This window comes from Caballeronia sordidicola, assembly GCF_001544455.2.
Classification (GTDB): Bacteria; Pseudomonadota; Gammaproteobacteria; order Burkholderiales; family Burkholderiaceae; genus Caballeronia; species Caballeronia sordidicola.
On the sequence record NZ_FCOC02000004.1, the window covers coordinates 282,768 to 336,773 of the forward strand.

Here is a 54,006-nt window from a genome sequence, read left to right on the forward strand (position 1 = left end):
GGCATCCGGAGCCTCATCATGAGCGGCATCGCTACGAATTTCGGCGTGGAATCGACGGCGCGCGGCGCGTTTGATCGCGCCTACGAACTCGTGTTTGCGGAAGATGCAATGACGTCGCTGAGCGCTGAAGCGCACGCGTTTGTGATCGCAAATATTTTTCCGCGCATGGGCCGCGTGCGCTCGACGGCGGAAGTGGTGAAGGCGCTGCAAGAGGCATAAGGCGAGACTGGATTGGCCGATGCACGCGCTGCAACGCGCGGCATCGGCTCGCACGATATTCAAGCCTCCGCGCGCGATCCCTTCGCCACCGCTTCCATCTCCTGCGTCGATCCCTTTGCCGGCCTGCCAGCCCAGTACCCGGCGAGCAGCGACCCCGACAAGTTGTGCCAAACCGAAAACAGTGCGCCCGGCAACGCTGCAATCGGGGTGAAATAAAGCTTGCCGAGCGTCGCGGCCAATCCCGAGTTCTGCATACCGACTTCAATCGCCAGCGTCCGGCAAACCGCTTCATCGAAACCAAGCAGACGGCCGCCCCAATATCCGCCGAGCAGGCCAATGCCGTTATGCAGCACCACGCCGAACATCACCAGCAAGCCCACCGATGCAATGCTCTTCTGCGTCCCCGCGACCACGGCCGAGATGATCAGCAGGATCGCGACCATCGAGATGATGGGCAACGCCGGTTCGACCGCGCGCACCAGCCTGTTGAAAAACTGGTTGATGAAGAGCCCGGCGACGATCGGCAGCGCCACGATCTGGACAATGCTCATCAACATGCCGTGGACGTCGACGGCAATCGAGGCGTCCACGTAAAGGCGCGTGAGGAGGGGCGTCGCGAACACGCCCACGAGCGTCGACAACGCGCTGATGGTGACGGACAACGCAACGTCGCCGCGGGCCAGGTAGATCATCACGTTGGACGCCGTGCCGCTCGCGACGCTGCCGACCAGCACCATGCCGGCGGTCAGGTCGGGCGGCATGCGCAGCAGTTTTGCGATCACCCAGGCGGCAAGCGGCATCACGAGATAATGCAGGCCGATCCCCGCGATCACGGGCGCCGGCCGCGTGAAGACGCGCCGGAAGTCAGCGAAGGAAAGCGTGACGCCCATCGCGAACATGATGATGGTGAGCAGCAGGGTGACATGCGGCGCAATGCCGGTGAACGAGGCGGGCGAGAAGTAGGCGGCGACCGAGATGAGGACGGCCCAAAAGGGGAACAAGCGGGTGACGCGCGAAAGCATGCTGTTTCGATCCTGGCTGATTTAGGGGCGGGGTGAAAGTGCCGAAGGGGCAACAAAAACGGAACTTGCTGACCGTGCCATCGATAAATGCGGCCAGGGGCGCGCCGCGCCGCCGATCCTTTTGAGATTCGCCGGCCGCTGAAGACGCCGGCGCGAATTGTATCGTTTTGCCGAGCGACCCTCGCCGAATCCGCGTCGGACCGGCGTCGCCCTATTTCAATCGTGCGATGGTCGCCGCGTCCGGTTCGCCACCGAAGTAGGTATTCAGCGCCAGTTCAAACGGTGTCTTGTCGCGTGCGGCGTGGGCAAAAAGGGTCATCGACGAATGGAATTTCAGGTCGTCCGGATAGCCGAAGATCTGCTCAACCGAGCGTCCCTCGAGCGCATTCACGATCTGCGTCAACACTCGCAAGCGTTCGCCGAGCACGGCGTGATCAAGATAGGCACGGGCTTCATCGACCGATGAAATCGCGTAGCGGCGCGCGATTTCGCTATGCCCGAGCCCCTGAATCTGCGGAAATATGAACCACATCCAGTGCGTGCGTTTCTTGCCGCTTTCCAGTTCGGCGGTCACGGTTTCGAACAGCGGATTCTGGGCATCGACAAAACGTTGCAGATTGAATGTGTCGGACATGACCGCCTCCAGATCGTTGCCGTAAAAGTTGCAAGCGACGTTCCCGCCGCATCTGCCGGTTTGGCGCGGACCCGTAATCCCGCCCGCTTGCGAAGAATATGCCGCTTTCTGCTATCTTGGCGGCCATGCAAAACATCATCGAAATTTCGAACCTGTCGAAGAGCTACGCGTCCGGCTTCACGGCGCTGAAAAATGTCTCACTCGATATCCGCCGCGGCGAGATCTTCGCGCTCCTCGGGCCGAACGGCGCGGGCAAAACAACGCTGATCAGCATTGTGTGCGGGATCGTGAATCCCACGGAAGGCGCGGTGCGCGTCAACGGTCACGGCATTATCTCCGACTACCGCGCCGCCCGCGCCATGATCGGCCTTGTGCCGCAGGAACTGACGACCGACGCGTTCGAGTCCGTCTGGGCGACCGTCTCATTCAGCCGCGGCCTCTTTGGCAAGCCGCCCAATCCGGCGCACATAGAAAAGGTGTTGCGGTCATTGTCGCTCTGGGAAAAGAAGGACAACAAGCTTGTCACGCTCTCGGGCGGCATGAAACGCCGCGTGCTGATCGCGAAGGCGCTTTCGCACGAGCCGGAAATCCTGTTCCTCGACGAGCCGACCGCCGGCGTGGACGTGGAACTGCGCCGCGACATGTGGAATCTCGTGCGAGGCCTGAAAGCGAACGGCGTGACGATCATCCTGACGACGCATTACATCGATGAAGCCGAGGAAATGGCAGATCGAATCGGTGTGATCAATCGCGGCGAGATCATTCTTGTTGAAGAAAAATCCGAGCTGATGCGCAAGCTTGGTCAGAAAAAACTCGCGCTGCAACTGGAAGATGCGATCGCACAGATTCCCGCGGGCTTGAGCGGATACGGGCTGAGCCTGTCGGCGGATGGTTGCGAGCTGACCTACACCTATGACGCGCAGGACGAACCTGGCCGCATCATCACGCTGCTGAAAGACCTCGCCGATAACGGCGTCCAGTTCAAAGACCTGCAAACGACGCAGAGCTCGCTGGAAGATATTTTCGTGAGCCTGGTCGGAGAGAAGAAATGAATATTCATGCAGTCCGGGCAATCTACAGATTCGAAATGGCGCGAACGTGGCGCACCATCATGGGCAGCATCATCTCGCCCGTGATTTCCACGTCGCTGTATTTCGTGGTGTTCGGCGCGGCTATCGGGTCGCGCATTCCCGAAGTGAACGGCGTGAGTTACGGCGCGTTCATTGTGCCGGGCCTCGTAATGCTGTCGCTGCTCACGCAAAGCGTGTCCAATGCGTCGTTCGGCATCTATTTTCCAAAGTTCACCGGGACAATCTACGAACTGCTCTCGGCGCCCGTTTCGTATCTCGAGATCGTGCTGAGTTATGTGGGGGCGGCAGCGACCAAGTCGATCATCCTCGGCCTGATCATTCTCGCGACCGCGCGCCTGTTCGTGCCGCTGCATGTGGATCATCCGTTCATGATGATCGTGTTCCTGCTGCTGACGGCCATCACGTTCAGCCTGCTAGGTTTTATCATCGGCATCTGGGCGGACGGGTTCGAGAAATTGCAGGTGATTCCGCTCCTGATCATCACGCCGCTGACGTTCCTTGGCGGAAGTTTTTATTCCATCGATATCCTGCCGCCGTTCTGGAAAGCCGTCGCGCTGTTCAATCCGGTGGTGTACCTGATCAGCGGCTTTCGCTGGAGCTTCTACGGTATCGCCGATGTCAGCGTCGAGATCAGCCTCATCATGACGCTGGTGTTCCTGGCGGTGTTTATTGGCGTGGTCGCGTGGATATTCAAGACCGGCTACAAGCTGAAATCATGAAAGGTGCGGACAAATGCGCGATATACCGCTTGAACTGATCGGACGCTTAGGGCTTCAGCCGCACCCTGAAGGCGGTTTTTTCCGCGAGACGTATCGGGGCGCGCAGCGTGTATTGAGGGAGGATCGGCCGGAAGAAAGCCGTTCCGCGTCGACTGCGATCTATTACTTGCTTTGCGACGGCGCGCATTCGGCGTGGCACCGGATTCGATCGGACGAGCTTTGGCACTTCCATGCAGGCGAGCCGATCAAGATCCACGTAATCGATGCAGACGGCCAGTTGCATACGCATCGGCTCGGCAACGCGCTGATACATGCCGACGCGGTATTCCAGGTGACGGTTCCGGCGGGGCTCTGGTTTGCGGCGCAGTTGTGTGATCCATCCACGTTCGCGCTTGCCGGCTGCACCGTGGCGCCGGGTTTTGAATTCAGCGAATTCGAACTCGCCGATAGCGCGGCATTGACGCAGGCGTATCCGCAGCACGAGGAAATAATCGGCCAGTTAGCCCCGCGATCAAAACCTTCATGAAAGCGGTGTGAGGGGTATGCGCAGGCCAAAAAAAACGGCGCTCTCGTGATCGAGGCGCCGCTATTTTTCTGGCTGTGATCTTACAGATTTGCTCGCACCGCATCGCGAACGGCATCCATCATGCCGCCGTGGTTGAGCGGGATATCGAGTGAATCGGCGAAGACCTCCTGATCCGTCTGTGCGCGCGCCTCTTTTGGTTCGCGGAGCACTTGCGACTCATACGCTGTATCTGCGGACCGGATGGTGTCACGAGCTACGGCGCGCTGCGCTTGAAAACTCTTCACGATGAACTCCTTGCAGTGATGGAGCGGCGGGAGACTGCAATCCTACGCAATTGCGATGACAAATTTACGACGCATGTCCTTGCCGGAGCGCGTTGCGCGTTCAGCAATCAAAGCGCGGGACTACAGTGTAATAGCTGTCACACAGCCGTAATCGTACTTTTGGCTTATGAAACGATGAAGGGAATATCAGCGGCGAGCGCGAAATTTGGCTTGAAAATTGCCGTTTAGAAAAAGGCGATTTGCGCGCAGAGCGGATGGGTAAGAACGTTCGCGGAAAGCGCGTTCGCGAAGGCGCGCCGTGTGACCAGCCGACGCCCATACGCGCACTTGTCGTACAGAGAGAAGTTAAAGCGGCGTCTCAAGTTCGGCGTACGTGGACGCCGATTTTCATATCACGGAAAGCGCGTCCGCATCGTGCAGGCAGCGCTTTCGTGTCATTTCCCGTGGTTAAACGGTTCGCTCATGCATGCTGATCCTGTAGCTCCGCATCGCAGTTCTCGTTCTCGGGCATGGCCGCGGCGAGGATCATCGCCGACGCGTTTTGCGGTTTCGGATCGCGTTGCGACGGCCGATACACCGCGTCGCCCCGGTGGATCAGTTCACCACTGAGGGCGCAGACGCCATCGGAAGCTGCGGTCGTGACGCGCCAACCCTGGTAACCGTAGTGGCATGTCCCGGCATCCGACCAGTAGACAATGGCGGTGGCGCTGCTCGGCCGTTCGATCACGCGCACAACAGCCTCGGGAAATGGGCGGCGCGATTCAGTTGCCGGCGCAGCAACGCGCGGATGATCGCGTTCCCACGCGCGGGTGAGCCGCTCTAAAAACGGGTGGACGGCCCTTTGCCGCGGAGCAGTTTCTGCCGCGCTTGCGTGGGTCGCTGTCAACGAGCGGACCGTCTGTTGCCACGGGTCCGCGCTTCTGGCTAACGCTGTCATGGTTCGTTCCTGGCATGGTTCACGCTCGAACTTACGCATTCAGCGCGCTCCGATAAATACCATTCAGGTGAATACACTGTCTTGTTAGCGCGAATAATCGCAACAGTGCGTTATGCAATAAGGCTTTCCCCGATGTTGCACTGCCGCGCGGCCGCCGTTTGAAGCCGATTGATACTTTTAATAATTCCGATAGGCGAGTATCCGCAAATCGGCCTCCTTTCAATCAAGTTAGGACGCGGGCAACGTGTTTGGTTTTCGTAAGGTGTCAAACTTTGCGGGAAATCGTGGAATAGGTCTTGCGCAGGCCATACTGCTTGCCTTACTTAAAACACTGAACGAGGTATTCGTGAAGAGAAGTCATATCGCAGCAGCGGTTTTATTTTCGGGCCTGGGTTTGGCGTCGACGGCGTTTGCGCAGGGCGGTCCTGGCGGTCACGATGACCACGGCGGCCCCCAACAACATCCGGGCGGACAACAGATGCAAGGTCACGGCGGCTATCAGAATCAGAACCAGGCGCAGAATCGCGGTCCGCAAGGCATCCCCGGCGGCCAGCACCACGATAACGGCCGCCCGCCTCCACGCGCCGACAACGGCCCCGGACGCGGTGGCCCCGGAGGCATGCACGGCGACAGTCCCCGCGAGTGGCATCGCGGAGATCGCTTGCCCAATGATTACCGGGATCGCCAGTATGTGGTCGACGATTACCGTGGATATGGACTGCGTCAGCCGCCGCGTGGCTACCATTGGGTCGGCGTAGGCGGCGACTACGTGCTCGCCGCGATCGCAACGGGCGTGATCGCTCAGATTGTGCTGAGCGGCGGGAACTAAAAAAGGCGGCTCTCGGGCCGCAATGCATTGAACATAGGCCGTTCCGGTGATACCGAACGGCCTATGTCCGTGTAACGACGGGAATGGCGCTTACATGCGGGCAGTGTCCGTGATCGCCTTTACCACGCGAGCCAGCGATTTGAGCGCTACCTCGGGCGAGTCCTCGAACTGGGCCCCGATAATCGCGCCGTCCACTGCCATTGCCAACGCGCGTGCATCCGCCTTGGCAGTCCTCGACCCTGCCGGCAACAGCGTCCTGATGACCGCAGACATATCCAGCTTGTGACGCCGCGAAATATCGACGGCTTCGGGCAACGTACCGCCGACTTCCACCACCGCGTTGATGAACGCGCATCCCCTATATGCGTCGCTCCCGAACCATTCCGCGAGCGCGGGCACGAGCGCATTGGCGTTACCGCCATGACGCTTGACGGCATCTTCGAACCACGCCATCCAGTTGCGATGCCGGTAATCGAGGAACGCCACGATCAGGTCATTTTTTGCCGGATAGTATCGATAAAACGTCTTCTTCGCGACGCCCGATTCCGCGATCACGCGATCAATTCCCGTCGCGCGAATTCCGTCGCGGTAAAAGAGATCGTGCGCGGTTGCGAGGATTCGTTCGGCTGGCGAAGGATCCGGTGTGAATTCCACAGTGGAAGAAAGTAATGTCATGGTTCGATCATTGTAGACAGGTCTGTCTCCCTGCGCTAGAGTACGCGAGTAGACAGACCTGTCTACTTAAGCGAAATCTACTCGATAACCTTCAAAGGTGCCGTCATGGAAAGCAAGCCCCCGTTCCCTCCGTTCGATATCGAAACCGCCCGGCAAAAGGTCCGCCTCGCTGAGGACGGCTGGAATTCCCGCGACCCGAAGCGGGTTGCGCTGGCGTACAGCGAGGACACCCGCTGGCGCAACCGCGCGGAGTTTGTTTCCGGACGCACCGAAGTGGAAGCGTTCCTTGCGCGCAAATGGGCGCGCGAACTCGACTATCGGCTGATCAAGGAATTGTGGGCCTTTACGGGTTCGCGGATTGCGGTGCGCTTTGCGTACGAATGGCACGATGATTCGAAGAACTGGTTCCGCAGCTTCGGCAACGAGAACTGGGAATTCAACGAGGCGGGGCTGATGACGCATCGGCACGCGAGCATCAACGACTTGCCGATCAAGGAATTGGAGCGCAAATACCACTGGCCGCTAGGCCGCCGGCCCGACGATCATCCGGGCCTGAGCGACCTGGGTTTTTAACCGCGCGGCTGTTCAAGCAGGTATTAGCTTGGCTGCTCGCTTGCCGCCAGCTTTTGCGCGCGTTCCAGCGCCGAGACGATCATGTAGATGGCGCGATCGCGCGCAGCTTCATCTTGCTGGCGCAGCGCAAACGAAGGGTGATAGGTCGTGACCAGCCATCCGCCGTTGAAGGCCAGCGTTTTATCCAGATGATTGCCGAGCGAGGCCTGCCGCCCCAGCAGGCTGTGCAGCGCCGTAGCGCCCAGTGCTACGATCACGCGCGGCTTGATTGCCGCGAGTTCCTGTTCGAGCCAGACAGAACACGCATCGACTTCCCGTTGCGCGGGCGTTTTATGCAAGCGGCGCTTGCCTCGCGGCTCCCACTTGAAATGTTTGACCGCGTTGGTCATATACACGCCAGCGCGATCCAGGCCTGCGCGTTGCATCGCCGAATCGAGCAGTGCTCCGGCGGGACCAACAAAAGGCCGGCCCTTCAAGTCTTCCTGATCGCCCGGTTGCTCGCCGACCAGCATGATCGCCGCTTGAGCCGGCCCTTCGCCTTGTACAGCTTGCGTTGCCTGACGCCACAGTTCGCAGCGGCGGCAGGCATCGAGTGAGGTTGTGGCATTTCGCGCGGGCTGCGCCTTGTCAGCTTCCATGACAATGGCCTTGCCGCTTGTCAGGCTCATTGCGCCCACGGCGCTCGCCTGCGCCACTTTTCTTGCGCCGCTGCGGGCTTCACTGATCATGTGCGGTATCAGCGGTCCCTCCGGCAAGCCTTTCCAGAAGCGCACGGGCATGTGCTGTTGCAACGCGGTTTCGTTCAGGCGCGCCGGATTGAACGTGCTCTTGTAATACGTGAGCCAGAGATTCTCGGCGTCGTCTTCGTTTTCCGGAAGATGATCGGCGGCGAGCGCTGGACGCCGCTCTATGCGCAGCGCCGTTCCGTTCCACATGGCAGCGCCATGCGGCGTGGTGATCATCCACGATGAACGTCCCATCCGCGCTGCAAAGTGGTCGGCGCCCCAGGCGAGAACATCGTGATCGGGTTCGTACCATGCCACGTATTCCGGTGCGCCGAGAGCCGGATCGCGCTTGCGAAAGCGCACGTAGGCAATCATGTCGTGTTTCGCGCGCCGTACCGCCTTTGCCATCTTGTGCAGACGCACGCCGTCTTCGTCAGCGGCGGATTCCACGGCGCGATCGCCTTGCGCCCATCGCCAGATCAGTTTGTAGAGGAACGCCCAGCGGTCCGGGTCGCGAAACAAGGCCGCTTCTTTGAGCAGCGCTGCGAAAGTTTTCGAAATGGACAGCGCGGGCGCGTCTCCGCTCAGGTTTGCTGGTTGTTCCTCATCGAAAAGCGATGGATCGCTCGACGCGTTGTCATTGACTTCACGCCATTCGATGACATCCGGCGGCAGGTTTTCCGCGAGCGCCGACAGTGCAGCCGTGCGCCACGTTGCGTATTCGCCGTCTATGACAATGCTCCGCATGCGCATGGACGCACCGCTCACAAAAGCGAAAGCTGCACGGGTGCGGCGCTTAGCGCGCGGCGCAGATGGGCGGACGATACATCGCGAATCGGCGGCTTGTAGTCTTCCGTCGTGACGAACGGCCGCACTTTGTCCATGCTGCATCTGAGACGCACGAGGTCGTCATAGCGAACGCGGCGCGAGCGGCGCAGATCGACAATGCGCTTGGCGTTTCTCATGCCGATGCCCGGCACCCGCGCGATCATTCGCAGCGCCGCCCGGTTGAGGTCGACAGGAAACTGTTCGCGGTGCGCGAGCGCCCAGGCAAGTTTCGGGTCGATATCGAGTGAGAGATTGCCCGGGCCGTCGAGTAGTTCGGACGCGTTGAACCCATACCCGCGCATCAGGAAGTCGGCCTGATACAGCCGATGCTCGCGCAATAGCGGCGGTGCCTGCAACGGCACGGCGGACGGGCTGTCCGGAATCGGGCTGAAGGCCGAGTAGTAGACGCGCTTGAGCCTGTACGACCCGTACAGCGTTTCGGCGGTCGCGAGGATGGTCTGGTCGTCCGTGCTATCCGCACCCACGATCATCTGCGTGCTTTGTCCCGCCGGCGCGAATTTCGGCCCTTTAGGCTCCGCTTCCGATTCTTCCTGCGCCACGCGAATGGAACTCATCGCGATCTTGATGGTGCGTCCGCTCTTTTCGGGCGCGAGCTTTTGCAGACCGCCATCGGTGGGCAATTCGATGTTGACGCTCAGCCGGTCCGCAAACAGCCCCGCTTGCGCGATCAGTTCGGGATCGGCGTCGGGAATGGTCTTCAGATGGATATAGCCACGAAACTGATGGTCTTCCCGCAAGGACTGCGCAACGCGAACCAGTTGTTCCATGGTGTAGTTCGACGAGCGAATGATCCCGGAACTCAGAAACAACCCGTCGATGTAGTTTCGCCGGTAAAAGTCCACCGTCAGATCGACCACTTCCCGCGGCGTGAAGCGCGCACGCGGCACATTGCTCGAGCGCCGGTTCACACAGTATTGACAGTCGTACTGACAAAAGTTGGTCAGCAAAATCTTGAGCAGCGAGACGCAGCGCCCGTCGGGCGTGAAACTGTGGCAGATTCCTGCGCCCGTGCTGGCGCCGAGCCCTTCAAGACCTCGCGATGTCCGCTTCGGTGCGCCGCTGCTTGCGCAGGATGCATCGTATTTCGCGGCATCGGCGAGGATTTCCAGCTTTTCGGACAACTCCATGCTGATCGCCAATACTGTATATGCGTACAGTATTGGCGATCAGCATGGAAAAGCGCAAGTGCTTTCGCAGCGAAATCAGGTGACGGAACAGCGGGTTTCAGCGTCCACGCCGCCGATAAAACGTCCACCAGCCCGCAAGCACGGTAAAAGTCGCCACGATTGCGACCATCAGCCAGAAGCCGTGTTTGTTCTCGGCAAGAGGAATGCCGCCCACGTTCATGCCCATGATGCCGGCCACTATGTTGATGGGCAGCGCCAGCACCGTGACCAGCGTCAGCGTGAAAAGCGTCCGGTTGCTTTGTTCGTCCAGCCGCGCGGCGATTTCTTCCTGCAAGAGTTTGATGCGCTCGACCAGCCCGGCCAGATCGCCCAGGACGAGCGAAAATTCTTCTGTGGCGTCGCGCAGATCCTGCAAGTCGAGGGTTTGCAGCCAGCGCGGCGGCCGCGCGAGCAGCCGGAAAATCGAGCCCGGCTCGGGCGCAAGCAGACGCTGCAGGCGCACCAGCACCCGCCGCGACGCACCCAGTTCAGAGCGCGTGGCGGGCGTGCGCATCGAGAGAAAACGGTCCTCGACCTTATCGATTTCGATACTCGTGCGCCGTACGATCTGGACCAGCAGATCGGCCTGGTCGCGCAGCAGATGGATCAGCAGTTCGACTGTCGAGCGGAACGGCTCGCCGCTGCGCACGGCTTCGCGCAAGGTATCGATGGAGCGCAGTGGTTTCAGGCGCGCCGTGACCATCAGCTTTTCGCGCGTATAAACCCAGAGCGTGGCAATTTCAGAAGGCGTGACGTCGAAGTTGAACATCACGTCGTTGATGACGGCGAGCAGCGCGCCTTCCTGATGCTCGATGCGCGTGGAGTGCGAACCTTCGCGCAGTGTTTCGAAGAAGGCGTCGGGCAGTTCGAGCTGGGTGCGCATCCAGCGTTCGCTCGCGCCATTGGCGAGATCGAAATGCAGCCAGACGAAGTCGCCCGCGTCCTGGCCGGCGTTGCACTGCGCAAGCCAGTCGAGCGCGCCGGCTGAATCAATGGGGACGCCCGCTGTGTCCTCTGCAAAGCGAAAGCCGCACACGAGGCCGGAAAAATCGGAAGCGTAGGGCAAGGCGGTGGTCATCGGGAGCTGGAAGTAAAAGCGGTTCAGCCACGCATTGTCCGTGTCAAACGCGGCATGGCGAGCATCGCTTGTAACGGATTTGCGTTACTGTTGGGAGAATGCCGCGTGACACGCAATGGACTTATGGCTGTCACGCCACATGGTTAGACTCGCGCGGTGCAAGAAGGCCGTCGCGCGCAGCCCGACCCTTCTCGTTTCATTGAGCTTCACGGGGAACACATATGGAAGATCGCGTCGAGCAGGACGAACCCACGCAGACCACGGCCGATGGACTGACGCGGCTGGCGGCAAGCATCGTCGAATTGCTGGGCGAGCAGGCAATCGATAGCCGTCTAGGCGCAAAACTGCTGAAGCGGCTCGAGAAAGAAGCGAAGCTGGTCGCGGAATATGGCCCGCAACCGCTTGGCAAGGCACAGAAGCGTACGTTACGCGAGGCGCTGGACAAGCTTGACGAGGCGCTGCGTCATTTCGATGCAAATTTGCTGGTTCTGGCAAATGCCAAGCTACGCTCAACGGACGAATCTTCTGGCAAAAAGGTAAAAACGAAGTCCTGAATTTTAGGGTTCCGGTACGCCCGCGCTTTCGCTGCGGGCCGTGCATTCACAGGCCAACCGATTATCAGCCAAGACGTTTCGGCGTTTGTTGTTTCACAACCGCATGAATCGCTCGTGACACTTATGCAAGTAGGCGCGGAAAATGCTGTATTTGCTGCACTTGCATAATTTAGAGCGGTCAATGCTTTCAGTTTCCTCCTCCCCAAACTGCGTGTTGTGGACCAACCGAAACGTCGACGCCGATCATGACCGATGGCGCATCCTCGTTGTCGACGACAACGCCGCGGCCGCCGAAGGCCTGGCTGCTGCGCTCAACGCGGACGGCTGCGACGCGCGCTATGCGCTCAGTGGCGTGGATGCACTCCAGGCCGTTGAGGACTGGATCCCGCATGTTGTGGTGCTCGATATCAGCATGCCCGAACACGATGGTTTCGCCACGGCGCGCGTCCTGCGCAGAATTTCACCTACTCGCAATGCCGGGATCATCGCTTTTACGGCTCATGGTGAAGACTACGTGCGCTCAAAGGGGATGCATGCGGGATTCGACGGTTATTGCCAGAAAGGCAATGCACCTGGTGTCTTGGTCCAGTTGATCAGCAAAATGGTGCAGGTTCACTGATCCGAACCTGATTATTCACGCTCTTTTGTCCCCAAAATAAAGCGATGCGAGCCTTGTACAGGCTCGCTTTTGCTATTTCCAGGCCGGGTTGGATGCCTGCGATTATGCTTCCATCCTGAATAGTGTATTGAAGTTTATGGGGATAAAAAACCGATAGTAGGGGTATACACTGCATTTCATCGACGAAGCAGCCGGCAACACATAGCGGGACAGCTGCAACGCCTTGTGAACCAGTTGTACGTCTACCCAATATCGGAGCTCATCATGAAAAAGAATCTTCTTGCATCGTTGCTTATCGCTGCAACCGCTTCTATCGCTGTACCCGCATTTGCGAGCGGCTATGGTCCGGCGCCGTCATATCGTCCGTCGGTTGGTGCTCCCGCTTCGCAGCAAGGCCAGAACACGCAAACGCTCGCTGCTGAAAGCCGTAACGCCGACGTAAATGGTTATGGCGGCGCGAAGTCGCTGACGCAATCGGGTTCGACGACCCGCGACAGCAGCGCCAAGTCGCAAGCAGTTTTCTTCGGTCAGTAATTCGCGGGCCTTTGTGGGCCGTTACGCGCACAACCGGCAACCTGTTGCCGTCCTGATTGCGTAAAGCCCTGATGACCGTGCAATGCGCAAACGCCCGCTGGACTTGGATCCAGCGGGCGTTTGCGTTTCTGGCCGATCTTCCGGACGTTTCAGGTGCCGGTCTTCAGCGCGTTGCGCATCACGGTCGCAAGCTCGGCCGGCGCGAATTTCGATACATACGCGTTCGCACCCACTTTTCGAACGTGTTCTTCGTTTGCGGATCCGGACAGCGACGAATGAATCACCACCGGAATTGCCTGCATGCCGGCATTCGCCTTGATGCGGCGCGTGAGCGTGAAGCCGTCCATTTCCGGCATTTCCAGGTCCGTCAGCACCAGCGCGATTTCGTCCGAGGCGAGACGGCCTTCTGACTCGGCCTTGCGCTGCATGTCCTCCAGTACATTCCACGCTTCCTGGCCACTCTTTGTCATGATGAACGACACGCCCATGGCGTTCAGGCTTTGCTCGATCAGGCTGCGTGCTACGCCGGAGTCATCGGCGGCGAGCACTTTGGTGCCGGGTTTCAAGACGAGACGGCCTGTGCTGGATTCGTTGATTTCGTCTTCCGTTGAAGGCAGCACGTCGCGCAAGATCTGTTCGACGTCGAGCACCTGCGCGAGGCGCGAGCCGTCCACGTTGCCGTCCAGCCGGGCAAAACTCGTGACGGTGCGCCCGCTCGAATGCGATTCCGCCGACAAAACCTGATTCCATTCCAGCCGGACAATATCGTCGACTTCCTCGACGGCGAAGCCTTGCGTGGTGCGGGCGAATTCCGTGACCAGCAGGATTTTCGGACCGTTCTTCGGACGGCAACCGGTAACTTGCGCCAGATCGATGACGGGAATGATCTGGCCGCGTATATCGGCGACACCGAGAATCTCGGGGTTTGCGCCAGCGACCACGGTGATTTCGGGCATCGCGAGAATCTCACGCACCTTGAACACATTGATGCCGTAGAGCTCGCGCTGCTCCGAACCGGGCGCTTCGCCCAGGCGGAACAGGAGCAGCTCGAACATGTTGTTGCCGGCGAGCCGAACGCGCTGTTCGATATCGTGTTGTGAGCTGCTCAAGGTGTTCTCCTGATCGATTATGCCGGGCTTTGTCCAGCCGGTTCTTGATTAGCGGCGCGCTGCAGGGAAACTGAAGCTCCTTTTCACGATTTATGACAGCGGCGTTTCAGCGTGTTGCACGTCCTATCGGGGTTGACCCTTGGACGGGGTAAAACCCAAGTTTCCAGGCGTCCGGGCGCCGGGCAGGTGGCCTATACTTTTTGAATGGGCTGGGTAATAGGCATGTAAGACAGACATGCGAGACACGACGCAGGCAAGCCCAGGCAAGATCCCCAGTGAAGCGCCCGCCAGCCGGCAGGCGCCGCGCGGTTCAACGGAGGCGTTCGATGGCAACAGTCGCACAAGTTCTCAATTCGAAACCCGATCACACCATCTTCACGATCGCCGACACGGCGTCGGTCTACGACGCTATCGTCCTGATGGCGGAAAAGCATATTGGCGCGCTGGTCGTGACGCACGGTGAAGCGATTGTCGGGATCATGACGGAGCGTGACTACGCGCGCAAAGTCGTGCTGATGGACCGGGTATCGCGGCAAACGCCGGTACATGAAATCATGACTTCGCAAGTGCGTTTCGTGCGCCCGGACCAGACCACGGACGACTGCATGGCGCTCATGACAGAAAAACGCATGCGGCATTTGCCAGTGATCGATGGCGAAAAGCTCGTGGGCATGATTTCCATCGGCGATCTGGTTAAAAACATCATTTCGGAGCAGCAACTCACCATTCACCAACTCGAAGGGTACATACGCGGCGAGCATATGTAGGCCTGTTTTTCTTGCTACGAAGCCGCGCTGCATCATGCAGCGCGGCTTCTTTTAGGTTAATAGACTGTAAGCTGATTGTTATAATCATCGGGCGCCGCGGTGCCTGATATTGCTTGATATTACCTGCAGGCGCGCCCGTTCAATCATCGAGCAATGCTCGATCCGACCCGACAGGAGCGCCATTCATGACGCCCGCCGATCTTTCCCCGTCTCCATCTGAAGCCCTTCGCCGAACGCGCGAGCCTCGGGAGATTGCCGCCGATGCGCCGTTTTTCATCGTGATGAACGCCGGCTCGGGGCGAAAGCAGAGCGACGAAACGCGCGCGGCGCTCAATCAGGTTCTGGGCGAGGCGGGGCGCACATTCGAACTCAGGATTGTCGACGACCCGTCAAGACTCGCCGATGCCGCCACCCAGGCGGTGCGCGACGCCACGGCGCAAAATGGCGTGGTGGTAGGCGCGGGCGGCGACGGCACGCTTTGCGCCGTTGCAAGCGCCGTGTTCGGCAGCGGCTGTCCGTTCGCCGTGTTGCCGCGTGGCACGTTCAACTACTTCAGCCGCGACCACGGCATTCCGTCCGATCCGGCCTTGTCCATCCCTTTGCTGCTGAGCGCGCGGGCGCATCCGGTGCAGGTTGGTTTCGTGAATGACCGCATGTTCCTGGTCAACGCGAGTCTCGGGCTTTATCCGAAATTGCTGGAGGATCGTGAACTGTACAAGCAGCAATTCGGCCGCAGCCGCCTGATTGCGCTGTGGTCGGCCGCCATTACGCTGCTGCGGCGGCATCGGCATTTACGTCTGCATATAGAGCACGATGGCACAATGCAGGAGATCCGGACGTCCACGCTTTTTGTCGGCAACAATCGTTTGCAACTCGAGCAGATCGGCATGGAGGAAGCGCCGCTGCTGGAACGCGGGTTGCTCGCCGCCATTGCACCGCGCGCCATCGGGCGGATTGCGCAAATCGGCCTGACGCTGCGCGGCGCAACGGGCAGGATGAGCGACGCCGATAACATCATCAGCTTCGCTTTCAAGCAGATCACGGTGACGCATCCGTCGAAGCGCCATCGCGCCGTGAAAGTTGCAACCGATGGCGAAGTGACCTGGATCAACATGCCGCTCGAGTTCCGCGTCGCTTCGGAGCCGCTGCTTCTTCTCAAACCCGAGGCCGACGTGGCCAGCGCCAATCGCTCATGACCCTGCTGCTGCACATTTCCGACCCGCACTTCGGCACCGAACAACAGCCGGTGGTGGACGCCCTGTTGCAACTCGCCGGCACGCATCGTCCTGACCTCGTGGTCCTGTCCGGCGACATCACGCAGCGCGCCCGGCGTGCGCAATTCAGCGCGGCGCGTGCTTTCGTCGACCAGTTCGGCAAGACGCCGTTCCTGATCGTGCCCGGCAATCACGACATTCCGCTCTACAACGTTTTCGCCCGCGCAATGCATCCATACGCGAATCACCGGCGGGTGTTCGGAGATGATCTCGAACCTGTGTTCGAATCGGACGCGCTGCTCGTGATTGGCGTCAATACGACACGTCCGTATCGTCATAAGGATGGCGAAGTATCGCCGCAACAAGCCGAGCGTGTGGCACAGCGGCTTGAGCGCGCCACGCCGGGACAACTGCGCGTGGTTGTCACGCACCAGCCGGTTCTGGCCGCGCGCGCGAACGACGTGAAGAACCTGTTGCATGGCCGCGAACATGCGGTCCGGCGCTGGGCGCAGGCCGGCGCCGACCTGATCATGGGCGGTCATATCCATTTGCCTTACGTGCTCCCCCTGAAGGCGGCGTTCAGGGATCTGCCGCGGCGCATGTGGGCGGTGCAGGCGGGGACATCGTTGTCTTCACGCGTGCGCGGGGCGATTCCCAATTCGGTGAACCTGATCGAATATGCGGGTACGGTTACGGATCAACGGCGCGCCGTCATTGCTCGCTGGGACTTCAATCGTGAGCTTGCGGCATTTGAAGCGGTGACGCGGCACGAGCTCGAATTCGATACCGAAGCGCACGACGCGGCGCTTGCCGCGCTTTCATGAGTCAGCCAGATCTGAAGAACATCAGCCTGATTCACGCGGCACACGCTGCTGGAGAGCATGCGCTTCTGGTGTATGGCGCGACACTTTTGATCGCGGTCGTTACGGTGCTTGGCGCATGGCGGCTTGTGCAACGGTACGGATTGCCGCGCGAAGAGGGCGGAGTGTCGCCGCGTGTCTTGCTTATGATTCATCTCGCGGTGAGCTTTGCGATTATCGTAGGGGCGGCTGCGCTGTTCGCCGCCATCGCCGATGAAATTGGCGATGGCGAGACGCTGGGCCGTGCGGATCAGGCCTTCGCCGATGGCATAGCGCAGGGTGTTCCGATCGGCGTGATCCATTGGTTCGCGCGGGTCACGCACCTGGGCGATCCGTGGTTGCTCGCGCTCTGGTGCGTGCTTGGCGCGGTGTTGCTGGTCCTTCGGGGCCAGCGTGCGATCGCGCTCGGCTTCGTGCTTGCAATTGCCGGCAATGGTGTCCTCAACACTACGCTCAAGCATATCTTCGAACGGGTACGGCCCCTGCATGATCGCGATATCGCCACGGCCGACGGCTGGAGTTTTCCGAGTGGCCATGCGTCGGGGTCTCTCGTGACCTACGGCATGATCGCGTATGCGCTTGTAAGCGTCATGCCTTCGCGCTGGCGTTTGCCGGTGACTCTCGCGGCGACTGTCATTGCCGTCACGATTGCAAGCAGCCGCGTGTTCCTGCGCGTGCATTTTGCCAGCGACGTGCTGGCGGGTTTCGCGTCGGGCACGGCGTGGCTTGCGGCATGCATTGTGAGCATTGAGTTGACTTTCCGTTACTGGCGTGCGCGCTCAGGCTTGAGGGTGTATCGATAATTCCGGGAAGCCCGTGGCGGAATCGGGTTCGCGCGAAAAGCGGAAAGCGTCGAGATGCACGATCAGGATTTCCGCCGTGGTCCTCACAATGCATCCCGCCGATACGTGGCCGCCAAACACGTGGCCGCTGGAATCGGAGACGGTCATGTGAAGGTGCGCGCCGCCGGGACCAAGCGAACCGCCAAGCGTCAGGATTTCGAGGTCGCGGGCAAGCACGGTGGGTTCATCGACGCCCGCATAACGCAGGTGCGCCACGCTCAGGCTGCCGATACCCTGAATCACGAACGCCGCGCTCAGAGCGCGGTTTCGCGCCAGCGCCTCCAGCGTGTGGCGTACATCGTCTCCGGGAACCAGACGCACGGGAAGAGCTTGCATGAGTGAATGTCCGCGATCTTGTAACGCATCAATGATGGCATGATGATGCCGTTTTTGCCCGCACTTCAACCCAACCCCAACCATGACGACAGAACTTCATATCCTTGCATGGACGCTCGTCCTCGCGCTTGTCCAGGTGCTGCTGCCGTCGGTGTTGCGCAGCCGCGAGACCGGCATCGGATACAACGGCGGCCCGCGCGACACGCCGGCGGCGCCACCCGGCAAACTGACGGGCAGGCTCATGCGCGCGCAAGCCAACCTGTTCGAGACGTTGCCGGTCTTTGCCATCGCTATCCTGATTGCGCACCTGGCCGGCCGCGAAGGCACGCTGACATTGTGGGGCGCGTGGCTTTACGTTGTCGCGCGCGTGATTTACGTGCCCTTGTATGCGGCCGGCATTCCATTCCTGCGCTCGCTCGTGTGGCTCGTGTCGCTGTTCGGCATCAGCCTTGTTCTCGTTCCCATCATTTGAAGCCATTAACGGAGTCCAGCCCATGACCGTCTTGTTGTCCACCATCGACGTGGAAACCGCGCCAAATCCCGAGTTTGCTGTGATCCTGATGCACGGCCTGGGCGCCGATGCCAACGACTTCATTCCGCTCGTGCCGGAATTGCGCCTGGGCGATCTGCCCGCCGTGCGTTTCGTGTTTCCCAACGCGAACGAAATGCCGGTGACAGGCAACAATGGCTACGTGATGCGCGCGTGGTACGACATTCTGTCATTCGATGGCGTGAACCGGCGTGTCGATGAAGCCGGCCTGAAGGCCTCGTGCGATCACATCCGCAATTTGATTGCCCGCGAGAACGAGCGGGGTATTCCGACCTCCAAAATCTTCCTTGCCGGTTTCTCGCAAGGCGGCGCGATGACCTATACAGCGGGGCTTACTCATCCGGAGAAACTGGCTGGCTTGATCGTGTTGTCGGGCTACGTGCCGTCGCCCGGTTTGATCGATGCGGCGTTTAGCGAAGCAAACCGCGATACGCCGATCTTCGCCGCGCACGGCACGCAGGACCCGGTGCTGCCGTTCGATCTTGCGGTGCAGGGACGCGACTTTGCGCTGGCGCACGGCTGCAAGATCGAGTGGCATGAATACCCGATGCAGCACTCGGTCTGCGCTGAGGAAGTCGAAGCGTTGCGCGCCTGGCTCGGCGCGCAATTGAGCCGCTAGGGTGCTTTAAAGAAGGTGTTTTTATACAATTCGAGCATGCCGGCCGCGTTCACGCCAATGCAGACCGATTGCGCCGGACGGTCGTCCCAGTCCGGCGCGGGGACCTTCATGGTCAATGGTTTTTGTATCGTCTGGCCTGTCGCTATGCCGCTCGTCACGACTCGCACAGGACCTCGGCGCACGGTGTAGAGATGTGGCGCAAGCACATAAGCCACCGCCGAGGAATCGTGGACATAGATGCCGTCGAGTCCCGCGCTATCTTTATGGAACGCCGCGTAATGACGTGACACGTCCCACACGAAACGGCCTGCATCGCCTCCCTGGTCACGAAAGCTCGCGAGCCATTCGTCCGGCATGATCGTCTCCTGCGTCACGTCGAGACCCACGAGCGTCACCGGCCACGCCGCGCCGAGCACGATGTCCGCTGCGTCGGGATCGCACAGGATATTCGCTTCAGCCGCCGGCGATACATTGCCGAGCACGCCCGCCGTTCCAAATGCGCCGCCCATGATGACGACCTGCTTCACGAGCGTTGCGATCTGCGGGTCGGCTTCGAGCGCGAGCGCAAGGTTCGTCAGCGGGCCGACCGCGATCAGCGTCACTGCGTTGGGTTGGGCACGAACGGTATCGATAATGAATTCATGCGCCGAACGCGTGTCCAGCGTCGTATCGCCGGGCTCGCCCAGTTCTATATTGCCCAGCCCGTTGTCGCCATGAATCCAGCCGAGCGGCGCGGGCGGCGCGCGATGCAGCGGTGCGGCGGCACCGCGCGCGACCGGCACGCCGGGACAAAAACGCGAGCGCAGATATAAGGCGTTGGATGTGGTGGTGTCGATGGTCGCGTTGCCGTACACGCTCGTGATCCCGAGCAGTTCGATGTCGGGATGCAGCGCCTGGAAGACGAGCGCCATGGCGTCGTCGACACCCGGGTCCGTGTCGTAGATAACCTTGTGCCGTGTCATAGATAGAACGCGTCCGGAAGCTGTTCGCGCGCCGTTGTGTCACGCGTCGCGCCATGCAGGTTGCCAAGGCGGATAGACAAGCCGGGACCGCCTAGTTCGATGATTACCTGACGGCACGCGCCGCAGGGCGCGATGGGCCCGTCCGTGTCGCCAATCACGGCCAGCGCCGCGAATTCGTCGCGCTGGCAGCCCGCCGCAATGGCGCTGAAAAACGCCGTGCGTTCCGCGCAGTTGCACAATCCGTACGATGCGTTTTCCACGTTGCAGCCATCGAAAACGCGGCCGTCTTTTGTCAGCAGCGCCGCGCCGACCTTGAACTTCGAATAAGGTGCATAGGCCCGTTCGCGCGCAACTTTCGCGCGTTCGAGCAACTGGTCCATCGTCATGATTTTTCCTTAGTTGAGCGTCAGGAACATGCCCGCGATTGTCGCGCTCATCAGGTTCGAGAGCGTGGCTGCAAGCACGACGCGCAGGCCGTAGCGCGCCACTTCCGCGCGCCGTTCCGGTGCTACCGCGCTGAAGCCGCCGGTCAGCACGGCAATGGACGCAAAGTTTGCGAACCCGCACAGCGCGAACGACAAGATTGCTATGGTACGCGGATCGAGCACTTGCAGGCCAGCCGCCGCGACGCTTGCGGAGTCCTTCAAATACGGCGAAAGCGACGCATATGCGACGAATTCGTTCAGGATGATTTTTTGGCCAAGAAAGTTTCCGGCGAGCGCCGCCTGGTCCCACGGCACGCCAATCAGATAGGCGAGTGGCGCGAAGATGGCGCCGAGCACGGATTGCATCGAAAGATGCGGCGCGCCGAACCATCCGCCAATGCCGCCCACGATGCCGTTCAGCAACGCGATCAGGCCGACGAACGCAATCAGCATGGCGCCGACCATCACGGCAATCCTGAGGCCGACGGTCGCGCCCGAACTGGCTGCTTCGATAACGTTGGCGGGGCGTTTTTCGTCAAAGCTGAGATGTTGCAGTGTGACGCGGCTCGCTTCCGTGGAAGGATGGATGATCTTCGCAAACAGCAATCCGCCTGGCACGGCCATGAAAGACGCGGCAAGCAGATATTCGACTTTTACGCCGAGCCCCGCATATCCCGCGAGCACGGAGCCTGCCACCGCCGCCATTCCGCTCGACATCACCGCGAACAATTCGGCGCCCGTCATGTCGCGAACGAACGGTTTGACGACTGCGGGCATTTCGCTTTGGCCGAGGAAGATGGTGGTGACGGCCGAGAACGATTCGAGCTTCGATACTCCAAGCAGCTTCTGGAAAATCGTGCCGAGAATGATCACGATCCAGCGCATGATGCCGAGGTAATAGAGCACCGCGATCAGCGCGGTCACGAAGATGATGGCGGGCAGGACGCGCACCGCGAACACAAAACCGCCGTCACCGAAGACCTGGAACATCTTCGACTGCACGAGGCCGCCGAACAAAAATTCGATGCCCGCGTTGCCATAGCCGAGCACGTGGTTCACGCCCGCCGCGGCTGCTGCAAGAACACTCTTGCCTATGGGCACGAACAGGATGAACGCGCCAATGCCAATTTGCGCAAGCAGCGCGGGTATGACGGTACGCAAGCGGATGCCGCGGCGGTTGTTGGAAAAAATAAACGCGATGAACAGCAGTACGGCAATGCCGAGCAGGTTGCGGGCGATCAGGGCCATGTCTCTCTACGTCTGTTGTAAGAATGGCCGAGATGCTACGCCATATGGCGCATGAATAAAACCGCCGCCTAGCCGAACAGGTCGATGACCGGCCAGTTGCGCTCGAGCGCAATCATGCGAAGCCGAGGATCGGGATTGGTTGCGACGGGATGGGTGACGCGCTCCATGAGCGGGACGTCGTTGACGGAATCGCTGTAGAAGTAGCTTTCTTCGAAGTCGGTCAGCCTCAATCCCTGCGATGCAAGCCATTGTTCGGTCCGCACGATCTTGCCTTCACGAAACGTCACGACGCCTGTCGAACGGCCGGTATAGCGTCCAAGCGGATCACCGTCTTCGGTATCCAGGTCGATGGCGAGCAGATGCTCGACACCCAGCGCCTTAGCGATCGGCGCGGTGACGAAGGCGTTGGTGGCTGTCACGATACAGCACAGATCGCCTGCATCCAGGTGACGGCGCACCAGCGCGAGCGCTTCCGGGCGAATAGCCGGTTCAATGACCGTCCTCATGAACGAGGCATGCCACGCATCGAGATCCGCGCGCGAATGGCGGGCGAGCGGCGCGAGCGTCAGTTTCAGATACTCGTCCATGTCGAGCGTGCCTGCCGCGTACTGCTGATAGTACGCATCGATATCGCGGACGTGATCGGCGGTGCCCTCGAAGCCGAGCGTAGCGTAAAAGCGCGCCCACGACTGGTCGCTGTCCAGCGGCAGCAGCGTATGGTCCAGATCGAACAGCGCCAGAGTCCGGCTCATGCTTCGGCTCATGCGAACGGTCCTTCAGATTGCAGGTGAAAATGCGATAGAAAAGTAGCCCGCGCGGGTCACCCGCGCCGGATCGATCGTATCGGTGAATACCCAAAAATACAATAAAGCAAAATTGTACAACCCGTTCGCATGGCATCATGGCGCTGACGGCGTCAGCGCTGGAACGAAAAACGGAAGCGGCCCATGTTGACTCTTTTGAATATTCCGTCTGGCGTGGCGTTGCTGATGTGGGGCATGCATATTGTCCGCACCGGCATTCCGCGGGTACTCGGCGCGGCTGCGCCGCCGTGTGCTCCACGCAACGTATGGCAACGACAGCGTCTAGGCCAGGATTACCTGCGGCAACTTCTTGCGTAGCGAAAGCAGCGCCGGTCCCTCAGCGCCTTTCTTGTTGGTGATCAGGGTATCTACCCGGTTGATGGGACAGAACGCAATCCGGCTGCACTGCCCGATCTTGCTGTAATCGGCCAATATCACCACGCGATCGGCGTGCGCGACCATTGCGCGCGCGACTTCGGTTTCGGCGTGATCGAAGTTGGTCGCGCCATGCCGGTGATCAATGGCGACTGGAGAAAGCAGGGCGATATCCGCGCGGTATCGAAGGATCTCGGCAACCGTCGTGCCGCCCACGGTCGCGAATGCGCGGTCGCTGATCGAGCCGCCGAGCAGGATGATCTCATTGCTCGTATCGGTCTTTTCGCTGGTCGAACGCATCTTCTGCGCGACGTCAATGGAATTCGTGATGATCGTCAGATTGGCGAGTTTTGCGAGTTCTTCTGCGAGGATCGCGGTGGTCGTGCCGGCATCTATGAACAATGTCTGGCCGCTGCTGACCAGCGCTGTCGCTGCACGGGCAAGCGCATTCTTGGACTTCACGCGAGTGTGGCTGCGTTCGGCGATGGGCGCCTCGTCAACGGGACGCGTCACGCCGCCATGCACGCGCTTTAGCTCGCCGAGCGCCTCCAGATCCACCAGGTCTCGCCGGACCGTCTCACGCGACACGCCGAGCTCGGCCATGATGCGCTCGGTCGATACGCGTTCGAGCGTCGCAAGCAGCGCCCGAATTCTCTGGTGACGATCTTCCTGCCACATGCGGCGTTCCTTGAGCTTTGATGTCCAGCGGATTTTTCCAGGGTCCTGACATGCGACAGCGCACTATGTGTCGTTCGCGTGTCGCCAATATTAATGAAGCAGTTCTTTGAAGCTTCACCGCTTTGCATCTGCGCTTCATGTCCTGTTTCACATCTGATTCACCCTGATCGCTGCAGCTCAAAGATTAACAAGAACCGGCGCCCTTCAGGTTGCATTTTTTTGGATACTTGCGAATTTGGGTATTTGAACTTAGTCTCTCCGTCACACTCGCCAATCGCTTCATTCGATTGCCAGCGGTGCCTGAAATCAGTCCTGGATCGCTGTCTTTTTAGCCGTCGTCATAGTTCTTAAATATTTGGCCGCCAGAGTCGCGTGCGCGCCGGATATGTGCGCATTAAAACCAAGTTTCGGATCGGGCAGCATGCACGCTGCACGCAACATTCCAAAAACGTAAGCACGTCAGGCAGAGGATGGAAACACCATGATTCAACACGGGTTGCGAGTGGCTTCGCCTTTACACCGGAACGCCGGCCGCGGCGCGGCGGCAAAGGTATCCATCACGGCGGCCATCGCCACGTTGAGCGCGCTCGCGGGCCAGGCAATAGCGGCTCCGCCTGCGGCGCTCATCGAGGCGGCGAAGAAGGAAGGGCAGTTGACGACCATTGCATTGCCGCATGACTGGTGCGGTTATGGCGCGCTGATTGCGGGCTTCAAGGCGAAGTACGGCATCCAGGTCAACGAGCTGAATCCGGATGCCGGTTCAGGCGACGAAGTCGAGGCCATCAAGGCGAACAAGGGCAACACCGGACCGCAGGCGCCCGACGTGATCGACGTGGGTTTGTCGTTTGGACCGACCGCACAGTCCGCCGGCTTGCTGCAGCCTTACAAGGTGTCTACATGGGGCTCGATTCCTGATTCGGCGAAAGAGAAAGACGGCTATTGGTATGGCGACTATTACGGCGTGCTCTCGTTTGAAGTGAACACCGACATGATCGACAAGGTTCCCGCCGACTGGCCGGACCTGCTCAAGCCAGACTACAAGAATGCTGTTGCGCTCGCGGGCGATCCGCGATCGGCGAACCAGGCTATCCAGGCCGTCTATGCAGCCGGTCTGTCTCAAGCGAAGGGCGATGCATCGAAGGCGGGGCCCGCGGGTCTTAGCTACTTTGGCAGCATGAACAAGAATGGCAACTTCGTGCCGGTGATCGGCAAGGCGGCGTCGCTGGCGCAAGGCACCACGCCGGTCATCGTGCGCTGGGACTACAACGCGCTGGCGGATCGCGATACCTTGAAGGGCAATCCGAAGGTCGCCGTGGTCGTGCCGAAGACAGGCGTGGTCGCGGGCGTGTATGTGCAGGGCATCAGCGCCTACGCACCGCATCCGAACGCGGCGAAATTGTGGATGGAATACCTCTACTCCGACGAAGGCCAGCTTGGCTGGCTCGCGGGATATTGCCATCCGATCCGCTTCAAGGATCTGGAAGCGAACAAGAAGATTCCGGCTGCATTGCTTGCCAAGCTGCCGCCGCCCTCCGCATACAAGAACGTGGTGTTCCCGACGCTCGACGAGCAGAATGCTTCGAAAGCGCTCATCACGAAGCAATGGGATCAGGTGGTCGGCGCCAACGTGAAGTAACGAGCGTCCTTTTGGCTCGCGCTGGTTGCATCGCCGGCGCGGCTTGTCAGTCCAGAGCGACATCATGAGCACTTCATCGAAGATCGCCGCCCCCCGGTCCGTGCATGAGGACCCGTCGCTGGGTCCTGGCATGAAGGCGGCGAGACGTGTGTCGCCCGCGTGGAATTACCTTGGCATCCTGCCGTTTTTTGCTTTCGCCATATTGTTTCTGCTGCTGCCCACCGCCTGGTTGATGGTCGGCGCGTTCCAGGACGCACAGGGCCATTTCACGCTCGCCAATTTTCGCGAACTGCTGCAACCGAGCGTACTCGATGCCTACTGGATCAGCTTCAAGGTCAGCGCGGCGTCGGCGTTGGGCGGCGGATTTCTCGGGCTCTTGCTTGCTTGGGCCGCCGTGCAGGGCAAGTTGCCGGTCTGGATTCGTCCGACCTTGATGACGTTCTCGGGCGTGGCGTCGAACTTCGCGGGCGTGCCGCTCGCGTTCGCGTTCATCTGCACATTGGGGCGCGTCGGACTGGTCACGGTGCTGCTCAAGAAGTACGTGGGCATCAACCTGTATTCCACGGGCTTCAGTATCCTGAGCTTTACGGGACTGACGCTGACGTACCTGTATTTCCAGATTCCCCTGATGGTTCTTATCATCACGCCCGCGCTCGACGGCCTGAAACGCGAATGGCGCGAAGCATGCGATTGCCTCGGTGGCAGTGCTTACCATTACTGGATGTATGTCGCGCTGCCGGTGCTTTGGCCAAGCGTGCTCGGGGCCACGCTGCTGTTGTTCGCCAATGCATTCGGCGCGGTTGCGACGGCTTATGCACTGACGGGGAGCTCGCTCAACATTGTGCCGATCGTGCTGTACGCGCAGATTCGTGGCGACGTTCTGCATAACGAGAACCTTGGCTACGCGTTGGCGCTCGGCATGGTGCTGGTCACGGGTCTGTCCAATGGCGGTTACATCTGGCTGCGTTCGCGCGCTGAAAGGGGGCGTCGATGAGCACCGCAGCCGCTATTGCACCTGAGAACAAGATACGCACGCAGACCCGCGCGGGCGCGTGGATCGCGATGCTGGTCGGCGCGGTTTATTTTCTGCTGCCGCTTCTTGCGACGATCGAGTTCAGCCTGAAGATGCGGCGCAGCGAATACAGCTTCGACGCGTATCGTGTCGTACTCGCCGATCCGCATTTCCAGGCGTCGTTTGGCTACTCCATCCTGATGGGCGTGTTCGCGATCGTGCTCGGCGTGCTGCTGGTGGTTCCTACTGCATATTGGGTGCAGCTTCGCCTGCCGAAACTGCGCCCGCTGATCGAATTCATCACGCTGTTGCCGCTGGTGATCCCAGCTATTGTGATCGTGTTCGGTTATCTGCATATCTATAACAGCAGTTCGTTTTTGCCGCTGACCGGCAACGAGCGCGCGACGGACTTCCTGCTGATTTGCGGCTACGTGACGCTGTGTTTGCCCTACATGTACCGGTCCGTCGATGCAGGCCTGCGCGCCGTCGACGTTCGCTCGCTGACGGAAGCTGCGGAATGCCTGGGCGCGACGTGGCCTACCATCCTCTTCAAGATCATCTTTCCGAATGTGCGTTCGGGCATCCTGTCGGGCGCGTTCCTGACGTTCGCGGTGGTGATTGGCGAGTTCACGCTCGCGAGCCTGCTCAACCGCCCGGCGTTCGGGCCTTATCTTCAGTTGATCGGCGCGAACCGGGCGTATGAACCGTCGGCGCTTGCGATCATTGCGTTTGCCATTACGTGGGCCTCGATGGGGCTCATTCAGGTCTTCGGCTCGGCGCGGTCCATCGCCGGACAAAAAACTTAAAAGGCTGGCTTGTCATGGCGCTTCTCGAGATCGAAAACCTCAGCAAGACGTTCGGCACGAACACGGTCCTGCATCAGTTCGACATGCAGATCGAACGCGGCGAGTTCATCACGTTTCTCGGCCCCTCGGGCTGCGGCAAGACAACCGTGCTGCGCATGATCGCCGGCTTCGAGACGCCCACGCGCGGCACGATCAAGCTCGGCGGCCGCGACGTGACTCATGTTCGTACGCGCCAGCGCAAGGTCGGCATGGTGTTCCAGTCGTACGCGCTGTTTCCGAACATGACGGTCGCGGACAACATCGGCTTCGGTCTGAAGGTGTTGCGCCGCCCGCAAGGCGAGATCAAGGCGCGTGTGGAGGAGATGCTTGCGCTCATCAAACTTCCCAAGCTGGCGGACCGGTATCCGTGGCAACTGTCGGGCGGCCAGCAGCAGCGCGTGGCGCTTGCGCGGGCGCTCGCGAGCAAGCCGCAAGTGCTGCTGCTCGATGAGCCGCTTTCCGCCCTCGACGCCAAGATTCGCGTCTCCTTGCGCGAAGACATCCGCAGCCTGCAGCGCGAACTCGGCATTACATCGATATTCGTCACGCACGATCAGGAAGAGGCGCTGTCGATATCCGACCGGATCGTCGTCATGAACGAAGGGCGCGTGGAGCAGATCGGAACGCCGTCGGAGATCTACAACTTTCCGCGCACGCGGTTCGTGGCGTCGTTTGTCGGCACGCTGAACCTGATGTCGGGACAGGTGGTGGATCCGGCGGGCGGCCGCATTGTGGTGGGCGGTCAGGAGCTACGGACTTCGCACGCGTTGAATTCAAGCGATGCCGGCAAGCAGCGCACGCTTGCCGTGCGTCCGGAGGCAATCGTGCTCGAAGCGCCGGCTAATGGGCGCAACACGCTTGCGGCAACCGTCGAAGAGGTCAATTTTCTCGGCGCGGTGGTGCGCATCCGGACGCGAGTGGACCAATCGGTGATTTCGCTCGATGTCTTCAACGACCCGAATCGCCGGCTGCCCGAGCGAGGGCAACCGGTAGCGCTCGGCTTCTCGCATGAGAATCTGCTGGTTCTGGAAGAAGGGGCTTGACGGGCCAAAGCATCGTCCGGGTACCATCGTCTTACGTGAAGAAACCGTTCCGCAGATCGCGGGACGGTTTTTTTTTGCCATCGCGCGGCGCACGCAAGGCAACAACCTTGTCTTCTAGACTTATTGCATCTACAATAAATGAAACAGTACGTGATGTTCGATCTGGACAAAGACGCGTCGAACCGGCGCAAACATGGTGTATCGCTGGCCGACGCCGGACGGCTTGACTGGGATGCGCTGCGAATCAAGGCGGATACTCGGCGGGATTATCGCGAGGAGCGGTTTTTGGGGTATGGCGCGCTCGAAAGCCGGCTGCACTGTGTGGTGTTTACACCCCGTGACGGAGCTATCCGCGTTATTAGTTTTCGCCGCGCGAACAACAGGGAGATCAACGAATATGAGCAAAGCTAAACTGATCAGAAATACGCCGGAAGAAGAAGCGGCGATCAACCGCGGCATTGCCGCAGACTCCGACTCGGCCGAACTGTCGCCGGAGGAGTTCAAGGCGCTTCGCCCGTTTCCCGAGGTCATGGCTGAGCGTCGTATGGGACGGCCGCTGAAAGAGCATCCGAAGGAGCAGGTGAGCGTGCGCTACGACGCGGACGTGATTGCTGCGTTTCGCGCGACCGGCGACGGCTGGCAAACGCGGATGAACAACGCGCTGCGGGTTTATTTGAGCGAGCATCCGTTGAAGACGGCTTGATCCGAGCGCCGCGGCAGCAAGGGGGTCCAGCCATCAGGGCCGTTTCGGGTTATGTACCGGAGCGGCCTTGTCATTTTGCGCTGCCCGTCGCCGGAGCCCGATACTCCGCCACCGCGGCGAAATCCTGCACAATCTCCCCCGCTGTCTCAAAATGTTAAGGTAGGGTCCGGTTTATTTGAGACGGACAGCAAAAGCGTGATTTTCGACACTTATTTCAAGTTTTCGGGTTTTCCGGCATCCCGCGTTCGAGCCTCGGGCGCGATCCTCGCTGCATCGATACTCCTTTTAAGCGCCTGCGCTTCCGTCCCGCCCGCGGACAACGCGGCGGTCGCAGTCCCGAGCGCGGCTTCGGCGCCGGTCGTTACTTCCGTGCCCAAGCCGCAAGCGCGCAGCCGCTCCGCTGAAGCGATCGCGGCCGGCGTTTCCGGTCCGCCCGGTGTGCAGCGCATCGATATTGGTGGTCCGAGCGGTTATAGAACGGAGGTTTCGATCACGCCGCCCAAGCAGGTTTGCGACCTCGACGCGTTCGCCGATGGCGTCCAGTACGGCTACGCGTACACCTGGAACCGGCTGGTCATGGAGCAAATCCGCGACGCCGGCAAACCGTCCACGCCGCCCAAAGCCCAGTTCGATCCCGCCGGCATCCACCTGCAGGACGAGCAATACAAGATTGTCTGGAATGGCGAGCAGCGAGTGAACGCGTGCGCGTCTGATGGCTATCTGATCGGCCGGATTGTAGGCACGCATCAGGCTCTGGTCGACATGAAGGGCGGCGCGAGCTGAATACGCAGCGCCTTAGTCGCAAGTGTGCGCGTCTGCGACATACACCGCCGCGCTCACTATGTCCCCGTAAATGGTATATCCCGTGCCGTTTGCGGAGGGCTCCGCGTCGATCAGCAGCAGGGTTTCGCCTCTCGGGCCGTGCACGGTGATCACGTCGCCATCGGCGTTTGGCGAATATTCGCCGGTTTTCAGCGGCCGGGCCGCCCATTTCGCCTTCACGCAAGCGGTGAAGGGCAACACGGTGAGATGCGACGTTCCCGAACCCACGGGCACGGTTTTCACGAGCGAATCATATTGCGTCACGCAGCCGCCCAAGGCGAGCGCCGTCACAGCGGCGGTGGCGATCAGGGCGAGGGCGGCAGCAAGGCGTGGCGTTTTCATTCGGTAGAACCTTTTTTATCGATGATAGATGCGTCGCCCGGGGCGTGCACTGGAGCCAAGATGCTAACCGCTTGGCCAATCCGGCGTAAAGAAAGCACGCGGAGACCGCCAGAAAAGTACGCCAAGGCGCGAGCAACCACGTAATAACCCGAACTCGCGCTCATAAAAAGCATAGAATCGCCGACTTTTCTTAAGTCCCGTCAACCGTCGCCGATATACAGGCGTTGCTAACCGTAACGTTCTATTCAGGTTTATGAAATCTGGGAACGCGGGGTACGAGCGACAACGGTCCGGCTCACAGCCGATCAGAACCAAGAACCAATAACAACGCCACTTGGCCGCAAGGCTGGAAAGCGTTGAAGCAAGTCCGGTAATTCGCATGTCTCGCAGAAATGTCGTTCGTTCAGTCTTCAAGCCGGAATCGCTTGGCCGCATGGCCCGGTCCTGGCGTTTGCAGCGTTTCACCGCACCTGTCCTTGCGTTGGTCGTGTGCGCACTGCTGCTCGTGGTTTTCCAGCATCTTTCGCACGCGGTCAACTACAAAACCGTCGTTCACGAGTTGCTCGCGCTTTCGTTCGAGGCGTGGGCGGGTGCGCTTCTCGCCACCGCGATGAGCTATGTGGCGCTGGTCGGCCGCGACGCCGTCAGCCTTCGATATCTCGACGCCAAGGTGCCGCATTCCGTGCTGTGGGTCGGTGCGACGGTCGCGTCCGCGCTTGGCAACGCGACAGGTTTCGGCGCGCTGACCGGCGGCGCCGTGCGTTGCCGCGTGTACGGTGCATCGGGCATTACCCCCGCGCAAGTCGGCCGCCTCACGGTGTTCACCAGCGTCACGCTGGCGCTCGCGCTCGCGTTGATGACGGCCGTCGGCATGGTGTGCGCCGCGAACACGCTTGCGGCCATGCTGCATGCATCGCCGGAAATGCTCCGGTTCGGCGGCGCCGCGATTCTCGCCGCTTTCGCGTTGATGATCGGGCTGTGCGGCAAATCGTCCAGGACGCTGCAATCGCGCTGGAAGTGGCTTGCGCTCACCGTGCCGTCGCGCCGCGATCTGGTCGCGCAACTCGTCCTTGCCGCGCTCGATGTCTGCGCCGCCGCGCTCGCGCTTTGGGCCGTGCTGCCGCACGCGCAGGTCGGTTTCGGCGAATTCCTGACGGTGTTCTCGGCCGCGATGCTGCTTGGCATGATCGGCCATACGCCTGGCGGCGTTGGCGTGTTCGAGGCGGCGATGGTCTTCGCGCTCGGCGGCAGCGTCAATACACCGGCCATGCTGGCCGCGCTGCTCGCGTATCGGGCGATCTACTTTGGCTTGCCGCTGATCGTGGCGACGGCCGTGCTGGCCGGTTTCGAAGGCCGCGCGCTCAAGGGACGGTTCACGTTCCTGAATCCATCGAATGTGTCGCAGCTTGCTCCCTTGTTCCTGAGCGTGGTGACCTTCGTGGTCGGCGGCATGCTCGTAATTTCGGGCGCGACGCCCGCATTCGGCAAGCGAATTGCCGTCCTGCAGTCCGTGTTGCCGCTTTGGGTGCTGGAAAGCTCGCAACTGCTCGGAAGCGTGCTGGGCGTGGTTTTGCTGTTCGTAGCACGAGGTTTGCTGCGCCGGCTCGACGCCGCGTGGTGGGTCGCGGTCACGCTCGCGGTGGCCAACCTGGCGTTATCGCTCGCGAAAGGCCTGGCGTTCGTGGAAGCTGGCGTGCTTGCATTGCTGATCGTGTTGCTGCTTGCCACCCGCGACCGCTTCAACCGGCGTTCGTCGCTTTTGGCCGAACGGTTCACGGCAAGCTGGCTGGTATCGGTGGGTATCGTGATCGGTCTGGCAGTCTGGATCATGTTGTTCGCCTTCCGCGATATTAACTACAGCCGCGATCTCTGGTGGCAGTTCGCCTTCGATGAACGCGCGCCCCGCGCGTTGCGCGCCACGCTGGCGGCGGGTCTTTTTGCAGCGCTGTTCGCTGTATGGCAGTTGCTGCGTCCGGCGGCCGGCCGTTTTGAAAAGCCAGCGCCGCAGGACCTGCTCGATGCCGCCCGGATTTTCCGCGCTCAGGAGCGCAGCGACGCCGGCCTGGCCATGATGGGCGACAAGAGTTTCCTGTTCTCGACTTCGCGCGAAGCTTTCCTGATGTACGCCAAGCATGGCCGTACATGGGCGGCGCTTCATGACCCCGTCGGGCCGCGCCGCGAATGGGCGGAACTGATCCGCCGATTCGTGGAAATGGCGCACGCGCACGGCGGCCGCGCGGCGTTCTACCAGGTTCGCGCCGACGCCTTGCCGCTTTACCTCGACGCCGGCCTCACGCTGATGAAACTCGGCGAGGAAGCGCACGTCGTGCTGGAAGATTTCGACCTGAAGGGATCGCATCGTGCGCATTTGCGTTATGCGTTAAAACGTGGCGAACGTGATGGTTTCGACGTGGAAGTGATCGATGCCGCGCAGGTTCCCTACGCCATGCCCATGCTGCGCGAAGTGTCCGATGCCTGGCTGAACGGCCGCGAGGCGCGCGAGAAAAGTTTCTCGGTGGCGGCGTTCAACGACGAATACCTTGCGGCGCAATCCGTTTTGCTGGTTCGCCAGCAAGGCAAGCCGGTGGCGTTTGTCACGTTCATGACCACGGACATGAACACGGAAGCCACGGTTGGCGTGATGCGCCACGTGCCCGACGCGTCGCCTTATGCAATGGAATATCTGTTCACCAAACTCGCGCTGCATCTGAAGCAGGCTGGCTACCAGACGTTGAGTCTCGGCATCGCGCCGCTTTCGGGCATGCAGCCAACGCCGCTTGCATCGCCGTGGCATCGGCTGGCGGGTCTGGTCTGGCGCTTCGGCGGCCGCTTCTACAATTTCCGCGGCTTGCGCGGTTTCAAGAGCAAGTTCCAGCCGCGCTGGGAACCGCGTTATCTCGCGGCATCCGGCTCGGTGGGCGTGTTTTTTACGCTCGCAGATCTCTCGTTGCTGGCGGGAGGCTGGCGTTCATGAATTTTCTCGGCAAGTTGGCGTTCGTTTCATTGTTTGCAGTGTCGGCGGTGCATGCCGCCACGATTTCCGGCGGCCGCTACGGCGAGGTCCAGTTCAGCAAACCGGCCGGTCCGATGCGCGGTTTCGTCGTGCTGTTCTCCGATAAAACCTGGTCCCCGGCGGACACCCAGGCCGCCGATGCACTCGCCAGGAACGGCGCGATGGTCGTAGGCGTAGACACGGCGCGCTACGCGGCGAAGCTGCCGCTGGAAAAGGAAACGTGCCACAACCTCGTTGGCGACGCCGAAGCGCTCAGTCATCAACTCGAACGCGAGGTGCAGTCGAACCGCTATTTCGCGCCGATCCTGATGGGCACGGGGCAGGGCGGCGTGCTCGCTACGAAGATCCTGTCGCAGGCGCCGGACAACACGGTCGCGGGCGCGCTGGCATTGAATCCGGACACGCAACTGGACGCGCGTTTCAACCTGTGCCCGCCCGATCCGACCATCACGCACGCGAAAGGCTTGCCCGGTTTCTTCGATAAAACCACGCAGCCCGCCGCCGCGTCCAGGGCCGATGCGCTGCTCGCGCTCGCCGCGCCGCATCTGAAGGTCGAGCCGATGCGCGACGAGGATGTCTCCGATCTCCCGCTCGTCGAATTGCCCGCCGCGCATCCGACCAACCTGCTTGCGATCGTGATTTCCGGCGACGGCGGCTGGCGCGACCTCGATAAAACGGTCGCGGAATCGTTGCAGAAAGACGGGGTATCGGTGATTGGCATCGACAGCTTGCGGTATTTCTGGAGCGCAAAAACACCCGAGCAGACCGCGCACGATCTGGCTCGTGTGATCCAGGCATACAGTGCGCGATGGCATGCCGGGCACGTTGCGCTGATCGGCTATTCGTTCGGCGCGGACGTGATGCCGTTCGCCTACAACCGTCTGCCCGACGCCGTGCGCACGAAGGTATCGATGGTGTCGCTGATGGGCTTCGCGCCCGACGCCGATTTCCAGATTCGCGTGACCGGATGGCTCGGCATGCCCGCGAGCAAGGACGCGTTCAAGGTGCGGCCCGAACTCGCAAAGCTGCCGCCCGCGATCGTGCAGTGCATCTACGGCGCGGCCGAGGAAGATACGCTGTGCCCGGCGCTCACGAACACGGGCATTGAAGTGATCAAGACGAGCGGCGATCACCATTTCGGTGGCGATTACGGCGTGCTCGCGCGACGCATCCTGAGCAGTTGGCAAAAGCAGATCGCCGCGCGAACCTGAAGCCGCTTCAGGCGGCGTTCAATGCTCCGAGATAATCGAGCTTTCCGACCTGCACGCCAAGATGCCGCAGGATGTCGTAGGCGGTAACAACGTGGAAATAGAAATTTGGCAGCGCGAACAAAAACAAATAATCGCTGCCATTGAATTTCAGTTCCCCGGCGCGTTGCTTAAGTGTTATCTCGCGCGCCTCACTGCCTTCGAGCGTCGATTTATCGATGCTTTTCAGATACGACAACGTATTCGTCAATCGTTCCCGCAATTGCGCGAAGGTGGTTTCGGTATCGTCGAAACTGGGCGCCTCGACGCTTGAGAGGCGAACCGCCGAGAGCTTCGACGTGTCGCTGGCGCGCTGGATCTGGCCCGTGAACGGCAGCATGTCGTCGATCAGCCGGGCGGTCGTAATGTCCGTGTCGACGAGGCCTTTTTCTTGCGCGTGCGCCTCGGCTTTATCGATCAGGGAAACGAGCACCTCGAGGCCGCGAATGAAAACCGGAATGCTCGCGCGATACATTGAAACCGACATGGGGAAGTTCCTTTTCTAAGTCCTGACTGGACGGATCGTCAGCATACCGGGACGCGCGAAATGACGCTTTCTTCGCTGCCCGGACTCGATGTTTTACTGGAAGCGGTCCCACCCGGAATTCAAGGTGGCGAAATGCCGCGCACGTTGTCAGTCAAGCCTGACAACAGTCGATCCCTTTTCCTACGCAAGGAGAACTCCACGCCCGAAGCACCACCAATCCCGGCTATCATTGACTTTTAAACGGCTGGGACGCCCGTCATGATTTCAGACGACCTTACTCAAGAAGCACAGCGCATTGATCGTGACGCGTTGCGTGAATTTATCGACCGGAAGTGGGACGACGAGATCCTCCCCGCGCTCACCGATTACATCGCGGTGCCTGCAAAGAGCCCGATGTTCGATCTCGACTGGGTGAAGAACGGTTTTATCGAGCGCGTCATTACGGATGCGGCGCAATGGGCCGAGCGTCAGCCAGTGCGTGGCCTGAAGGTCGAGATCATCCGGCTGGCAGGACGCACGCCTGTGATCTTCTTCGAAGCGCCCGCCACACGTTCCAACAGTCGCGACACCATCGTGCTCTATGGCCATCTCGACAAACAGCCCGAGTTCGACGGCTGGCGTCGCGATCTGGGCCCGTGGTCGCCGAAGTTCGAAGACGGCAAGCTGTATGGCCGTGGCGGCGCGGACGATGGCTATGCCACGTATTCTTCCATCAGCGCCATCGCCGCGCTCGACGCGCAGGGCATCGAGCGGCCGCGTTGCGTTGGCATTATCGAAACGTGTGAGGAATCGGGCAGCTACGATCTGCTGCCTTATGTGGATGCGCTGCGGGACCGCCTGGGCGAAGTCAGCCTCGTGATCTGCCTTGATTCGGGCGCGGGCAATTACGATCAGCTCTGGCTTACCACGTCGTTGCGCGGTCTCGTTGCGGGCGATCTGGAAGTGCAAGTGCTGGACGAAGGCATTCACTCCGGCACGAACGGCGGCATTGCGCCATCAACTTTCCGGATCATGCGCCGCCTGCTGGAACGGCTCGAGGATTCGAGCACGGGCAATCTGCTGCCGAAGGGATTTCATTGCGATATTCCCGCGCGGCGTCTGGGCGAAGCAGAAGCAACGGCGCGCATTCTCGGCGAGGATGTCTGGAAAAAGCTGCCCTGGACGTGCGGCCAGAATGGCGGCACGGTGTTGCCCGTCACGACCGATCCGCGCCAGGCGCTGATCGATTCCACGTGGCGGCCGTCGCTTGCCGTGACCGGCGCATCCGGCTTGCCCTCGTTGATCGATGCCGGCAATGTGCTGCGCCCGCGTACCGCGTTCAAGCTCTCGCTGCGCTTGCCGCCGCTGGTCGAAGCGACCACGGCGCTCGCCGAACTCAAGTCGCTGCTCGAAGCCGATCCGCCTTACAACGCGAAGGTCACGTTCAAGCCCGAGCGCGGCGAGGCGACAGGCTGGAGCGCGCCGGAACTGGCGCCCTGGCTCGACGAAGCGTTGAACGACGCGTCGCGCCGGCATTTTGGCGCGGACGTCGCGTTCCTCGGACAAGGCGGTACCATTCCATTGATGAGCACCTTGCAGGAAGGCTTTCCGCGCTCGCAGTTCATGGTGTGCGGCGTGCTGGGACCGAGGTCGAATGCGCATGGGCCGAATGAATTCCTGCACGTGCCGTTCGCGAAGAAACTGACGGCAACGGTCGCCGAGGTGATTGCCGCAACGCCTTGAAGTCCTGTCATCGATAATGAAAAGGCGCGCCGCTTCCAGCGCGCCTTTTCATTTGGTACGGCAATCCATGCCACAAGCATTTGCAGTGCCGCACTTCAACATCAGGAGACGCAGTCGCATGAACACTGAGAACATGTCCGAAGCCCGCATTCCCCGCCATACATTGCACGCCTATGTCAGCGCGATCTGGACGCATGCCGGCAGCACGCCGCGCGAGGCGCAACTGGTTGCCGACCATCTGGTGATGGCGAATATGTCCGGCCACGATTCGCATGGCGTTGGCATGATTCCGCGCTATATGGCCTCTCTTGGCGACGGCGAACTGAAGCTCAACACGCATGCCGGCATTGTCCGCGACGCCGGCGCGGTGCTGACTATCGATGGAAAGAAGGGCTTCGGCCAGGTCGTGGCCTATGAAGCGATGGAACGCGGTATCGAGCGCGCCAAAAAGCTCGGCGTGTGCGCTGTCGGCTTGCGCAATGCGCATCATATCGGGCGGATCGGGCATTGGGCCGAGCAGTGCGCGGCCGCGGGCCTTGTGTCGTTCCACTTCGTCAACGTGGCGGGCGATCCGCTGGTCGCGCCGTTTGGCGGGATCGATCGCCGCTTCGGCACGAATCCGTTTTGCGCCGCGTTTCCGCGCGATGGGCGCGAGCCTCTCGTGCTAGATTTCGCGACCTCCGGCATTGCCTACGGCAAGACGCGCGTGGCGTATAACAAGGGCGTGAAGGTCGAACCTGGATACCTGATCGATCACGCGGGCGTGCCGACTGTCGAGCCCAAGGTCATGCACGAAGCGCCGTTTGGTTCGTTGACGGCAATGGGCGCGCATAAAGGCTACGGCCTTGCAGCGATGTGCGAGATTTTCGGCGGCGCGCTGTCGGGCGGCTACACAACGCACGAAAGCACGCTCGACACCACCAACGCGATCATCAATTGCATGACTTCGGTGATCGTCGATCCGAAAGCGTTCGATGCACCCGACGCCGAAGCCGAAGCGGACGCGTTCGTGGAATGGGTCAAGGCCTCGCCGCTTGCCGCGAACACGGACCGAATCATGGTGCCGGGCGAGCCGGAACGTGTGCGTCGCGCGGAACTGGAAGTGAAGGGCGTTCCCATTGATCCGACCACCTGGCAGCAGATTCACGACGCCGCCGTGACGGCGGGCATGCCCGCTGCGGAAATCGATGGATATATGAAAGCGCTGCGATAAACGCTTCAGACGCGAAAGCGCGGCGGGTTTTTCAACCGGCCGCGCTTGTCGCTTGTCTTGGGCAATAAACGTTTATTTGATCATTTCGTCGCGAATCCAGTCGGTCACCGACGTGCGCTTCGGCGTCCATCCGAGCAATTCACGCGCGTGCTTGCCGCGAACCCGGCTGTTCGATCCGAGCCCGTACGAAGCCATCTCGTAGCCCCATTCCTTCTTGGCCTCTTCAAGCGGCCAGTCCTGCGGTTCGCCGAGGCCCAGTGCCTTGGCTATCGCCGCCGTCATGTCGCGGAACGCCGCTTCACCGCTTTCCACAAAATAGAACGTGCCGGCCGGGCTTTGCTCAAGCGCGCGCGCGTAGAGGTCGGCGACGTCGTCTATATGTACATTCGACCAGATGTTGCGTCCAGGTCCAACATGGCGAACAACGCCGCTTTTCTGCGCCTGTGCCAGCAAACGCGGCAACTGCACGCTTTTCGCCGTCTTCATCGCGCCATGGCCGTAGATCAGCGTGTTGCACAACACCGAGGCGCGTACGCCGCGCGTGGCCGCGTCGAGCACGAGATTGTCGATGGCGACGCGCGCGGCTTTATCGGCGGTCGGTTCGGGCAACTTGTCTTCGTAATAGATCGCGTCCGTTCCTTCTCCGCCCGACGCATCGCCGACTATGCTCGATCCGCTCGTATGCAACAGCGGCTTGTCCGATCCCGCCAGCCCGTCGATCAAGGCTTCCACCGCGCCGCGATGGTCGCTGTTCGCCGCGTTGATCACGCCATCGGCGGCTTTTGCTTCGGCGATCAGCAGGTCGCGGTCGTCCAGGGTCCCGATCACGGGTTCCACGTCCAGTTGCTTCAGTTCGGCGGCCTGATCGGCGCGTCGGATCAGTCCACGCACCTGATGGCCGTTGCGCGCGAGGTGCGCCGCAATCGAACCGCCGATAAACCCGCTTGCACCCGTCACAAATATCTTCATGTTCGCTCTCCGTTGATTGGTGATGAGTCGATGCACGCAGTATCGCCCGGTTCTACTTTCGCAAAAATGGTGTTAGTCTCAAATCAATCTTGACTTTGAATCAATAATCTTTGAGATGAAAACCACCACGGAGGAACTCCTCGCGTTCGTGAGCGTGATCGACAGCGGTTCGATTACCGCCGCCGCCGAGGCTTTACAACAAACCGTTTCCGGCGTCAGCCGCGCGTTGACGCGGCTCGAAACCAAGCTCGATTCCACGCTGATTCGCCGCACCACGCGCCGGCTGCAACTGACCGACGAAGGCGAACTGTTTCTCGTGCGCGCCCGCGCCATCCTCGCCGCCATGGAAGATGCGGAAGAGTCCATCGCGCGGCAACGGGCGCGGCCGGCGGGAAGGTTGCGGGTGGACGCGGCGTCGCCGTTCATGCTTCATTGCATCGTTCCGCATGTGCAGGCGTTCGCGGCGGCGTACCCGGAAATCGTGCTGGAGTTGAGCAGCAACGAGCGCTTTGTCGACTTGATGGAGCAGCGCGTGGATATTGCCATCCGGATCGGCGCGTTGCAGGATTCCACGCTCCACGCCCGCTCGCTGGGCAGCAGCCGGCTGCGGATTCTCGCCAGTCCTGGCTATCTGGCCGAGCATGGCGAGCCGCGAACGGTTGCCGAATTACGGGCACATCGGCTGATTGGATTTACCGCGCCCGAAAGCCTGAACGACTGGCCTTTGTCCGACGACCGGGGCGATCAGGCCAACGCGCGCTTCAGGATTGTCCCGGACATTGCGGCGTCGAGCGGAGAAACCATGCGTCAGCTTGCGCTCGCCGATGGCGGCATTGTGTGCCTCGCGGCCTACATGACGCATGCGGACGTGGCGAGCGGCCGTCTTCGAACTGTCATGGACAGCGCGTGGCTCGACGTCAGGCAACCAATCAGCGCGGTGTTCTACCAAAGCGCATCGATGGCCGGACGCGCCAAAGCTTTTCTCGATTTTCTCGCCGGAAGGTTGGTGCTTTGAGCGCGCGGACGTATCCTGCCGGCTGACCTTTTTGATAGTTGAGCCTCTCCATGCCTATTGAACGAATCTACGCCCCCGGCCTTCCGGTCCCCGCTGGTCATTACAGTCATGCCACGCGCGCTGGCAATCTCATCTGTGTTTCGGGTCAATTGCCAATGCGCCCCGATGGCACGCACACCGGCGAGCTGCCATTCGAGGAACAGGCCCGGCAGACGCTCGAGAACGTCAGCACGGTGCTGGCCGCGGCCGGAGCGGGCTTGCAGGACGTGATCGAAGTGACCGTCTACCTGGTCGGCGTGGACCACTGGAAGGCGTTCAACGAAATCTACGCGCGCCACTTCGGCGAATGGAAACCGGCGCGGGCGGTGGTGCCGGTCGGCGCGCTGCATTATGGCTATCTGATCGAGATCGCGGCGCGGGCCTGGGTTGAAAAGTAGGCGCTCAGTGAGGTCCCAGAGTTGGCGTAGGGCAGCAGCGCTTTTATCATGGCGGCATCGTTTCCATCACAGGTGAGCTCATGATTCAACTTGTGCTGCTACTGCTGGGTGTGGACTACTTGCGCCGCCGATGGATCACGCTGGCAGTCGCCGGCAGTATCTGGCTCGTGATCGGGGTGCTCGTTTTTATCGATGCCCTCGATGGCGTTCTCTACTTTCCCATACGCTTTTTTGCGTGGCTGCTTCTGCTCGAAGGCCTCGCGACACTTGCCGCGGCAGGCACGGGCGTGGGTGGCCAGCGCACGCTGCGGTACGTGAAGGGCGCAGCCTTCGCGCTGGCAGCGCTGCTGATCATGGCGGGTCACCATCATGGCAACTTCGTGTTGTCCATGATCTTCGGCACGCTTTTTCTCGCCGATGGCCTGCTGCAACTCCTGTCGGCTGTCGTGGTCCGTTACAGCCGGTGGCGGGTGGTCGCGACGCTGGCCGTGATCGAGATACTGCTCGCGATCTTCTTTTTCCAGCCTTATCCGACGCATTACGTCGGCACGGCGCCGTACGCAATCGGGCTGGGACTGGCCTTCGGTGGCTGGAACATGCTGCTGATCGCGTTTCGCGTGCGCCGCATGCAGAACCTGCCGCCCGAAAGCAAACGGACGCTGGCGCTTTCGGATGACGTCATCACCGATCCCGCCATTGCCGAGAAAACCGCAACTGCGAAGGCCGCGGCGCGCGCCAGCGCGACGCAAGCCGATGCGCCGTTCGAGTGGGACGGCCCACCGGCCGCCGATGAAAAAGCGCTCACCGTGCACGTTTGGACGCCGGTTGGTTCGGCGCGAACGCAGGCGAACCGGCGGTTGATCGTGGACCGCTATATTGCGGCTGTCGACGCCAATGGCGTCATCTCGACAGGCCACGCCGCGCTGGAATCTCCCGAAGGCATCTACATCAGCCTGTATCCGGGCGTGGAAATCGACCGGTCGCCCGACGAGTTCGGCCGCATCCTGCGCGCCACGCGCGAGAACAACGTACCGGGGCTGTTCCAGCCGGACTACCCGACCGAATCAAAAGCATGGTGCGAATCCACGACGCGCGTGCGTATCCGGAACTATCACCCGGAGAAGCTCGATGCGTTTTGGGCGAAGTACCGGCAGGACTCGACCTATAACCTCACTTACCGCAATTGTTCCAGTACGGTCTCCAATGCGCTCGAAGCCGCGCTCGAAGGCACCGTTGGAACGTTCCATGGGCGCGATACCGGCTGGCGCGCGTTCCTGCGCTTGCTCGTGACGCCCGAACTCTGGGTCGCGGCGCAGGTCCGCAAACGCGCCGCGACAATGGCATGGACGCCCGGTCTCACGCTCGATTACGCACGGGCGTTGAGCATGCTCGCCGATCCCCGCCCGTTCAGCTATCTCAAGATGACGCGCCTCGCGGTGCGCAAGATGCTGCGCTCGCGGCGCGAATGGAGACAGGAAGCGTCCGATGCCGCCGACGCCCGGGCGGGACGTATGGATGGCCCTCGCACTTCCTAGAAACACATGGTTCGCCACGGCTTCGTGGCGCACGCGGCGGGCATCCAACGCTGTTCAAAGCGGATGGTTCAGCGGGACCCGGGCGTTGCCGCGAAATCGGACAATGGCCCTTGCTGTTCTCCGAATCGTGCACGTTTCGACCGGTTTCCGAAAGCTGACCGAATGGCCCATTACGTGAAACGGAATCAGGGTCCCGATAATGGCGGCATTCACACGTCATGGGCCATTCGGTCGACTGGAAAGCGTCACGTCTGGCGACTACTATCGATCGAATTGTCCGGCGATCAACTGAACACGAGCTTTGATCCGACCAGCACGAGCGTGGCGGCCAGGACGTTGCGCAGCAGGATTTCAGGCGCTTTCGCGGACAACAGGCTGCCGAGCACGATGCCCGGGAGCGACCCGGCCAGCAGCGACAGCAGGAGGGACCAGTCGACTGAACCCAGCAGCCAGTGACCCGTCCCGGCAATCAATGTAAGCGGCACGGCGTGTGCAATGTCCGAGCCCACGATGCGCGCCGTTGCGAGCCTCGGATACAGCAGCAGAAGCACCGTCACGCCGATCGCGCCCGCGCCCACTGAGGTGATGGATACCAGCACGCCAAGGATGGCGCCGGTCAGGACCGTCCAGGCCACGGTACGCGTTTCGCGGCTTGCCGCGTCCGTGTCGCCGCGTGCCTCGCGGGCCATGCCGGTGTTGTACGCGAACCTTGCAAGCTGGGGCCGAAATACGAGCGACAAAGCGGTCACGAGCAGCGCCGAGCCCAGCACGAGCTGGATCACGCGAGCGGCCGCAGGCGTGTTGAGGCCATATCGGTGCAGCAGGAACAGGGTGAGCGCGGCGGCGGGAATGCTTCCTGCCGCAAGACGTCCTGTGATGCGCCAGTCCACGGAACCTTTCAGTCCGTGGACAAGCGTGCCCGCCGCCTTGGTTGCCGCCGCGTAGAGCAGGTCGGTGCCGACCGCGGTGGCCGGGTGGATGCCGAACAGCAGCACGAGCAATGGAGTCATCAGTGAGCCGCCGCCCACGCCGGTAAGTCCGACCAGAAAGCCGACGGCCAGGCCCGAGGCCGAATAAAGTGGATCGATATGTGGGAAAGGCATGCAGCTTGGAGAACCGGTTAGGTGAGCGTCGGTCGAAAAACGGTCGATGATAGCGGGTCCACGGTGCGCTTGCCTCCAGATCCGGCAAATTGATTCGCGGGCTCCGGCCGTACAATCCGCCAACGGTGGCGATTTGGCTGGCGGCCCGAGTATCCAGGCAACTCTTTTTCAGGAAGGTGTAATGGAAACGAAGGAACAACAGCAGGCCAATCAGGCGCTCGAGGATCGAAAGGACATGGAGGCCGCGAGCGATGCCGCCCGCAGCCCCGCGCATGACGATCTTCCCGACCCGGTGCGCAGTACGGTCGGCGTGCGCGAAGTGGCGCCGGCCACGCCCGTCGCGGTGACTGACGGCGCGTTTATTGCAACCGAACACTCGAATTATGCGAACGAGCGTCAGTTCGTACTCAAGGCAGGCAACACATTCGTTGTCAACGATGCAAACGGCGATATCCGCGGTAACGACGACGGCCTTTTCGTCAATGACACGCGCGTGCTGTCGCAACTTCGCCTGACATTCGGCGGCCGCGCGCCGTCGCTGCTGTCAGGCAGCGTTTCCAGCGACAACGCCGTTTTTACCGCGCATATGACCAACCGGCCGCTGCCGCCCATCGGCGGCGCGACGACGCCCGAAGGCGTGCTTCACGTCGAGCGCCGGCGCGTGTTGTCGCGGCATGTGCTCCATGAAGCCATCGTGCTGACCAATTACGGTACCGAGCCGGCCACGGTGCCGCTGTCCATCGACTTCGCAGCCGACTTCCACGACATGTTCGAGGTCCGCGGTTCCACGCGATCGAAACGCGGGGCGATGCGCGAACCGTGTATCGAAAACGGGGAGGTTGTGCTGCGCTATACGGGCCTCGATGAAGTCGAGCGGACCGCGCGCATCCAGTTTTCGCCCGCGCCGCATTCGCTTTCGGTCAGCCGTGCCGACTATGCGTTGCGGATCCAGCCGGAAACCGCGATGTCGATATATTTGTCGGTCACGGCGCTCACGCACGCTCTCAGCGACGCCAGTGCGGAGAGCAAGAAGATCGCGGAGGAAGGTGCGGAATGCGCGCCGGAATCGGGCCGCCCGGCGATTCGCGAGGCGTTGGTGGACGCGCATAGGCGCATGCGCGACAGGCGGCGCTCGGTCGCGCGCGTGCGTTCCAGCAATCCGCTTTTCAGCGAATGGATCGACCGTTCGCTGGCCGACTTGGGTTTGCTCACCACCGACCTTGAAACGGGACCTTATCCCTACGCCGGAATCCCGTGGTTTTCCACGGCGTTTGGCCGCGATGCAATCATTACTTCGTTGCAAATGTTGTGGCTCGATCCATCGCTTGCGCGTGGCGTGCTGCGTTTTCTCGCGGCGAACCAGGCGCGCGAGGATTCGGCATTTCGCGATGCGGAAGTCGGCAAGATCATGCACGAGACCCGCAACAGCGAAATGGCCGCGACCGGCGAAGTGCCGTTCGCGATGTACTACGGCGGCGTGGACAGCACGCCGCTGTTTGTGGCGCTTGCCGGCGCCTACGCCGAGCGCACGGGCGATACCGCGCTCATCGACGAATTGTGGCCGTCGCTGCAGTTGGCGGCGAAGTGGATCGCGGGTCATTGCGACAAGAACGAATACGGCTTGCTGAGCTATCAGCGCGCGACCGAGCACGGGCTCGCGAACCAAGGGTGGAAAGATAGCCACGATTCGGTTTTTCACGCAGACGGCAGCTTCCCCATCGGGCCAATATCGCTGATCGAAGTGCAGGGCTACGCATCCACGGCGTTCGCGACCATGGCGCGTTTCGCGCGGCAACGCGGCATGAAGGACGATGCAGCGTCGTTCGAGAAACGCGCGCAGCACATCCGCGAGCGCGTGGAGACCATGTTCTGGATGCCCGAGTCGGAATTCTACGGGATCGCGCTGGATGGCAAGGGCGAGCTGTGCAAGGTGTTGTCGTCGAACGCGGGGCATCTGCTCGCTTTCGATCTTGTTGAACGCAGCCGCGGCGAGGCCGTGGCGCGTCAGCTCGAGTCCACCTTGTTTCACACGGGCTGGGGCGTGCGGACATTGGCGGCGGGCCAGCCGCGCTTCAATCCCATGTCGTATCACAACGGTTCTGTCTGGCCGCACGACACCGCCATGTGCGCGCGTGGTCTCGCGCGATACGGCGACCGTGGCGGCGCGGTTCGCCTGTTGCAGGCGTTGTTCGAGTCCGCTGTCACCTTCGATATGCGTCTGCCCGAGTTGTTCTGCGGCTTCACCCGGCAGCGCGGAGAGCGTCCTATCGGCTATCCGGTCGCGTGCCTGCCGCAGGCATGGGCGGCCGGGTCGCCATTCATGATCCTGGAGGCGTGCCTGGGAATTGCGATCGATGCGGAGCGCGAGGAAGTGCGCATCGACCGGCCGCAACTGCCGGAGGGCATCGACTGGCTTGAGATCGGCGAATTGCGGGTGGGCGAGAAGACGGTCTCGATCACGTTCCGGCGCGTGGGCGGGCAGATCGTGCCGTCGGTGGAAGGCGAAATACGCGTGGTGGCGATACTTTAGCTTCCGCCGCTGGCGGTTGCAGGCGTTGCTTTAACGGTGGGACCAGTGCTTGCTGAGGTTGAGTTTCCATCAACCTCAGCAGGGAGCCGCGCACATGGCCCAGATTTCTTATCCGAAACCTCCGTTTCCCGAGCAACCGCAAAATCAGCAGCCGGGCCACACCCGTCCGATGGACCCGCAGCCCGATCACGGCGAAAAAAGCTACAAGGGCGCGGGCAAACTGACAGGCAAGATCGCGTTGATCACCGGCGCGGACAGCGGCATCGGCCGGGCGGTCGCGATTGCCTACGCACGCGAAGGCGCGGACGTCGCGATTGCTTATCTGAACGAGGACGAGGACGCGAAAGAGACCGCACAATGGGTTGAGCAGGCAGGGCGCAAGTCGCTTTTGCTGCCCGGCGATATCACCGATCCGGCGCATTGCCGCGCGCTCGTTGCAAAAACCGTCGAAACATTCGGGCGCATCGATGTGCTGGTGAACAACGCCGCGTACCAGATGACCTACGACAGTCTGGAAGACATCAGCGATGAAGAATGGGACAAGACGTTTTCGACGAACATCGGCGCGATGTTCCGTATCACCAAGGCTGCCGTGCCGCACATGCAGCCGGGCAGCGCGATAGTCAACACCACATCGGTGAATGCGGACAGTCCGAATCCCGGCCTGATTGCTTACGCCACGACCAAGGGCGCAATCCAGAACTTCACCGGCGGTCTTGCGCAATTGCTTGCGGAAAAAGGCATTCGTGCGAATGGCGTTGCGCCGGGACCTATCTGGACGCCGCTGATTCCATCGACAATGGATCCGGAGAGCGTCAAGAATTTCGGTTCGCAAGTGCCCATGAAACGGCCCGGTCAACCGGTCGAGCTAGCGGCGGCGTATGTGATGCTGGCATCGGATGAAGCGAGTTATATCTCCGGCGCGACAATCGCCGTGACTGGCGGCAAACCGATTATCTGAAGTGCGTGCCTGAAGTGCTTGCCTGAGGCTTGAGACGAGCGCGGCGTGCATGCGACACTGTGCGTTTGAACCGTCATTGAGTCGAACGCGCCATGTCATTCACGATCCGTCGTCTCACTCCCGCCGACGCGTCCGCCTATCGCGACTTGAGACTGGAAGGCCTTGAGCAGCATCCCGCCGGTTTCGGTTCGGCGTACGAAGACGAAGCGGATAAACCGGTCGCGTGGTTCGAGCAACGGCTCTCGGGCGCAGCGGTGTTTGGCGGCTTTCTGTTCAGAACGGAAGCGAACGCGGAAAGCCTCGACGGCACCGCAGGCCTTGTCGTGCCGCTGGGCGCGAAGGTCAGGCACAAGGGCGCGCTGTTTGGCATGTATGTCCGCCCTGTGGCGCGCGGCACGGGCCTCGCCGCAGCGGTCGTGCAGGCCGTGCTGGATCATGCGCGCGGCGTGGTGGACGAGATTCAGTTGACGGTCGCGCCCGATAATGAAGCGGCGCTGCGGCTATATCGGAAAGCGGGATTTGCGGAATACGCGCGCGAGCCGCGGGCATTGAAGGTCGACGGCAAGTATCACGATTCAATCCTCATGACCTTGCCGTTCGACCTCGATCACACGTTTTAACCGTTCGATTCCTTCAACTGGTTTAACCTGTATTCGCCCGTGCGCGCCAGCATCCAGCCCGGATATTCGCTTGCGAGCTGGCTCACTTCGTCGAGCGCGGCGAGTTCGTCGTCGTTCAGCTTGACTTGCGTGGCGGCGATGTTGTCATCGAGTTGCTCGATTCGCTTCGCGCCCACAATCACAGTTGTCACCACTTTCTGGTGCAGGAGCCACGCGAGCGCGATCTGCGCGATTGTCACGCCCTTGGTTTCGGCCATCTTCGCCATGGCGTCGATACAGTCGTGCGCGCGGTCCATGTTCACGGGCGGGAACTGGAAATTCGTGCGCCGCCCCTGCTCGGTGGAACTGCCGTCGCGTTTATATTTGCCGCTCAGCAGGCCGCCTGCAAGCGGGCTCCAGACCATCAGGCCCACGTTTTCGCTTTTCAGCATGGGCACGATTTCGCGCTCCAGGTCGCGTCCGGCAATGGTGTAATAAGCCTGTAGCGACTCGAAACGCGCAAGGCCCAGGCGCTCCGAAATGCCCAGCGCCTTGGCGATCTGCCAGGCAGCCCAGTTCGAGACGCCGATGTAGCGCACATGACCGTGCTGAACGAGCGTGTCGAGCGCGCGCAGTGCTTCTTCAATAGGTGTGGCGGGGTCGAATCCATGCAACTGGTACAGGTCGATGTGATCCAGTTGCAGGCGCTTCAGGCTCGCCTTCACCCCATCGATAATATGAAAGCGCGATGCGCCGCGCGAATTGATGCCCTTCGTACCCGTCTCGCCATGAATCTTGGTCGCGACCACGACGTTCTCGCGCAGTACTTTCAGGTTTTTCAGCGCCTGGCCGGTCATGATTTCGGAGGTGCCGTCGGCGTAGACATCGGCGGTATCGAGGAAGTTGATGCCTGCATCGAGCGCCCGGCCAATGAGCTTGTCGGCGTCCGCCTGCTGAAGGCCGCCAATGTTGGTCCAGATGCCGCCTTCGCCGAAAGTCATCGTGCCCAGGCAGAGTTCGGAGACGAACAAGCCGGTATTACCGAATTTTCTGTTGCGCATGCTGGGTTCCTTAGAATTCGTCCTTGGATCGGGCGGCCGGCGCGCACCGTCGTGAATCTCGCGAGTGTCACGGCGTTCACGTGTGCGGCGCGGTCCGGTTCGCGGCGACGGCACCGAACGTCCGTCCGGCGCGGTTGCAACTGGCCGCGACCATTCAGTATCTGCCCGGCGAGCAATCAAAGGCTAGCCTGATCCTGTCGGATCATTGCCCGATTCTGCAAACGCTGCACGCGGCGCTGGGCGAAAATGCCCGCGCGCGAGTAAGCTAAGTGCAATTCGCCGTCTGCATTTCCGACGTCTCACATACTGGCAAAGAGGCGTGGCTGATACATCATTGAAGTTCGGCCGACGGTTATCCTTCCTCATCCCCTGCGCGTTTTTTGCCCGTTTTTCCGGTGCGCGCCAACCCACTGAATGCGAATCATGGCCCTGAATGAGACGGCGGATTCCGCCATCGATCCAACCCATCATGCCGACCATCTGAGTCAGGCGGCGCTGCTCGAGCCGGTCAACGGTCACGATACCGCGCCCCTCGACCCAGGTCTCGACCACGCGCGCCTCGACCTGGTTGCCTTGCTCGAGCGGCTCACGATAGACCACGAAGGCACTCACGAGACCGCTGTCAAAGGGTTGTACGTGCATCGGATCGTGCAATGCGGCGGGCCGAGCCACGGCATCCAGACGCCGGCGCTCGGCCTGATCGCGCAAGGGTCCAAGCGCATCATGGTCGGCGACGAACTGTACGTCTATGACCCCATGCATTACCTGGTTACATCGGTGGATTTGCCGGTGATGGGGCAGGTGACGGGCGCGACCGAGGACAAGCCCTATCTCGGACTGCGGCTCGACATGGACGTGGAAGAAATCAGCGCGCTGATCCGCGATGAAAACCTGCCGCCGCCCACGCACACGGACGCATCGCGCGGCCTTTATGTGAACCGGCTCGGCACGCCGATGCTCGACGCCGTCTTGCGGTTGCTGCGCCTGATGGACACGCCCGAGGACATTCCCATTCTCGCGCCAATGATCAAGCGCGAGATCCTGTACCGGCTGTTGATGAACGGCTCGGGCGCGCGCCTGCGCCAGATCGCGCTGCAGGATAGCCAGACGCAGCGCATTGCTAAGGCGATCATGATGCTGCGCCAGAACTTCGACCAGCCGCTGCGCGTTGAATCGATCGCGCGCGACGTGCATATGAGCGTGTCGTCGCTGCATCACCATTTCAAGGCGGTGACGGCCATGAGCCCGTTGCAGTACCAGAAGCAGTTGCGGCTTCAGGAAGCGCGCCGCCTGATGCTGATCGACATGACCGACGCGGCGACGGCGGCGCATCGCGTGGGCTATGAAAGTGCATCGCAATTCAGCCGCGAGTACAGCCGTTTGTTTGGGGCGCCGCCTTTACGCGATACTCGCAGGTGGCGCGATTCGGCGGGTGCCTGAACGCAAGGAGCAAGGCGCAAAAAAGCCAGGGACATCCCTGGCTTTTTTGCTTGCTGCAACGCTACTTGCTCAATCAGTAGTACCGATGCGGCGGCGCGTAGTGATGCGGTGCATGATGGCGTTCCCACTCACGGCGTTCCCAATACCTGTGGCCGTCGTAGTAGCGGTCGCCGTGCCAGCCGCGGGTGTCGACATGGACGTAGCCGGGACGGAAATGTTCGTCGGCGGATGCCACGTTTGTCACGCCAAGCGTCGTCGCGGCAGTGGCCGCAAGCGATGCGAGCAACAGAGCTTTCTTGAGTTTCAGCATGATGGTTTTCTCTGCGGTTTTGTTGGTTGTCAATTGCCGCTCGTGCAGTGAATATCAGTTCTAGTAGCGGCCGTAGTAGTCGTGATGGTGATAACCGCCACCATCCGGAACCACGATGCAGCCGCCCAGGGAACTGCCGATAAGGACTGCAAGTGCGGTAATAAGCGCTAATCGTTTCATCGGTTTCTCCAAGTGAATCCCGTGAAATCAATTTAGCAATTAGATAAATGACAAGCCGTGTGCCTTTGTAAGGAAACGTATGCGCGGAAATATTCAGGAAAGCGTGTGAAAGGACGCGCGCGGACGCGCTGTTACCGAACGATCTGCGGCTTTACATTTGGCGTCAGCGATACACCCACTACACGGCCGTCCTTCACGCCGCACCGGCTGTCCAGGCGGGTCCATTGCGAATGGCCGCGGGTTTTCGCGAAGGCCCGCATGACGATTACTTCATCTACCGGGACCGGATTGCCCGCGCTGAAAATGGTGGTGTCGTCGTCGATCTTCGCGCCCAGCACACGCCTGTCCGGAACAATGAAAGTGTCGTATTTCGGCGTGAGCGCAACCCATTTGTCGAAGGCGGCGACGCAGCGAATCACCGGTTCCGGAACGTGCATGCGCGTGAGATAGGCGTAGTTTTCCATCGATGGATCCGGCGTTTCCTGCGCGTGCGCCAGCGGGAACAGGGCGACGCTGACAAACAGTGCGATGGCAGCGGCGGGAGGCGAATGGAGCTTTCTCATGCTGGCGATTCTCAGTACCTTTTATACGCGCGTTCATGATGAACGCGGCAGTGTTGATCCGATCCACGCGCTCGTGGAGAGCGCGAAGGGCCAATAAAAGTCGGTGCCAAAGTATACCGCTCGGCTCGGGCACGCTACAGGCGCCGCGCTTATGCGTTCGCAGGTGAAACCGCTGGCTGCATGACGTAATCGTCCGGTCTGAATACGCTCGAGGCCTGACGGAAACGCCAACTGAAGCCCGGCCACAATGCGGTATTCCTGCCCGAAGCGGTATCGATATACCAGCTTCTGCATCCGCCCTTCGCCCAGATCGCGCGGCTCAACCGCTGCTGGATACGGATGTTGTAGGCGGCTTCCACGTCGCGTTTCACGTCGATGGCCGCTACGTCATGATCGCGCATGTAGGTCAGCGCTTTAATGACGTAGGCAACTTGCGATTCGATCATGTAGACCATCGAGTTATGCGCGAGCCCGGAGTTTGGACCGACCAGCATGAAAAAGTTCGGATAACCCGGCAGCGTCGTGCCGAGATAGGCGTGCGCGCCGTCGCGCCAGGTGTCGGTGATCCGCACGCCGCCGCGTCCGATCACCACGCCGCGCGTGTATGGCCTGGCGACTTCGAAGCCCGTGCCGAAGATGATGCAGTCGGCCGGGTGGCGGACGTTGTCCGCGGTGATGACGGCGTCGGCTTCCACGCGCACGATGGGCCGCGTCACCACCGACACATTGCTGCGCGATACAGCCGGGTAATAGTCGTTCGATATCAGAATGCGCTTGCACCCAATGGTGTAATCCGGCGTGAGCGCGAGTCTGAGTTCGGGATCGGCGACCTGCACATGCAGATGCCTGAGCGCCAGTTTCTGAATGACTTTCATGAGCGGCGGATGAACGACAAACGCGAATACCCGTGCCTCGAGCATGCAGTAAAGCGCCGCCCGCATGAGCCGTTGCGCGAGCGGGACGTGCCGGAGCAGCCACCGTTCGAGCCTGCCTGACGCGCGGTCGCTCTTCGGCATGATCCACGGCGGCGTGCGCTGAAACACATCGAGATGCGCCACGCGTCCCGCGATTTCAGGCACGAACTGGATGGCGCTCGCGCCTGTGCCTATTACCGCGACACGCTTGCCATCGAGCGCAAACGCGTGATCCCACTGCTGCGAATGAAAACACGCGCCCTTGAATGCATCGATACCGGGAAGCGCCGGAACCGATGCCCGCGACAAGCCGCCCATTCCCGCAATCAACACGCGCGCCGAGACTTTCCTGCCCGTTGAAAAACGTAGCAGCCAGCGTTGCGTGGGTTCATCGAAGGTCGCGCGTTGCAGCGTTTCGTTGAAGCGCAAATGCGCGCGGATACCGAATTGCGTGGCGCAGTCTTCAAGGTACGCGCGGATTTCGGCTTGCGGTGCGTAAAGCCGCGTCCAGTCCGGGTGAGGCGCGAACGAAAACGAATAGACGTGGGCCTGCACGTCGCAGGCGCAGCCGGGGTAATCGTTGTCGCGCCATGTGCCGCCGAGCGACGCCGCCTGCTCGGCCACGAAAAAATCGTTCATGCCCGACTGTTTCAGCTGTATCGCCATGCAGATGCCGGCAAAGCCCGAGCCGATGACCGCTATATCGATACGTTCGGGTTCGCTCGCGGAGGTCGGGGGGACAGCTTCTGATGGGTCTTGTGGCACGGTTTCGGCGGAAGGTCGACGGGTCTCGCCGGCGCGTATTTGCACGCCGGCGGCAAGCTATTTCAAATTCTGGCACGAAAGGCTCACGACGCCAAAGCGCTGATTCTTGTCAAAATCTGCAACAAACAGGCGCATTGACCGTAAAATGCGCGCCGGCGCTAGAACGAAGCGGCCACGCTCAGGAGACATGAATCGATGACCACTCGCCACGAACAGGAACGCGCCGGGACCTCAGCCACGGCCAAGATGACCGCCACGATCGCAGCCGAAAACGGCGCGTTATCGGCAGGGACGATTTCCGCGCGGCTCGATCGCTTGCCCGCCACACGGTCCATGTGGACGCTCGTCGTGCTGTTGAGCCTCGGCTTCTTCTTCGAACTCTACGACCTGCTGTATTCGGGCTACGTCGCGCCGGGGCTGGTGAAAAGCGGCATCCTGACATCGACGACCGTGGGGCTGTTCGGCTTCACGGGCGTGGCGAGTTTTATCGCATCACTGTTTCTTGGACTCTTCATTGGCACGATTGCTTGCGGCTTTCTCGCCGATCGCTTCGGGCGGCGCGCGATCTTCACCTATTCGCTGCTCTGGTACACGGCCGCGAACGTGATCATGGCGTTCCAGGATACCGCGGGCGGTCTCAACTTCTGGCGCTTCATGGCGGGGCTCGGGATTGGTGTCGAGCTGGTGACGATCGGCACGTACATCTCGGAACTCGTGCCCAAGCACATTCGCGGACGCGCTTTCGCGTGCGAGCAGGCAATCGGTTTCATGGCGGTGCCCGTGGTCGCGTTCCTTTCCTACGCGCTGGTTCCGAACAAACCGCTGGGCTTCGATGGCTGGCGCTGGGTCGTGCTGATCGGGGCGCATGGCGCATTGTTCGTGTGGTTTATCCGGCGCGCATTGCCCGAAAGCCCGCGCTGGCTGGCGCAAAAAGGCCGACTGGCGGAAGCCGACGCCATCATGACCGCGCTCGAAGCCAAAGTCGAACGGGAACATGGCGGCCCGCTGCCGGCGCCCGCCGCGCCCGAACCCGTCAGCACGCGCGGCGCGTTCAGCGATATGTGGGTGGCGCCCTACGGCAAGCGCGCAGCCATGATGATCATCTTCAACGTGTTCCAGACCGTGGGATTCTACGGTTTCGCCAACTGGGTGCCTACGCTTCTGATCCGTCAGGGCATCACCATCACGACCAGCCTCATGTACTCGACGATCATCGCCATCGCGGCGCCGGTCGGGCCGATCATCGGCTTGTTTATCGCCGATAAGTTCGAGCGCAAGAGCGTGATCGTGGCGATGGCCGGCATGATCGTGGTCTGCGGGCTGGTGTTCAGCCAGGTCTCGGGCGCAGCGCTTCTTGTTAGCATGGGCGTGGGTCTCACGCTTGCCAGCAACATCATGTCCTATAGTTTTCACGCTTATCAAAGCGAGCTTTTTCCGACCAGCATCCGGGCGCGCGCGGTCGGCTTCGTCTACTCGTGGAGCCGCTTTTCGGCGATCTTCACGTCGTTTTTCATTGCGGGCGTGCTGAAGGCCTTCGGGACAACGGGCGTGTTCGTGTTTATCGCCGGGGCTATGGTCGTGGTCATGCTGGCTATCGGATTGATGGGCCCGAAGACGCGCGATCTCGCGCTGGAACAGATCTCTCGATAGCTGTCGCTATAGGGCGGTATATGGTTGGCATGCGGGTTGGCATGCGAAGGACATCGGCGGCCTCGTG

Annotated in this window: 59 protein-coding genes (1 of these 59 cut by a window edge); 36 read left to right on the forward strand and 23 right to left on the reverse strand. The window is 61.1% G+C overall.

The features are described from left to right. Window positions 1–219: the final stretch of an isochorismatase family protein gene (locus tag AWB64_RS10610; protein WP_060818653.1), read on the forward strand. 363 nt of this gene lie to the left of the window's left edge; 219 of the gene's 582 nt are visible here — the last part of the coding sequence; the start codon falls outside the window, past its left edge; it ends in the stop codon at window positions 217–219. A gap of 59 nt (window positions 220–278) precedes the next feature. Here the strand turns inward: AWB64_RS10610 and panS are convergent, their stop codons facing one another. Together panS and AWB64_RS10620 are read right to left on the reverse strand one after the other, a co-directional pair. Next, on the reverse strand, window positions 279–1,241 hold the full coding sequence (panS, locus tag AWB64_RS10615; protein WP_060818654.1) for a ketopantoate/pantoate/pantothenate transporter PanS: 963 nt from the start codon (window positions 1,239–1,241) through the stop codon (window positions 279–281). A 211-nt stretch (window positions 1,242–1,452) separates the two neighbouring features. After that, a complete protein-coding gene (locus AWB64_RS10620; RefSeq protein ID WP_060818655.1) occupies window positions 1,453–1,875 on the reverse strand; it encodes a DUF1810 domain-containing protein in 423 nt (140 codons plus the stop codon). A gap of 125 nt (window positions 1,876–2,000) precedes the next feature. Between AWB64_RS10620 and AWB64_RS10625 the strand changes: the two genes are divergently transcribed. From AWB64_RS10625 to AWB64_RS10635, 3 genes are read left to right on the forward strand one after another with little or no spacing between them, the layout of a single operon-like run. After that, a complete protein-coding gene (locus AWB64_RS10625; RefSeq protein ID WP_060818782.1) occupies window positions 2,001–2,927 on the forward strand; it encodes an ABC transporter ATP-binding protein in 927 nt (308 codons plus the stop codon). Continuing rightward, window positions 2,924–3,685, forward strand: a complete 762-nt coding sequence (locus tag AWB64_RS10630) for an ABC transporter permease (protein ID WP_060818656.1) — start codon at window positions 2,924–2,926, stop codon at window positions 3,683–3,685. The genes AWB64_RS10625 and AWB64_RS10630 overlap by 4 nt, the downstream gene beginning before the upstream one ends. Before the next feature lie 13 nt (window positions 3,686–3,698). Then, window positions 3,699–4,211 carry a cupin domain-containing protein gene (locus AWB64_RS10635; protein ID WP_060818657.1) on the forward strand — a complete coding sequence of 171 codons (513 nt, stop codon included), beginning with the start codon at window positions 3,699–3,701 and terminating at the stop codon, window positions 4,209–4,211. Between the two features lie 80 nt (window positions 4,212–4,291). On the opposite strand, the gene AWB64_RS10640 is transcribed toward AWB64_RS10635, so the two are convergent. Next, window positions 4,292–4,495: a hypothetical protein gene (locus tag AWB64_RS10640; RefSeq protein WP_060818658.1), complete on the reverse strand. Its 204-nt coding sequence runs from the start codon at window positions 4,493–4,495 to the stop codon at window positions 4,292–4,294. A 460-nt stretch (window positions 4,496–4,955) separates the two neighbouring features. Beyond that, window positions 4,956–5,432, reverse strand: coding sequence for a DUF3331 domain-containing protein (locus AWB64_RS10645; RefSeq protein WP_060818659.1), 477 nt, complete (start codon window positions 5,430–5,432; stop codon window positions 4,956–4,958). Between the two features lie 346 nt (window positions 5,433–5,778). Here AWB64_RS10645 and AWB64_RS10650 point away from each other — a divergent pair, with 346 nt between their 5' ends. Next, window positions 5,779–6,261 (forward strand): RcnB family protein, encoded by a 483-nt coding sequence (locus AWB64_RS10650; RefSeq protein WP_063493185.1) that lies wholly within the window; start codon window positions 5,779–5,781, stop codon window positions 6,259–6,261. A gap of 90 nt (window positions 6,262–6,351) precedes the next feature. Here the strand turns inward: AWB64_RS10650 and AWB64_RS10655 are convergent, their stop codons facing one another. After that, the gene (locus tag AWB64_RS10655) at window positions 6,352–6,936 is read right to left on the reverse strand and encodes a TetR/AcrR family transcriptional regulator (RefSeq protein WP_060818660.1); all 585 of its coding nucleotides are present in this window, start codon (window positions 6,934–6,936) and stop codon (window positions 6,352–6,354) included. Window positions 6,937–7,041: 105 nt separating this feature from the next. On the opposite strand from AWB64_RS10655, the gene AWB64_RS10660 reads away from it, so the two are divergent. After that, window positions 7,042–7,509 carry a nuclear transport factor 2 family protein gene (locus AWB64_RS10660; RefSeq protein WP_060818661.1) on the forward strand — a complete coding sequence of 156 codons (468 nt, stop codon included), beginning with the start codon at window positions 7,042–7,044 and terminating at the stop codon, window positions 7,507–7,509. Between the two features lie 23 nt (window positions 7,510–7,532). Here AWB64_RS10660 and AWB64_RS10665 read toward each other — a convergent pair whose 3' ends face one another. The 3 genes from AWB64_RS10665 to AWB64_RS10675 all read right to left on the reverse strand — a co-directional run bounded on the left by AWB64_RS10665 (window position 7,533) and on the right by AWB64_RS10675 (window position 11,327). Then, window positions 7,533–8,981, reverse strand: a complete 1,449-nt coding sequence (locus AWB64_RS10665) for a UdgX family uracil-DNA binding protein (RefSeq protein ID WP_060818784.1) — start codon at window positions 8,979–8,981, stop codon at window positions 7,533–7,535. Between the two features lie 17 nt (window positions 8,982–8,998). After that, window positions 8,999–10,210 carry a putative DNA modification/repair radical SAM protein gene (locus tag AWB64_RS10670; RefSeq protein WP_060818662.1) on the reverse strand — a complete coding sequence of 404 codons (1,212 nt, stop codon included), beginning with the start codon at window positions 10,208–10,210 and terminating at the stop codon, window positions 8,999–9,001. A gap of 97 nt (window positions 10,211–10,307) precedes the next feature. Further along, window positions 10,308–11,327, reverse strand: coding sequence for a transporter (locus tag AWB64_RS10675; RefSeq protein ID WP_075643271.1), 1,020 nt, complete (start codon window positions 11,325–11,327; stop codon window positions 10,308–10,310). A gap of 221 nt (window positions 11,328–11,548) precedes the next feature. Between AWB64_RS10675 and AWB64_RS10680 the strand changes: the two genes are divergently transcribed. From AWB64_RS10680 to AWB64_RS10690, 3 genes are all read left to right on the forward strand, one after another. Then, window positions 11,549–11,881, forward strand: a complete 333-nt coding sequence (locus AWB64_RS10680) for a hypothetical protein (RefSeq protein WP_060818664.1) — start codon at window positions 11,549–11,551, stop codon at window positions 11,879–11,881. A gap of 142 nt (window positions 11,882–12,023) precedes the next feature. After that, window positions 12,024–12,500, forward strand: coding sequence for a response regulator (locus tag AWB64_RS10685; protein WP_341845209.1), 477 nt, complete (start codon window positions 12,024–12,026; stop codon window positions 12,498–12,500). Window positions 12,501–12,764: 264 nt separating this feature from the next. Then, window positions 12,765–13,034 (forward strand): hypothetical protein, encoded by a 270-nt coding sequence (locus AWB64_RS10690; protein ID WP_060818665.1) that lies wholly within the window; start codon window positions 12,765–12,767, stop codon window positions 13,032–13,034. 149 nt (window positions 13,035–13,183) lie between these two features. Here AWB64_RS10690 and AWB64_RS10695 read toward each other — a convergent pair whose 3' ends face one another. Further along, window positions 13,184–14,143 (reverse strand): chemotaxis protein, encoded by a 960-nt coding sequence (locus AWB64_RS10695; protein WP_060818666.1) that lies wholly within the window; start codon window positions 14,141–14,143, stop codon window positions 13,184–13,186. A gap of 326 nt (window positions 14,144–14,469) precedes the next feature. Between AWB64_RS10695 and AWB64_RS10700 the strand changes: the two genes are divergently transcribed. The 4 genes from AWB64_RS10700 (at window position 14,470) to AWB64_RS10715 (ending at window position 17,787) form a co-directional block, all read left to right on the forward strand. Next, window positions 14,470–14,910 carry a CBS domain-containing protein gene (locus AWB64_RS10700; protein WP_060818667.1) on the forward strand — a complete coding sequence of 147 codons (441 nt, stop codon included), beginning with the start codon at window positions 14,470–14,472 and terminating at the stop codon, window positions 14,908–14,910. 185 nt (window positions 14,911–15,095) lie between these two features. Continuing rightward, window positions 15,096–16,106 carry a diacylglycerol/lipid kinase family protein gene (locus AWB64_RS10705; RefSeq protein WP_082850428.1) on the forward strand — a complete coding sequence of 337 codons (1,011 nt, stop codon included), beginning with the start codon at window positions 15,096–15,098 and terminating at the stop codon, window positions 16,104–16,106. After that, entirely contained in the window at window positions 16,103–16,948 is an 846-nt protein-coding gene (locus tag AWB64_RS10710) for a metallophosphoesterase family protein (RefSeq protein ID WP_060818668.1), read from the forward strand. Before AWB64_RS10705 ends, AWB64_RS10710 begins: the two co-directional genes overlap by 4 nt. Next, on the forward strand, window positions 16,945–17,787 hold the full coding sequence (locus AWB64_RS10715) for a phosphatase PAP2 family protein (protein WP_060818669.1): 843 nt from the start codon (window positions 16,945–16,947) through the stop codon (window positions 17,785–17,787). Before AWB64_RS10710 ends, AWB64_RS10715 begins: the two co-directional genes overlap by 4 nt. On the opposite strand, the gene AWB64_RS10720 is transcribed toward AWB64_RS10715, so the two are convergent. Next, window positions 17,764–18,162: a PPC domain-containing DNA-binding protein gene (locus tag AWB64_RS10720; RefSeq protein WP_060818789.1), complete on the reverse strand. Its 399-nt coding sequence runs from the start codon at window positions 18,160–18,162 to the stop codon at window positions 17,764–17,766. The two genes, AWB64_RS10715 and AWB64_RS10720, sit on opposite strands and share 24 nt — an antisense overlap. 82 nt (window positions 18,163–18,244) lie before the next feature. Between AWB64_RS10720 and AWB64_RS10725 the strand changes: the two genes are divergently transcribed. Together AWB64_RS10725 and AWB64_RS10730 are read left to right on the forward strand one after the other, a co-directional pair. Then, window positions 18,245–18,634, forward strand: a complete 390-nt coding sequence (locus AWB64_RS10725; RefSeq protein ID WP_060818670.1) for an MAPEG family protein — start codon at window positions 18,245–18,247, stop codon at window positions 18,632–18,634. A gap of 22 nt (window positions 18,635–18,656) precedes the next feature. After that, window positions 18,657–19,331 carry an alpha/beta hydrolase gene (locus AWB64_RS10730; protein WP_060818671.1) on the forward strand — a complete coding sequence of 225 codons (675 nt, stop codon included), beginning with the start codon at window positions 18,657–18,659 and terminating at the stop codon, window positions 19,329–19,331. On the opposite strand, the gene AWB64_RS10735 is transcribed toward AWB64_RS10730, so the two are convergent. From AWB64_RS10735 to AWB64_RS10750, 4 genes are all read right to left on the reverse strand, one after another. After that, a complete protein-coding gene (locus AWB64_RS10735; RefSeq protein WP_060818672.1) occupies window positions 19,328–20,293 on the reverse strand; it encodes a nucleoside hydrolase in 966 nt (321 codons plus the stop codon). The two genes, AWB64_RS10730 and AWB64_RS10735, sit on opposite strands and share 4 nt — an antisense overlap. Continuing rightward, a complete protein-coding gene (locus tag AWB64_RS10740; protein WP_060818673.1) occupies window positions 20,290–20,679 on the reverse strand; it encodes a cytidine deaminase in 390 nt (129 codons plus the stop codon). Before AWB64_RS10740 ends, AWB64_RS10735 begins: the two co-directional genes overlap by 4 nt. A gap of 9 nt (window positions 20,680–20,688) precedes the next feature. After that, complete coding sequence (locus AWB64_RS10745; RefSeq protein ID WP_060818674.1) at window positions 20,689–21,966, reverse strand: NupC/NupG family nucleoside CNT transporter; 1,278 nt, start codon at window positions 21,964–21,966, stop codon at window positions 20,689–20,691. A 68-nt stretch (window positions 21,967–22,034) separates the two neighbouring features. Further along, entirely contained in the window at window positions 22,035–22,718 is a 684-nt protein-coding gene (locus AWB64_RS10750) for a histidinol-phosphatase (protein WP_060818675.1), read from the reverse strand. A 195-nt stretch (window positions 22,719–22,913) separates the two neighbouring features. Here AWB64_RS10750 and AWB64_RS32055 point away from each other — a divergent pair, with 195 nt between their 5' ends. Continuing rightward, a complete protein-coding gene (locus tag AWB64_RS32055) occupies window positions 22,914–23,087 on the forward strand; it encodes a hypothetical protein (protein WP_208603266.1) in 174 nt (57 codons plus the stop codon). On the opposite strand, the gene AWB64_RS10755 is transcribed toward AWB64_RS32055, so the two are convergent. Continuing rightward, a complete protein-coding gene (locus tag AWB64_RS10755; protein WP_060818676.1) occupies window positions 23,052–23,822 on the reverse strand; it encodes a DeoR/GlpR family DNA-binding transcription regulator in 771 nt (256 codons plus the stop codon). The genes AWB64_RS32055 and AWB64_RS10755 overlap by 36 nt on opposite strands. Before the next feature lie 481 nt (window positions 23,823–24,303). Between AWB64_RS10755 and AWB64_RS10760 the strand changes: the two genes are divergently transcribed. From AWB64_RS10760 to AWB64_RS10790, 7 genes are all read left to right on the forward strand, one after another. Then, window positions 24,304–25,458 carry an ABC transporter substrate-binding protein gene (locus AWB64_RS10760; protein ID WP_082850429.1) on the forward strand — a complete coding sequence of 385 codons (1,155 nt, stop codon included), beginning with the start codon at window positions 24,304–24,306 and terminating at the stop codon, window positions 25,456–25,458. A gap of 130 nt (window positions 25,459–25,588) precedes the next feature. Then, window positions 25,589–26,452 (forward strand): ABC transporter permease, encoded by an 864-nt coding sequence (locus AWB64_RS10765; RefSeq protein WP_244164020.1) that lies wholly within the window; start codon window positions 25,589–25,591, stop codon window positions 26,450–26,452. Continuing rightward, complete coding sequence (locus tag AWB64_RS10770) at window positions 26,449–27,276, forward strand: ABC transporter permease (RefSeq protein ID WP_374728613.1); 828 nt, start codon at window positions 26,449–26,451, stop codon at window positions 27,274–27,276. The genes AWB64_RS10765 and AWB64_RS10770 overlap by 4 nt, the downstream gene beginning before the upstream one ends. A 14-nt stretch (window positions 27,277–27,290) precedes the next feature. Further along, entirely contained in the window at window positions 27,291–28,358 is a 1,068-nt protein-coding gene (locus AWB64_RS10775) for an ABC transporter ATP-binding protein (RefSeq protein ID WP_060818678.1), read from the forward strand. 138 nt (window positions 28,359–28,496) lie between these two features. Then, window positions 28,497–28,769: a BrnT family toxin gene (locus AWB64_RS10780; RefSeq protein ID WP_060818679.1), complete on the forward strand. Its 273-nt coding sequence runs from the start codon at window positions 28,497–28,499 to the stop codon at window positions 28,767–28,769. Beyond that, window positions 28,756–29,061 (forward strand): BrnA antitoxin family protein, encoded by a 306-nt coding sequence (locus AWB64_RS10785; protein ID WP_060818680.1) that lies wholly within the window; start codon window positions 28,756–28,758, stop codon window positions 29,059–29,061. Before AWB64_RS10780 ends, AWB64_RS10785 begins: the two co-directional genes overlap by 14 nt. Window positions 29,062–29,256: 195 nt before the next feature. Then, window positions 29,257–29,844 (forward strand): hypothetical protein, encoded by a 588-nt coding sequence (locus AWB64_RS10790; protein ID WP_244164013.1) that lies wholly within the window; start codon window positions 29,257–29,259, stop codon window positions 29,842–29,844. Between the two features lie 12 nt (window positions 29,845–29,856). Here the strand turns inward: AWB64_RS10790 and AWB64_RS10795 are convergent, their stop codons facing one another. After that, window positions 29,857–30,225 carry a hypothetical protein gene (locus AWB64_RS10795; protein WP_060818681.1) on the reverse strand — a complete coding sequence of 123 codons (369 nt, stop codon included), beginning with the start codon at window positions 30,223–30,225 and terminating at the stop codon, window positions 29,857–29,859. Between the two features lie 433 nt (window positions 30,226–30,658). On the opposite strand from AWB64_RS10795, the gene mprF reads away from it, so the two are divergent. Next, a complete protein-coding gene (gene mprF / locus AWB64_RS10800; protein WP_244164021.1) occupies window positions 30,659–33,199 on the forward strand; it encodes a bifunctional lysylphosphatidylglycerol flippase/synthetase MprF in 2,541 nt (846 codons plus the stop codon). Beyond that, window positions 33,196–34,449 (forward strand): virulence factor family protein, encoded by a 1,254-nt coding sequence (locus AWB64_RS10805; RefSeq protein WP_060818683.1) that lies wholly within the window; start codon window positions 33,196–33,198, stop codon window positions 34,447–34,449. Before mprF ends, AWB64_RS10805 begins: the two co-directional genes overlap by 4 nt. Before the next feature lie 7 nt (window positions 34,450–34,456). On the opposite strand, the gene AWB64_RS10810 is transcribed toward AWB64_RS10805, so the two are convergent. Next, a complete protein-coding gene (locus AWB64_RS10810) occupies window positions 34,457–34,972 on the reverse strand; it encodes a DUF1993 domain-containing protein (RefSeq protein ID WP_060818684.1) in 516 nt (171 codons plus the stop codon). A 258-nt stretch (window positions 34,973–35,230) separates the two neighbouring features. Here AWB64_RS10810 and AWB64_RS10815 point away from each other — a divergent pair, with 258 nt between their 5' ends. Together AWB64_RS10815 and AWB64_RS10820 are read left to right on the forward strand one after the other, a co-directional pair. Further along, window positions 35,231–36,694, forward strand: coding sequence for a M20 family metallopeptidase (locus AWB64_RS10815; protein WP_060818685.1), 1,464 nt, complete (start codon window positions 35,231–35,233; stop codon window positions 36,692–36,694). Between the two features lie 118 nt (window positions 36,695–36,812). Further along, a complete protein-coding gene (locus AWB64_RS10820; protein ID WP_060818686.1) occupies window positions 36,813–37,907 on the forward strand; it encodes a malate/lactate/ureidoglycolate dehydrogenase in 1,095 nt (364 codons plus the stop codon). 72 nt (window positions 37,908–37,979) lie between these two features. Here the strand turns inward: AWB64_RS10820 and AWB64_RS10825 are convergent, their stop codons facing one another. Next, window positions 37,980–38,876, reverse strand: a complete 897-nt coding sequence (locus AWB64_RS10825) for an NAD-dependent epimerase/dehydratase family protein (protein ID WP_060818687.1) — start codon at window positions 38,874–38,876, stop codon at window positions 37,980–37,982. Between the two features lie 115 nt (window positions 38,877–38,991). Here AWB64_RS10825 and AWB64_RS10830 point away from each other — a divergent pair, with 115 nt between their 5' ends. The 3 genes from AWB64_RS10830 to AWB64_RS10840 all read left to right on the forward strand — a co-directional run bounded on the left by AWB64_RS10830 (window position 38,992) and on the right by AWB64_RS10840 (window position 41,863). Next, window positions 38,992–39,891, forward strand: a complete 900-nt coding sequence (locus AWB64_RS10830) for a LysR family transcriptional regulator (RefSeq protein ID WP_060818688.1) — start codon at window positions 38,992–38,994, stop codon at window positions 39,889–39,891. A gap of 50 nt (window positions 39,892–39,941) precedes the next feature. Continuing rightward, window positions 39,942–40,328, forward strand: coding sequence for a RidA family protein (locus AWB64_RS10835; RefSeq protein WP_060818689.1), 387 nt, complete (start codon window positions 39,942–39,944; stop codon window positions 40,326–40,328). Window positions 40,329–40,408: 80 nt separating this feature from the next. Then, the gene (locus AWB64_RS10840) at window positions 40,409–41,863 is read left to right on the forward strand and encodes an HdeD family acid-resistance protein (RefSeq protein ID WP_060818690.1); all 1,455 of its coding nucleotides are present in this window, start codon (window positions 40,409–40,411) and stop codon (window positions 41,861–41,863) included. Window positions 41,864–42,147: 284 nt separating this feature from the next. On the opposite strand, the gene AWB64_RS10845 is transcribed toward AWB64_RS10840, so the two are convergent. Beyond that, complete coding sequence (locus AWB64_RS10845; RefSeq protein WP_060818691.1) at window positions 42,148–42,966, reverse strand: sulfite exporter TauE/SafE family protein; 819 nt, start codon at window positions 42,964–42,966, stop codon at window positions 42,148–42,150. 235 nt (window positions 42,967–43,201) lie between these two features. Between AWB64_RS10845 and AWB64_RS10850 the strand changes: the two genes are divergently transcribed. From AWB64_RS10850 to AWB64_RS10860, 3 genes are all read left to right on the forward strand, one after another. Then, window positions 43,202–45,496, forward strand: a complete 2,295-nt coding sequence (locus tag AWB64_RS10850; protein ID WP_082850439.1) for an amylo-alpha-1,6-glucosidase — start codon at window positions 43,202–43,204, stop codon at window positions 45,494–45,496. A 94-nt stretch (window positions 45,497–45,590) separates the two neighbouring features. Continuing rightward, entirely contained in the window at window positions 45,591–46,457 is an 867-nt protein-coding gene (locus AWB64_RS10855) for a glucose 1-dehydrogenase (protein WP_060818692.1), read from the forward strand. Between the two features lie 92 nt (window positions 46,458–46,549). Then, complete coding sequence (locus AWB64_RS10860) at window positions 46,550–47,077, forward strand: GNAT family N-acetyltransferase (protein ID WP_060818693.1); 528 nt, start codon at window positions 46,550–46,552, stop codon at window positions 47,075–47,077. On the opposite strand, the gene AWB64_RS10865 is transcribed toward AWB64_RS10860, so the two are convergent. Continuing rightward, entirely contained in the window at window positions 47,074–48,117 is a 1,044-nt protein-coding gene (locus AWB64_RS10865; protein ID WP_060818694.1) for an aldo/keto reductase, read from the reverse strand. The genes AWB64_RS10860 and AWB64_RS10865 overlap by 4 nt on opposite strands. A 23-nt stretch (window positions 48,118–48,140) precedes the next feature. Between AWB64_RS10865 and AWB64_RS10870 the strand changes: the two genes are divergently transcribed. Together AWB64_RS10870 and AWB64_RS10875 are read left to right on the forward strand one after the other, a co-directional pair. Further along, window positions 48,141–48,386 (forward strand): hypothetical protein, encoded by a 246-nt coding sequence (locus tag AWB64_RS10870; protein WP_157766614.1) that lies wholly within the window; start codon window positions 48,141–48,143, stop codon window positions 48,384–48,386. A 154-nt stretch (window positions 48,387–48,540) separates the two neighbouring features. Next, window positions 48,541–49,557: an AraC family transcriptional regulator gene (locus tag AWB64_RS10875; protein WP_082850430.1), complete on the forward strand. Its 1,017-nt coding sequence runs from the start codon at window positions 48,541–48,543 to the stop codon at window positions 49,555–49,557. A 73-nt stretch (window positions 49,558–49,630) separates the two neighbouring features. On the opposite strand, the gene AWB64_RS10880 is transcribed toward AWB64_RS10875, so the two are convergent. From AWB64_RS10880 to AWB64_RS10890, 3 genes are all read right to left on the reverse strand, one after another. Beyond that, entirely contained in the window at window positions 49,631–49,900 is a 270-nt protein-coding gene (locus tag AWB64_RS10880) for a hypothetical protein (RefSeq protein WP_244164015.1), read from the reverse strand. 278 nt (window positions 49,901–50,178) lie between these two features. After that, entirely contained in the window at window positions 50,179–50,610 is a 432-nt protein-coding gene (locus AWB64_RS10885; RefSeq protein ID WP_060818696.1) for a BspC domain-containing protein, read from the reverse strand. A gap of 149 nt (window positions 50,611–50,759) precedes the next feature. Next, window positions 50,760–52,289 carry a flavin-containing monooxygenase gene (locus AWB64_RS10890; protein WP_060818803.1) on the reverse strand — a complete coding sequence of 510 codons (1,530 nt, stop codon included), beginning with the start codon at window positions 52,287–52,289 and terminating at the stop codon, window positions 50,760–50,762. Window positions 52,290–52,484: 195 nt separating this feature from the next. Between AWB64_RS10890 and AWB64_RS10895 the strand changes: the two genes are divergently transcribed. Continuing rightward, entirely contained in the window at window positions 52,485–53,939 is a 1,455-nt protein-coding gene (locus AWB64_RS10895) for an MFS transporter (protein ID WP_075643272.1), read from the forward strand. The last annotated feature ends 67 nt before the right edge of the window (window positions 53,940–54,006 follow it).

What these genes read in the sequence shown, in the direction of transcription:
- AWB64_RS10660 (WP_060818661.1), top strand. Translation starts at nt 7,042, where the DNA reads ATGGAAAGCAAGCCCCCGTTCCCTCCGTTCGATATCGAAACCGCCCGG.
- AWB64_RS10715 (WP_060818669.1), top strand. Translation starts at nt 16,945, where the DNA reads ATGAGTCAGCCAGATCTGAAGAACATCAGCCTGATTCACGCGGCACAC.
- AWB64_RS10755 (WP_060818676.1), bottom strand. Translation starts at nt 23,822, where the DNA reads ATGTGGCAGGAAGATCGTCACCAGAGAATTCGGGCGCTGCTTGCGACG.
- AWB64_RS10760 (WP_082850429.1), top strand. Translation starts at nt 24,304, where the DNA reads ATGATTCAACACGGGTTGCGAGTGGCTTCGCCTTTACACCGGAACGCC.
- AWB64_RS10720 (WP_060818789.1), bottom strand. Translation starts at nt 18,162, where the DNA reads ATGCAAGCTCTTCCCGTGCGTCTGGTTCCCGGAGACGATGTACGCCAC.
- AWB64_RS10670 (WP_060818662.1), bottom strand. Translation starts at nt 10,210, where the DNA reads ATGGAGTTGTCCGAAAAGCTGGAAATCCTCGCCGATGCCGCGAAATAC.
- AWB64_RS10690 (WP_060818665.1), top strand. Translation starts at nt 12,765, where the DNA reads ATGAAAAAGAATCTTCTTGCATCGTTGCTTATCGCTGCAACCGCTTCT.
- AWB64_RS10835 (WP_060818689.1), top strand. Translation starts at nt 39,942, where the DNA reads ATGCCTATTGAACGAATCTACGCCCCCGGCCTTCCGGTCCCCGCTGGT.
- AWB64_RS10675 (WP_075643271.1), bottom strand. Translation starts at nt 11,327, where the DNA reads ATGACCACCGCCTTGCCCTACGCTTCCGATTTTTCCGGCCTCGTGTGC.
- AWB64_RS10780 (WP_060818679.1), top strand. Translation starts at nt 28,497, where the DNA reads ATGAAACAGTACGTGATGTTCGATCTGGACAAAGACGCGTCGAACCGG.
- AWB64_RS10815 (WP_060818685.1), top strand. Translation starts at nt 35,231, where the DNA reads ATGATTTCAGACGACCTTACTCAAGAAGCACAGCGCATTGATCGTGAC.
- AWB64_RS10665 (WP_060818784.1), bottom strand. Translation starts at nt 8,981, where the DNA reads ATGCGGAGCATTGTCATAGACGGCGAATACGCAACGTGGCGCACGGCT.
- AWB64_RS10820 (WP_060818686.1), top strand. Translation starts at nt 36,813, where the DNA reads ATGAACACTGAGAACATGTCCGAAGCCCGCATTCCCCGCCATACATTG.
- AWB64_RS10765 (WP_244164020.1), top strand. Translation starts at nt 25,589, where the DNA reads ATGAAGGCGGCGAGACGTGTGTCGCCCGCGTGGAATTACCTTGGCATC.
- AWB64_RS10730 (WP_060818671.1), top strand. Translation starts at nt 18,657, where the DNA reads ATGACCGTCTTGTTGTCCACCATCGACGTGGAAACCGCGCCAAATCCC.
- AWB64_RS10825 (WP_060818687.1), bottom strand. Translation starts at nt 38,876, where the DNA reads ATGAAGATATTTGTGACGGGTGCAAGCGGGTTTATCGGCGGTTCGATT.
- AWB64_RS10750 (WP_060818675.1), bottom strand. Translation starts at nt 22,718, where the DNA reads ATGAGCCGGACTCTGGCGCTGTTCGATCTGGACCATACGCTGCTGCCG.
- AWB64_RS10620 (WP_060818655.1), bottom strand. Translation starts at nt 1,875, where the DNA reads ATGTCCGACACATTCAATCTGCAACGTTTTGTCGATGCCCAGAATCCG.
- AWB64_RS10745 (WP_060818674.1), bottom strand. Translation starts at nt 21,966, where the DNA reads ATGGCCCTGATCGCCCGCAACCTGCTCGGCATTGCCGTACTGCTGTTC.
- AWB64_RS32055 (WP_208603266.1), top strand. Translation starts at nt 22,914, where the DNA reads ATGTTGACTCTTTTGAATATTCCGTCTGGCGTGGCGTTGCTGATGTGG.
- AWB64_RS10735 (WP_060818672.1), bottom strand. Translation starts at nt 20,293, where the DNA reads ATGACACGGCACAAGGTTATCTACGACACGGACCCGGGTGTCGACGAC.
- AWB64_RS10885 (WP_060818696.1), bottom strand. Translation starts at nt 50,610, where the DNA reads ATGAGAAAGCTCCATTCGCCTCCCGCCGCTGCCATCGCACTGTTTGTC.
- AWB64_RS10705 (WP_082850428.1), top strand. Translation starts at nt 15,096, where the DNA reads ATGACGCCCGCCGATCTTTCCCCGTCTCCATCTGAAGCCCTTCGCCGA.
- AWB64_RS10710 (WP_060818668.1), top strand. Translation starts at nt 16,103, where the DNA reads ATGACCCTGCTGCTGCACATTTCCGACCCGCACTTCGGCACCGAACAA.
- panS (WP_060818654.1), bottom strand. Translation starts at nt 1,241, where the DNA reads ATGCTTTCGCGCGTCACCCGCTTGTTCCCCTTTTGGGCCGTCCTCATC.
- AWB64_RS10855 (WP_060818692.1), top strand. Translation starts at nt 45,591, where the DNA reads ATGGCCCAGATTTCTTATCCGAAACCTCCGTTTCCCGAGCAACCGCAA.
- AWB64_RS10845 (WP_060818691.1), bottom strand. Translation starts at nt 42,966, where the DNA reads ATGCCTTTCCCACATATCGATCCACTTTATTCGGCCTCGGGCCTGGCC.
- AWB64_RS10795 (WP_060818681.1), bottom strand. Translation starts at nt 30,225, where the DNA reads ATGAAAACGCCACGCCTTGCTGCCGCCCTCGCCCTGATCGCCACCGCC.
- AWB64_RS10680 (WP_060818664.1), top strand. Translation starts at nt 11,549, where the DNA reads ATGGAAGATCGCGTCGAGCAGGACGAACCCACGCAGACCACGGCCGAT.
- AWB64_RS10860 (WP_060818693.1), top strand. Translation starts at nt 46,550, where the DNA reads ATGTCATTCACGATCCGTCGTCTCACTCCCGCCGACGCGTCCGCCTAT.
- AWB64_RS10850 (WP_082850439.1), top strand. Translation starts at nt 43,202, where the DNA reads ATGGAGGCCGCGAGCGATGCCGCCCGCAGCCCCGCGCATGACGATCTT.
- AWB64_RS10740 (WP_060818673.1), bottom strand. Translation starts at nt 20,679, where the DNA reads ATGACGATGGACCAGTTGCTCGAACGCGCGAAAGTTGCGCGCGAACGG.
- AWB64_RS10810 (WP_060818684.1), bottom strand. Translation starts at nt 34,972, where the DNA reads ATGTCGGTTTCAATGTATCGCGCGAGCATTCCGGTTTTCATTCGCGGC.
- mprF (WP_244164021.1), top strand. Translation starts at nt 30,659, where the DNA reads ATGGCCCGGTCCTGGCGTTTGCAGCGTTTCACCGCACCTGTCCTTGCG.
- AWB64_RS10685 (WP_341845209.1), top strand. Translation starts at nt 12,024, where the DNA reads ATGCTGTATTTGCTGCACTTGCATAATTTAGAGCGGTCAATGCTTTCA.
- AWB64_RS10805 (WP_060818683.1), top strand. Translation starts at nt 33,196, where the DNA reads ATGAATTTTCTCGGCAAGTTGGCGTTCGTTTCATTGTTTGCAGTGTCG.
- AWB64_RS10875 (WP_082850430.1), top strand. Translation starts at nt 48,541, where the DNA reads ATGGCCCTGAATGAGACGGCGGATTCCGCCATCGATCCAACCCATCAT.
- AWB64_RS10775 (WP_060818678.1), top strand. Translation starts at nt 27,291, where the DNA reads ATGGCGCTTCTCGAGATCGAAAACCTCAGCAAGACGTTCGGCACGAAC.
- AWB64_RS10785 (WP_060818680.1), top strand. Translation starts at nt 28,756, where the DNA reads ATGAGCAAAGCTAAACTGATCAGAAATACGCCGGAAGAAGAAGCGGCG.
- AWB64_RS10625 (WP_060818782.1), top strand. Translation starts at nt 2,001, where the DNA reads ATGCAAAACATCATCGAAATTTCGAACCTGTCGAAGAGCTACGCGTCC.
- AWB64_RS10700 (WP_060818667.1), top strand. Translation starts at nt 14,470, where the DNA reads ATGGCAACAGTCGCACAAGTTCTCAATTCGAAACCCGATCACACCATC.
- AWB64_RS10630 (WP_060818656.1), top strand. Translation starts at nt 2,924, where the DNA reads ATGAATATTCATGCAGTCCGGGCAATCTACAGATTCGAAATGGCGCGA.
- AWB64_RS10895 (WP_075643272.1), top strand. Translation starts at nt 52,485, where the DNA reads ATGACCACTCGCCACGAACAGGAACGCGCCGGGACCTCAGCCACGGCC.
- AWB64_RS10770 (WP_374728613.1), top strand. Translation starts at nt 26,449, where the DNA reads ATGAGCACCGCAGCCGCTATTGCACCTGAGAACAAGATACGCACGCAG.
- AWB64_RS10635 (WP_060818657.1), top strand. Translation starts at nt 3,699, where the DNA reads ATGCGCGATATACCGCTTGAACTGATCGGACGCTTAGGGCTTCAGCCG.
- AWB64_RS10655 (WP_060818660.1), bottom strand. Translation starts at nt 6,936, where the DNA reads ATGACATTACTTTCTTCCACTGTGGAATTCACACCGGATCCTTCGCCA.
- AWB64_RS10830 (WP_060818688.1), top strand. Translation starts at nt 38,992, where the DNA reads ATGAAAACCACCACGGAGGAACTCCTCGCGTTCGTGAGCGTGATCGAC.
- AWB64_RS10725 (WP_060818670.1), top strand. Translation starts at nt 18,245, where the DNA reads ATGACGACAGAACTTCATATCCTTGCATGGACGCTCGTCCTCGCGCTT.
- AWB64_RS10865 (WP_060818694.1), bottom strand. Translation starts at nt 48,117, where the DNA reads ATGCGCAACAGAAAATTCGGTAATACCGGCTTGTTCGTCTCCGAACTC.
- AWB64_RS10645 (WP_060818659.1), bottom strand. Translation starts at nt 5,432, where the DNA reads ATGACAGCGTTAGCCAGAAGCGCGGACCCGTGGCAACAGACGGTCCGC.
- AWB64_RS10840 (WP_060818690.1), top strand. Translation starts at nt 40,409, where the DNA reads ATGATTCAACTTGTGCTGCTACTGCTGGGTGTGGACTACTTGCGCCGC.